Origin of the sequence: Martinezella lusitana, assembly GCF_014207095.1 — a bacterium.
GTDB lineage: Bacteria > Pseudomonadota > Alphaproteobacteria > Rhizobiales > Rhizobiaceae > Rhizobium > Rhizobium lusitanum_B.
This window is the reverse complement of sequence record NZ_JACHBG010000006.1, coordinates 230,685-288,355: the sequence shown is the minus strand read 5'-3', so window position 1 is coordinate 288,355 and position 57,671 is coordinate 230,685. Positions and strand designations below refer to the sequence as shown.

The following is a 57,671-nucleotide window of genomic DNA, read 5'->3' as shown; positions in this document are numbered from 1 at the left end:
CGCCACCAGCGAGAATATCGCAGGAAGGTAGAAAACATTTGGCAGACCAAGATATGCGACACCGATACCACCGACACCGCCGCCGAGCGCCATCGCCAACGCCGAAGAGCTCATGAAGATTGCTGAGGCGGTTGCGACGGCATTGGGGAGAAGACGCTGGGCGACGATCAGCCCCAACACCATGTAGAGCCCCCAGACGCCACCCATGAGCGTCTGCCCGGCAAACATGCCAACAGCGGTTGGCCATGCAGCGAAACAGAGATTGGCAACGACACCACACGCTGCGGCGATGCACATGAGCCAAAGCGTACCGATCTGCCGTGCCAACATCACGCTGAACGGCATCAGAATAAGCTCGATCAGGGGCTGTGTGCCGATTACGGCACCTCGCACACCGGGATCGATCCCGAGGTTTTCCTCCATGTAAAGCAGAAGGAAGCCGTATTTGATGGGCTCGCCGGCATAGACCAGGACATAGAGGCCGGTGAAAAGCAGAAGCGGCGCCATGTCCGACCAAGTGGGCGAGCCGGCCGCAGCGGCGGCCTGTGTTGCCTTTTTCTTGGGGCTCGGCGAGACGCTCAAGGTCCCCAAGGGCACGATCTGCGCCACGAAACAGATGGCCGTTGTCCAGAACATGGTGCGCAGGCCCGTTTCGGCCGCCAGCCAGGCACCGATGAACGGGCCAACGATCCAGCCCGCCGTCAGCGCCATCCGGATGAGTGCAACCACGCTTTCGTTCGCGCCCGCCGGATTCCTCTTCAGATCGTCATGAATGGCCGTGAAAAGCTGCGATGTGGCGGAGCCGGAGAACGCCAGGACGACGGCACCAATCACAAACGGCATCCATGGTGCGCTCGAAAGCGCAAAACCGACCCATCCGAGAAAGCCTGCCATGGCACATAGCCGGAACAGGCTGAGGCGCTTGCCTGTCCTGTCGGAGTAGCGACCGACCAGGTAGCCGGCAACCGGCGCGGTCAGGCCGGTCAGATAATAAAGCCCGGCTACGGGCATGGATGTTCCGAGTTCTTTGACCAGGAAGACGACGATCTGCGGCAGTGAAGCCGAGGTCCCTAACCCCGACAGGAAAAGGGCGAGCGTTGCGCCGCGATAGAGCGGCGAAGCCCATACTTGCTGGATTGCGGTCGCCTTGCTGGAGCCTTTGAAGGATTGCGCGTCCATTCCATTTCAATCCGCGGTAGCCGGTTGCCTATCTTGTCTATTCCGGTTCGACGCGCATAGCCGCCCTGATCAACAACGACCAAGATCAACCCTTCTGGACAGATGGAATCACGATTTCGTCCCGGATGGCGGGTATCTTTCCGCCAAAGCAGCTCCTGTGGCAAATGTTTGCTTCAAGCCGCAGCCTTTCATATGATGATTTCCACAGTGATAGCCGATTCAGGCTTCAGCCGGGTATCGCCCGGGAATAGGCGGCCAGAATAAACCGCTCCGCCTGATACAGATATTTCTCCAACGCCTCGGCGGCATTCGCTGTCGCCCCCTCCTCGATATGAGCGAGAATCGTGGCGTTCTGCCCGACATAGGGAGCATGCAGATATTCAGGATCGCGGATCAAACCGAATACCAGACGCAACTCCAGCGAGATCTGGGCATAGAACGCCGAGAGCCTCGGGCTGTCGGCCAACTCGACGATGGCGGCATGAAAGGCGATATCGGCGCTGCCGACATCAAGCCATTCGCTGCGGTCACGATGCTGGATCGCAGCATCCACAGCCTCTCGCATCTTGCTGACGCTCGGATGGCGATGATGTGCGCCGGAAACCGCCGAACACTCTATGAGCCGGCGAATATGGAAGATATCCATAATGGTGGAGATGCTCGGCGTGGTGACGAACACGCCTCGGTTGGCCTCGTGACGCAGCACGCCTTCCTTTGTCAGCAGCCGAAAGACTTCACGCAGCGTGTTACGCGAAACTTGGAACTCCTCACATAGCGTCGCCTCGGAAAGGTGGCTCCCGGGAGACAAAGTCCCGCTGATGACCCGCTCGCGGATGCGCGCCGCCGTCACGTCCGTCACCGTTTGTCCAGCCTCCGCCGGACCCGAAATCGGCTCGATACTCACAAGCTTCGTCTGCTTCATCTGCTCTCCCGGCGCCTGGCGTCAATCCCTGTTGCGCCCTCTTATCCCTGCGTTATCCAGCAAGCCACCCATCGCTGTGAAGGCGCGCAAGCAATTGGATTTCAAACCGAAACTCACCGGGTTAGGCCAATAACAAGGCTACCAACGTTGGACGATTTCGGATGAAAGCCCCTCAATTTTCGATGATGATCGCGAAAATTGTTGAACAATATAGACCAGATTGTTGTTTGATGCTATCTCATCGCCTAAGAAATGTAGTGGGAACATGGATATAGATGACCGCGGATTGCGCGATTTGGAGGAAGCCGTTGCTTGCTTTTTCCAGAATCAGATGTCGGCGGTCGTCAGGATGCCGGCACCCATCCGTAGCGACACCTTCGGCGGAGGATCCGGCGTGTTCACACCAAAAGGCGATATCGTTGCCGTCTGGGACACAGTGAAAATGGAAGTGCAGATCGTGCCCATCAATCCGCAAAACTGCGAAAACTCATGGCGCAACCCGCTACATGCCGAGACGAGCGCATGACGAAGGCGACGGATATGAACAAGCCACTTCTGTCAGTCGCGGATTTGACGGTGCGGTTCGGCGAAAACCGCGTGGTGGAAGGCCTTTCCTTTTCCGTAGAGCCGGGCCGGACGCTAGCGATCGTCGGGGAGTCCGGATCCGGAAAGTCAGTGACATCGCTCTCGATCATGCGGCTTGCAGACATGATGGGTGCTCGCTTCGAGAGCGGCAGCATCGCTTTCAACGGCGAGGATCTTCTCAAGCTCTCGCAGAAGGAGATTCGCTCCATCCGCGGCAAAGAGATCGCCATGATCTTCCAGGAGCCGATGACCTCGCTCAATCCCGTCTTCACCATTGGCGACCAGATCAGCGAAGTCCTTCTGCTTCATGAAGATGCCGGCAAGTCCTCCGCGATGACAGAAGCGCGGCGACTTCTCGAAATGGTACGGCTGCCCGATGCCGAAGCGCTGTTGAACCGCTTTCCGCATCAACTTTCCGGCGGCATGCGCCAGCGCGTGATGATCGCCATGGCGCTCGCCTGCCGCCCCAAACTACTGATCGCCGACGAGCCGACGACGGCGCTCGACGTTACCATCCAGGCGCAGATTCTCAATATCATGCGGGACCTGCAGAAGGATCTCGGCATGGGCATGATCTTCATCACCCATGACATGGGTGTCGTCGCCGAAATGGCTGACGATGTGGTCGTCATGTGGAAGGGAAAGAAGATTGAGGAGGGTCCGGTTCGCGAGATATTCGCCAATCCGAAGCATCCCTATACCCGTGCTTTGCTTGCCGCGGTTCCGAAGCTCGGAAGCATGGCTGGCGAAGACTTTCCGAAGCGGTCGCCCCTCATCGTTCTCGAAGGTGGCGAGCCGAAAGTCGTCGGCGAGGAGCGGATTCAGAATACCGCCCGCTACGATCAGCCACCATTGCTGTCCGTGCGCGACCTCTTCGTGCGTTTCGACATCAAGAAGAACATATTCGGCCAGGTTACGCATCGTTGCAATGCCGTCCAGCAGGTCGGTTTCGACATCCACCCCGGAGAAACGCTTGCCCTGGTTGGCGAATCCGGCTCCGGCAAGTCGACCATTGGCCGAACCATCCAGCAATTGCAAAAAGCCCGAGCCGGCGAAATCACCTTCAACGGCAAGAGTTTTGCCGCGATGTCGGCGGCAGAACGCTTCCGCATACGCCGGGACGTGCAATATATTTTCCAGGATCCTTTCGCCTCGCTCGATCCGCGCAAGACGGTCGGTTTCTCGATTGCTGAACCCATCAATACGCATGGCATCATCTTGGGCTCGAAGGAGGTTCGCCGCCGTGTGGACGAACTTCTGGAGCGCGTCGGTCTGACATCGGCCCATGCCGAGCGTTATCCGCACGAATTCTCCGGCGGCCAGCGCCAGCGCGTCTGCATCGCCCGCGCACTCGCCTCCGATCCCAAGCTCATCATCGCGGATGAGGCGCTTTCGGCGCTCGACGTATCGATCCAGGCACAGATCATCAACCTGTTCATGGATCTGCAGGCCGAACGCGGACTTGCCTATCTCTTCATCAGCCATGACATGGCAGTGGTGGAAAAGATAAGCCACAGGGTCGCGGTTCTCTATCTCGGCCAGATCATGGAAATGGGCAGCCGCCGGCAGGTTTTTGAAACGCCGATGCATGACTATACGCGACGCCTGCTTTCCGCCGTGCCGGTCGCCGACCCCACGGTCGAGCGCAAGACCGCGCTGATCGAGGGCGAAATTCCAAATCCCGTTCGCCGTGTTGGCGATGAGCCGCCCATTCTCTCCCGCGAGGAAATCGGCGCGGGTCATTTCATCGCCAGAAGCGCATAAACGACCACTATCCATTGCAACGATCTGAAGAGGAAACAGGTTGATGAAAAAATTCAAATTGGGGCTGAGAACCGCTCTTGCTGTGCTCGCGCTGTCGGGCATGACCGTCAATGCGGCGCCGGCACTGGCCGCTGGAAAGATGACCATCGCTTCGTCGCAAGACCCCGGCAGCTGGGATCCGATCGATACGTTTCTGGTGGCCTGGGCCGTCGTATCGACCAATATTTTCGATGGGCTGACCTATCGCGGCCCCGACCTGAAGCTGGTGCCCGGCCTTGCCGAATCCTGGGAAGAGCTGGACCAGGGCAAGCGCATCCGTTTCAAGCTGCGCCACGACGTGAAGTTCCACGACGGCGAGCCCTTCAATGCTGAATCGGTAAAATTCACCTTCGATCGCCTGCTGGGCGCAGAGGGTGCAAAAGGCCCGCAGCGTTCGAACTACACGGCGATCGAAAGCGTCGATATCATCGATGACTACACGGTCGACATGAAGCTGAAGACGCCCGATCCGGTGCTGCTGACCAAGCTTGCCGGCTATGGCGCAATGATCGTTCCGCCGAAGTACATCAAGGAAAAGGGCGAGGACTACTTCAACCTCAATCCGGTCGGCACCGGCGCCTTCAAGTTCGTTTCCTATACGCCGAAGGTGAATATCAAGCTCGCGGCCAATCCTGATTACTGGGGTGGCGCGCCAAAGCTTTCCGAACTCGAATATCGCTTCATCAGCGAGCCCGCGACCGCCGTTGCCGAGCTTCAGGCAGGCCGTGTCGATCTCGTCATCCCGCCGATCATCCCGATCGGCATGCTCCCTGTCATCCAGAACGATTCCAAGCTGGAGATTGCCAGCGTTCCCGGCCCGACGGTCGACGCGCTGCGCTTCAACACCCGGGACGGCATCACGGCTGATCCGCGCGTGCGCAAGGCCATCATTATGGCAATCGACCGCGCAACCATCATCAAGTCGATCCTCGTCGGTCAGGCCGTCGAGATCACCAGCTTCCAGGGTGCATCGTCCTTCGGCTATGATCCAGAGCTGAAGGCTCTTCCCTACGATCCGGAAGGCGCCAAGAAGCTGCTCGCCGAAGCAGGCGTCAAACCCGGCGCGACAATCCAGATCGATATTCGCGGCAACGACACAACCATGAACGAGGTGGCGCAGGTCATTGCAAGCTACCTGCAAATGGTCGGCATCACCGCGACCCTCAAGCCCTATGAGACCAACGTTCTGCTGAACGACATCATTCCGCAGGGCAAGACCGGCGCGATGTTCGAGCAAAAATGGGGTGGCTGGACCTTCGACTTCGACAATACGGCTTATGCGATGTACCACTCCGGCGAAAAGTGGAATCCCTACGAAAAGGATGCAACGCTGGACAAGCTGCTGGAATCCCAGCGTCCGCTCACCGATCGCGCCGAGCGGGAGAAGATCCTGAAGGAGATCGGCAAGTACGTCACCGACAAGGCGCTGGAGCTACCGCTCTATAACTCCAACGCGATCTACGGCATCAGTAAGCGCGTGAAGGGCTTCGTGCCCGCGCCGGATAACCGCATCAAGCTGAACGAAGTAACCGTCGAGTAATCGTCAATCGTGGCGCCGCCGGAATGTCCGGCGGCGTCCAACTGCAAATTTCGGGAAAAGAACGTGGCCGGTTTTCTCATCAAGCGATTGTTGCAGGCGATTTTCGTCGTCATCGCCATCACACTTCTCGTCTCCTTCGCCATTCGCCTGACAGGCGATCCCGCCATGATGATGTTTCAGGGCGGCGGCAGCATGACGGAAGAGGATCTGGTGCGCATTCGCGCAGCGCTTGGCACGGACCAGCCGTTCATTATCCAGTATCTGACCTTCCTGAAGGGACTGCTGACACTGGATTTCGGACGCAGCTTCACCGGTGGCACTCCCGTCTCTCAATTGATCGCCGGCGCCCTGCCCGCCACCTTGCTGCTCGCCTTCATTGCCATGGCGATATCGATCGTGCTCTCCATCCCGCTCGGGATCAAGGCTGCGACCGCGCGCGGCAGGACGGCGGACCAGATTATCCGCGTTCTCTCTCTGCTCGGGCTTTCCTTCCCGAATTTCTGGCTGGCGCTGATGATGGTGCTACTGTTCTCGATCACGCTTGGCTGGCTGCCGCCGAGCGGCATGGTCGGGATAGCCAGCTACGTCATGCCGGCCCTGACCATGGGCGTCATCCTGACGGCGACGAATGTGCGCCTGGTGCGCACCGCCATGCTGGAAACTCTACAGTCGCAATACATCATGGTCGCACGCGCCAAAGGCCTCAGCGAGAGCAAGGTGCTTTACAAGCATGCCCTTCGCAACTGCGCCATTCCGCTGATCACCTACTTCGGCATCCAGTTCGGCGGATTGCTCGGCGGCATCGTCGTCATCGAGCGCGTCTTCAACTGGCCCGGTCTCGGAACTCTTGCGTTCGACGCCGTCGCCGCCCGCGACTATCCGCTGTTGCAGGGCGTGATCACTGTGCTGGCCTTGTTCATCGTCAGCGTAAACCTGCTGGTCGATATTGCCTACGGGCTCGTCGACCCCCGTATCCGCACGGAGTAACCGCCCATGGCCGCCACAACTTCAAGCCGTTCGCGATTCCACAGCCTCGAATTCATCGTCGGAGCTTTGCTGACCGTCGCCATCTGCCTTGCCGCCATATTCTCGGATGTGCTCTTTCCGGGTGGAGCCGAGAAGATCGATCTGATGGCCCGGCTTGCAAGGCCGTTTGCCAGCCTCGCCCACCCGTTCGGGACGGATCCGCTCGGGCGCGACGTGCTTGCCCGCGTTATCGCCGGCGGTAGGATATCGCTGTTGGTCGGCCTCACTTCCGTCATCGGCGGCGTCGTTCTTGGTGTTCTGGTGGGTCTGGCAGCGGGCTACTATCGCGGCATCTGGGATGTGCTCCTGATGCGCTTTGCCGATATTCAGCTCGCCATGCCCTTCATTCTGCTGGCAATCACCTTCATCGCTATCGTCGGCGGCAGCCTCACCAACACCATCATCCTGCTGATCGTGTCGCAGTGGGTCCAATATGCCCGTCTCGTCCGCGGATCGGTGCTGACCCTGCGCGAACGGGAATTCATCCTCTCCGCTCGCGCCATCGGCGTTAGGGATTGGCGCATCATCTTCCAGCATCTACTGCCGAACCTTCTGGGACCGGTGATCGTGCTGATGACGCTGAACATCGCCAACAATATCCTTCTCGAAAGTAGCCTCACCTTCCTTGGTCTCGGCGTCGATCCGACGATCCCCAGCTGGGGCGGCATGCTGGCCGACGGACGCACCTACCTACAGACCGCGTGGTGGGTCAGCCTCTTCCCCGGCCTCGCCATCCTGCTGACCGTACTCGGTCTCAATCTCCTGGGTGACTGGCTACGCGATAGCCTCGACCCAACAGGCAGAACGACAAGGTAAGACATCATGACCATGATTTTCGAAAGAAGCTTCGAGCGGACGCTTTCGCAACTCGTCTCGGATGCCGAGGCCGGCCAGGAATTCGAAGCATGGACCTTCGACGACAGGCAGAGCCGCCAGGATGCGGAGCGCAAGCTCAGGGAAAAGGGCGTTCAAGCCCGCATCCGTAGTGCATACAAACCACTCCTCCATGCATTTCTTGAGGAGATCGATCTGAACGGCGTGGAAGCAATCGAGATCCGATATCCAGTGCATGCGAATGCGCCCGCCAACCGCTTCCGGTTAGAAGCCTATCCGCTTGCGGCGATGGTAGGAGATCGCGCGATCACCTTCGTCGCCAGAGCCGATAGTGATTTCCATTATGATGTTCTGTTGAAGAATGGCTCAGGTGACGAACGCCAGGTCAAAGTATTGGCGCCCAATCGGGTCCACATCGACACGGCCGGCGAAACGAACGTTTCGCCAACGGGTTGGCTGGTACGGGACGGCAAGGCCACCGGCGAACGGCTGGCGACGGACTACGAGCGGCTTTTCGAAGAAACCATCGCTGCAATTACGCAGTACGACTGGGGTGCGACCGAGCCCTATTTCGAAGAGCTCAATATTCGCGTCGGACTGCCGGCTGCCGATGAGCCCCTACCGGTCGGGGACGAAGTCATGAGCCTTCGGGAGGCGCTGCACGAGGACTTCTATTTCTCGCTGCTTGAGTTCTTCCAGAAGAAATCCGGCCGGCCGCTCGGCGATCGCGGCTTGAAGCCGGGGCAGATCGTTCCGCAGATCCTGTTATCTTCCGGCGAAATCTCCGCCAAGGTAGAAACGCAAGCATTGGCCTCACGTTACTGGGACGGTGCGGAGCAGCAGATCGAGACGGCAGCAGAGCCCCTGGCCGTGCGGCAGATCGAGGCCATGCTGGAAGAGATCGGCGGCGAGACGTTTGAAGCCGTCACCCGTTCCGGCCGCGCGGTCAAAGCTCGCTATATCAAGGGCCGCGACGCGGCTGTCATGATCAGCGGCGGGCAGCATGCCAATGAGACGACCGGCGGCGTTGGCGCGCTGCGCGCCGCGCAGAGGCTCGTAGCGATCGAAGGCGCGCATTTCACGATCTCGCCGCTGGAAAATCCCGATGGCTACGCGCTGCACCAGCGCCTGCGCAAGGACAACCCGCGCCACATGTATCATGCCGCGCGTTACACCGCGCTCGGCGACGACCTCGAATATCGCACCGAGGCGAATGCTGGTCCCTATCTCTACGAGAAGAAAATTCGCTTCCAGGCGGAAAAGCTGAGCGGTGCGCAGCTGCATGTCAATCTGCACGGCTATCCCGCTCATGAATGGACCCGTCCGCTTTCCGGCTACGTGCCGCGGAACTTCGCCATGTGGACGTTGCCGAAGGGCTTCTTCCTGATCGCCCGCTACCATTCCGGCTGGGCAGCGCAAGCCGAACGGCTACTGGATAGAGTCACCAAGCATCTGGGCGCCATTCCCGGACTGCTGGACTACAACAACAAGCAGATCGCCCTTTACGAGATACACGCCGGCGAAACGGGCTTTCGGATCATCAACGGCTTTCCGTGTCTCGCAGATGTCGACGATCGTCACACCGTGCCGGTAACGCTGATTACCGAATATCCTGACGAGACCATTTATGGCGACGAATTCATCGCCGGCCACACCGCACAGATGGAAACGGTCCTCTCGGCATATGACGCCTGGCAGGACATCACAGCTTCGAGCTGAGTGGAGTCGATCACAGCATATCATCAAGTGCGGCCATTGCACTTGATGATAGTTGGAGGATTTTCACATCCCTATTGATGCGTAGGTGCCTCGGCATTCGGCGCAACTCGACGGAATATCGTACGCAATTAATGCGGAATTCCAATTCTCACGATATTGCGTCCTTGAGCGGGTATGTACGTGTATTTGTTCGCTTAGTGCATTTATTGATCTAAGTGCTGCAATCGGCCCATATTATGTAATTGTCGTTGCTCAAATCGAGCATATTCCGAAGCCATGAAAGATATGCCCGACGCACTTGCGCTTTTTCATCGATGCGATGGACATGCCAAGTTAGTGATGCCTCGGAACCTATTCAGGCGATCGAGATCGCTTCAGATGAACACGCATCTGCAGAAAGTATAAAGCCCGCACGAGGCGGGCTTTATCATCATTCGGCAGTGGCATCAGCCTTTACCTTGCGGCCGCGTTTCGGCTTTGCCGCCTCGGCACTTGCTGCTGCCGGAGCGACCTTTACCTTTGTGACCTTCGGTGATGCTTTGCTTGCCGCTGACTTTGCAGCAGCCGGCTTCGCTGCAGCTGGTTTAGCTGCTGTCGACTTTGCTGCAGCAGCCTTAGCTGCCGCCGGCTTTGCCTTTGCCTTTGCCTTGGAAGCGACAGCGTCTCCGCCGGACTTTGCCGCGTTCAGCAATGCGACACGGCGGCGGCGGTTCTGCTCGAGCGCCTGCTGGAAGCCTACGTCCTTTTCCGCATGATATGCCAGATCCTCGAGAAACTCCGCCACGTCCTTGACGGATTCCACGACGATATAGCTCAACCCTTGACCGGCATTGATCGAGTCACGCCCAACGGTGACACCGAAGCCACCGGGCACACGCTGGAACCAGGTGGAACGCCACTTCTTGAAACCAGCGGCGTCTCGCGCGTACTCTTCCAGATATGCTTTCTGCTCCTCTACTCTTGCACGAAAAGTATCGACTACATTCCGCGCACCAGCCTTAGGCTTATCAGCCTTCTTCGAAGACCATTTCTCCAGAAAGTTTGCCATTGTCTGTTTCTCTTCAGGTTTGCGTTTTGTCCAAGCGGCCGTTTGTTCGGGTCAGCGATAACGGGGTTGCTCCACATGGATAGCCGCATAAATGTATAAGATAAGTATATAATGGCAACATCATCCGTTATCATTGCTTACGGACATGCCTCGGCACCTGCACGATCGCCTGTGGCCCGCCTCAATAATATGGGGACCCTATCGGCTTAGCGGCCGAAATATCCAGCTACTCTTGATGACGATTGACGTGACTGCCAGCAGATGGTGCGACGCAACATATCCGCTCTTCGAAGCCGTTTCCTTTAGATGCTTATATCGATCGGAAAGCCGAAACAGCCTCTGGCCTGAGTGGCACCGGCATCTATGTCCAGCACGTTCGTGATAGTTCCTCAAAGCAATATCGGGAGCCGAAAGAGTATCTCTCAGCTCCCGATATTTTGCTTGCATCATGATTGGCTGCGACCGCAGCGTGCCTATGCAGCCTTTGTCAGCTCGCCATGCGGATCGAGAACGAACTTGGTCGCAGCACCCTGGTCGAAGCTCTCGTAGCCTTGTGCTGCATCCTCAAGCGAGATGATCTTGGCATTGACGATATCGGCAATCGGCAACCTGTCGTGCAGGATCGCTTGCATAAGCTGCCTGTTGTATTTGATCACCGGCGTCTGGCCGGTGTGGAAGGATTGAGCCTTCGCCCAACCAAGGCCAAAGCGCAATGACAGGCTGCCATGCTTGGCGGCATTATCGACCGCGCCAGGGTCTTCCGTAACATAGAGACCGGGAATACCGATCGATCCCGCTGCACGCGTGATCTCCATCATCTGATTGAGGACGATAGCCGGCTGTTCGCCACCGGAATGCCCCCTTGCCTCGAAGCCGACAGCATCGATTGCACTATCCACTTCATTGGTGCCGACGACTTCGGCAATCATCTCTCCAAGGCGGTCGCTCTTGGAGAGATCGATCGGCTCGAAGCCCACCTTGGCGGCATGCGCAAGACGATCCTTGTTGAAGTCGCCGATCATGACGACGGCGGCACCCAGGATACGAGCGGAGGCGGCGGCGGCAAGACCGACCGGGCCGGCACCTGCGACATAGACTGTCGATCCCACGCCGACGCCCGCACGAACCGCACCGTGAAAACCGGTCGGCAGGATGTCGGACAACATGGTGAGATCGCGAATCTTCGCCATCGCCTTGTCGCGATCGGGAAATTTCAGCAGGTTGAAGTCTGCATAAGGCACCATGACGTAGCGTGCCTGACCGCCGATCCAGCCGCCCATATCGACATAGCCATAGGCGCCACCGGCACGCGACGGGTTCACCGTCAGGCAGACGCCGGTATCCTGCGATTTGCAGCAGCGGCAGCGGCCGCAAGCCACGTTGAATGGAACCGACACAATATCGCCGATGTCGAGCATTTCGACGTCGAGACCTTTTTCGATGACCTGTCCTGTGATCTCGTGACCAAGCACCAGACCCGGCATGGCCGTCGTGCGGCCGCGCACCATGTGCTGATCGGAGCCGCAGATATTCGTGGAGATCACCTTCAGGATCACGCCATGCTCGATGCGCCGGCCATCCGGCGCTTCCAGTTTCGGATCGTCAATATTGCGGACCTCGACTTTGCCGGGCCTCAAATAGACAACGCCTCTGTTCCCAGTCATGCCATCTCCTCCTTGGTTTAACGCTGATCTTCGTTACGAGCGCTTGCGCGCCTCAGATCGGCCCGCTCCTCAACGGGCTGAACAGCAGCAAAACGGCCGCGGATGTCGCCACCTCAGCAGCATCCACAACCGGTGCAGATATGACCGATCGGTGAGGAAGCAAGAGATGGATGGCGCAATCTGAAAAGCCTCCCATCCGCCTCCGGATCACTCGTCGCGATCATCAGGCCTGCTGTCCAAAGCTCGATTATGCTCGTCAAACCTGTTCTTCAAAACCCGGTTTGACGCACTTTGGCCCGAGAAGAGCCGAAGTATGACCCTTCTCGCGCTCCCATCAAGAGATATCTCGATGGTGCCTTGAACATGGATAGAAGATCATGCCTCGGGGTAAGGCGCGCGCAGGAAAGCGACATCAGTGCCTTGCAAGGCGACATGACGCGCTTTCATTCCGAAGCTCCGGCAATGCGGAACACGCTTCGGCTTGCGGCTATTTGTTTGCCTTGCTTTCAAGGCCAGTACGGATTTCCGGACAGTTCCGCTTCCTGTGGGCTGTCGAGGACAAGACAGCCCGCAGGAATTGCCAATGCGATCAACTATTTGATTGCGGCGTCTTCACCCGCCTGGATCCAGATCGCGACGTCAACCGGCTCCACATTTCTACTGCCAACAAGGAAAATCGCATCCGCTGCGACAGGCGCACTTGCGGCTGTACTGCCGTAGTTGAAAGCGAAATGCAGCTTGCCGCGTCGAGCAAGGCGCAGGTCGCCGAGATCGGGCAGGCAGTCGACATCAGCCCAGGCAAGCGTGTCGCCCATCAGTTTCAGCAGGAACTCTTCGCGCGGAAGCGTTGCGCAGTAGCGCGCCTTCTCATTGCCGATCAGCGCCGGTGTATCGGGGCGATACTCCCCCTGGAACGTTGCAAGCACGGTTTCCCTCGTGCGGATCGTTTCCCGCCATCCGGTCGTCTGATGGCTGGTATTGCCGTAGAGCACGGCCTCGGACTGAAACGCCGGCAGGGACTCGACGCGCGTAACCCGGAAATCGAGAAGATCGCCAAGGACACCCGGCGGCAGATCGCCCGGAATATGCATGTCGCGCGTCTTGCTGCCGCTGCGGGGACCGAACAAGACCTTCGCATCCGATGCTTTGAGCCGCGCAATGAAATCCGCATCAGGGATGACAAGATCAGGTGCCAGCACGAGCTTGTATCCGTCGAGATCGGAATGCTGTCCAACGAAATCGATATCGACCCCGAGACGCGAGACGGCGGAATACCAATCAAGCGCGATCGCGGAGGCGGCATAGTCGCGCCCCTGCGGCAGGGCGCGAGTCGCAAAACGCGAGTCATAATCGAGCAGCAGCGCCACGGAAGCCTTGCCGCGCTTTTCGCCCTTGGGCAGCAGCTTCATCTCCTTGATGACCTCGGCCACTTCCTTATAGCCCTGATCCTCTTCGCTGTTGGGCAGCAGAAGGCCGGCATGGAATTGCTCCTGCGCAAAGGGCGCCTGACGCCAGCGGAAATAGGACACCATGTCGACGCCGTGGGCGTAGGCAAGCCAGGTCCACAGCCGTACCATGCCATCGGCCGGCGACTGATTGTGCAACGCCCAGTTCACCGGTCCCGGCTGCTGTTCCATGACCCAAACGCGGCCGCGGCCGACTGCACGATAAAGATCGTGGTTGAAAGCAGGCTGATCGGGGTCGCCGACGCGCAGATAGCGCTGCTTTTCCTCTGCGCTCAGTCGGCCATTGATGAGCCCGCCCATGGGATAAACGTCCCACGAGGCGATATCGATGTCCTCACCAACCTTATAGTGATCGAAGTCGGTATTCTGCGACATGAAGTTATGCGTCACCGGCCGGCCCGGCGAATGGCGGCGAATGATGTCGACCTGCGCCTTGTTGAAGTTCTGTACCTCATCGGAGGCGAAGCGGAAGTAATCGACAAGATGCGTCGGCGTCGGCTCTTCGACGAGATTGTTGGGCAGATCCACCTCGTCGAAGCTATTGTAATGCATGCTCCAGAAGGTGGTGCCCCAAGCCCGGTTCAGCTCCTCGATGGTGCCATATCGAGCCGCAAGCCATCCGCGGAACGCGTGGAGCGCCCCTCTTGAATAGCTATGGATCGTATCGTGATCACCATACTCATTGTCGGTCTGCCAGGCATGGACGAAAGGATGTTCGCCATAGCGCTGCGCGACCGCCTCGGTGATACGGGCGGCCTCCAGACGATAGCGTTGGCTGGAGAAGCAGTAGTGCCGGCGCGCACCGAATTTGCGGACAACACCGCGCGCGTCGACGGGAAGAATATCGGGATAGCGGTCCACCAGCCACTTCGGAGGCGCGGCCGTCGGAGTGCCGATGATTACCTTCAACCCCGCCTTGCCGAGTACCTCGACAGCCTCATCGAACCACTCCCAATGGAAGACGCCGGATTGCGGCTCGATGCGCGACCAGGCAAACTCGCCGATACGCACCCAGGCGAGCCCGAGTTCCACCATGCGAGCGGCATCCTCTTCCCATTTCGCCCTTGGCCATTGCTCCGGATAGTAGCAGACACCAAGCTCCAGCATGCCGGCATCCTGCCGGCTTGCATCGAAATTGTTCTGTCTGGCGAGCGGCTTGTGCACTGTCTTGTCCTTCATCATTCAAGTCGCCGAACGTCGGGCATTACCCTTGTCGCAGTCGAAATTTAAACGTTTATATCGCCGCTAAAACCAATGCGGCATGATCTCTGTGGTGAGGTGAAAACTTAGCGGCCCGGCAGGCGAGACAGGGTCTCGTCCAGTGCATCGAGGAACCGGTCGCAATCCTCCGTACTGAAGGGCGCCGGAGGCTTCACCTTCAGCACGTTATGGTGCGGGCCTTCGCTGCTGAGCAGGATACGATGCTTGCGCTTCATCTCCGCGATCACGAAGTCGAGTTCGGTCGCCGCTGGCTCCAGCGTCTCGCGATTGCGCACCAGTTCCACACCGTTGAAGAGCCCGTGCCCACGCACATCGCCGATGATCGCGTGGCGCGCGGCAAGCGCCCGCACGCCATCCATCAACCGGTCGCCAACGACACGGCAATGGTGCATCAGCCGCTCGTCGCGGATGATGTCGAGAACAGCGAGGCCGATCTCGGCGGAAACGGGGTTACCGCCAAAGGTGTTGAAATACTCCATGCCGTTGGCGAAAGAGGCGGCAATGGCTTCCGTCGTCACGACGGCTGCCATCGGGTGTCCGTTGCCGATCGGCTTGCCCATGGTGACGATGTCGGGCACTACGCCCTGCAATTCATGCGCCCACATATGGTTGCCGACGCGGCCGAAGCCGACCTGGACTTCATCGGCCAGACAAAGACCGCCTGCCGCCCGCACATGGGCGTAGGCTTCCTTCAAGTAATTGGCCGGGAGCGTCAGCTGACCACCGGTGCCTAGAATGCCCTCGCTGAAGAACAACGCGGGACGACGTCCCTCCACCGCAAGAGCGGCAACCTGGTTATGCACGTCCTCCGCATATTTGCTGCCGGCATCCGCATCGCCATAGCGGAAGCGGCCGCGATAAAGATCAGGCATCTCCGCCACCCGGACATGCCGCGGACGCCCCTCTCCGCCCTTGCCGGCAAACTTGTAGGGGCTGACATCGATCAGGCTGGACAGATGCCCGTGATAGGCATGATCGACGGTGATGATATCACGATTGCCGGTATAGGCGCGCGCCAACCGGATCGCGAGATCATTCGCTTCGCTACCAGAATTGACGAAGAAGCAGACATTGAGCGGATCGGGAAACAGGCTCGCCAGACGGCGGGAATATTCCACCAGCGAGTCATGCAGATAGCGCGAGTTGGTATTGAGCTTGCCGATCTGCGCCTGCGCCGCCTTCACCACGCGGGGATGGCAATGGCCAACGTGGCAGACGTTGTTGACCATATCGAGCCAGCGCGTGCCCTCTTCGTCGATCAGATAGGCTCCCTCACCGCCGACGATTTTCAGCGGCGTCGCGGAATAGGCGATGCTGAGCGAACGGCCGATGCGGCGATGACGCTCGCGCACCAGAAAATCCTTGTCCCGCGCGACGACGACCGAAGCAGGCTTAGAGAAACCGAAGACGACGCTCGGATCGGGGCTGATAGCCCGCCACACCTGCCATTGATCGCGCACGCCGACACCGTGCATCTGCGCACCGAGGCCGAGATGATCCGTGACGATCTGGAAATGCAAATGCGGAGACCAGTTGCCGTTTTCCGACGCCTCGCCGAGAGTGCAGAAAGCCTCGCCCTTGGTGATTATCTGCCCTACCGAGAGTTTGGCCACACTTTCCCGCGAAAGATGGCCATAGAGACTCCAGAAGACATCTCCGTCATCCGTACGATGTTCGAGCAGCACCGTAGGGCCAAAGCCGAACGCGACGGCATCGTCGTGAATGAAGGCGACCATCCCGGCAAAAGGCGCATGCACAGGCTCTTGCTCTCGGCCGAAGAGATCGACACCGAGATGAATGCTGCGGCGCTGGCCGGCGGTCGGCGTCCGATAGGCATCGCTCTTATAGATGTTGCGATCTTCACCGTAGAGACCAATGGCGAAATCGGCCCCAGCCTGTTCGACACGCTCTTCGATCAAGCGGGCCGCGCCGGCGGCATCGAGCGACGCCCAGCTATCCGCATCCGGTCCCGCCGCGGTGAAATCAAGCGCCAGTACCTCCGGCTTTGCGACCGAGGGCCTGAAGATCGCAGCGAAGTCATGCGCGTTCCGCTCCAGCCAGCGCTCGATGCGGGGGCCATGCGGGATAGGAGCTAAGCCGCAGGCATCGCGGATGCGAGCAATCGCCAAAGAGCGGTTCTCGCATTGGAGACGCTGCAACTCGCGCCAAACGTCTTCCTGACTGACGAGAAGATAGGTATTTTCCGGATTTTCGCGGATCTGCTTGGCCGCCATGCACATGCTGACGGCATAGCGCGTGCAGGTCAGATCGAAGATCAATTCGGCTTCAGTCTCGCTGATCGGATTGACGGCGTGATAGGCGCCGGCGAGACGACCGATCGTCTCGACCGGATCTTCCGTACCGATCAGCGCATAGGCACCGGCAACCGCGATTTCGACAACCCGCCAGGTTTCGACCATATCGCCGAAGTCGAGCAGGCCGCTCACGGCACCGGTCTCGCCAAGCAGGACGTTGTAGTCGTTGGCGTCGTTATGGATGACCTGGCGCGGGCATTGCTGCAATCGCGGCAGTATCTCGACAACGAAACGCTCAAGGATAACCCTCACGGTTTCGCGCTTTTCGGTATCCGTAATGAAGGCAAGGTTTTCCAGATGCATATCCGCACGGCCGATATCCCAGGCGTAAGTGCGCTTGGCGCCGGGATGGCTGAAGCCTTCGAGATTGCGATCCATCTCGCCGAGCAGTCGACCGAGCGTAACGACGCTTTGCATGCCACGCGCAGCAGATTTCGACCACACACTACCATTCAGCCACGTCAACAGGCGCGCGGTACGTTTGCCGCGTAGCTCCGCCGCAATCGCGGTGGCACCATTCCTGTCCGCCAGCGCACGGGAGATCGGAAGCTGCGGCGCAATGCGCGCCAAATGATCAAGCACGGCAACCTGCATGGCGAGATCATCGGCGTCGCCGGAGGCATGCAGCTTGAGAAGGAAGCGGGTTCCGTCTTCCGCCTCGACGCAATAGTTGAGATCGTGTTCGCCCGGCAGAGCGGTTATCTTGCCCGAGACGCCATAGCTGTCGCGGAGTAGTGCGTCGATCGCCCGGATCTCGCCGTCATGCTGGCTGTTCGCGTCGGTCATTGCCAAACTCTTTTCCTTACCAAGATATTGCTTTGCCGTCGTAGGCGCGAAAACTGCCGGTCTCCGCCATCGTCGTCGTGTCGATCAGGTCCTTCAGCCCTCGCGCGCTCCGCTCGATGTCGACAACCGCGTCCGGACTGCCCATGTCGGTGCGGATCCAGCCGGGATGCAGCGATAGGACCGCGATATTCTCGCACCGAAGATCCTGCGCCAGCTTCACGGTCGCCATGTTCAATGCGGCTTTCGAGCAGCGATAGGCATAGTCGCCGTCGTCGTCATCCAGCGTCCCCTCCGCGAGCGATCCGGCCCGGCTGCTGATGTTAACCAGCACCTTGCGTCGCCCGAGGCAAAGATTTTCCCTAAGAGCTTGAGCAATCAGCAACGGCGCCAGCGCGTTGATCCGCATGACCTCCATGAAGTCATCCGTCCGCAGCGACGCGAGCCCGCCAGTGTCGCCGCGAACCGCCGCATTGTTGATCACGATGTCGATCGTCGTGCCCTTGAGCATTTTTCCAAGCGTTTCGATCGACGCCGCATCGTTGACGTCGAGCGGATAGAACAGCATGGAAGCCATCGCCTCCGGGAGCTCCTGGCGTGCGCACGCCAGTACCCGCCAGCCTTCACCGGCATACAGCTCTGCGAGCATTCGGCCGAGACCGCGCGAGGCGCCGGTCACCAGGACTGTACCCGGCCCCTGTAATCTCGACGGCCTGTTAGCGGTGCTTGACGTCATATTTCTTCTCGATGAGGCTCACGAAGCTGGCGGCCGCAAGCGTCAGCAGGATGTAGAGAACCGCTGCGGAATTATAGGGCGCAAAGGGTAGGAAGCTTGCCGACTGGAACTCGCGCATGCGCTGGGTGATATCGCGGATCGACAGGATCGACAGAAGCGACGTGTCCTTCAAGATAGCAATCAGTTCATTGCCAAGCGGCGGAATGATGATGCGGAATGCCTGCGGGATGATAACCAGCCGGGCAGTCTGCCAGCGATTGAGGCCGATGCTTGCCGCAGCTTCGATCTGGCCGACAGGGATTGCGTTGATGCCCGAGCGGAAGATCTCGGCGAGATAGGCCGAATAAGCAAGAGCCATGGCAACGATGCCGCGCATCAGGTTCGGAGGATCGAATACGCCCTGGGTCGCATCCTTCAGAGCACCGCTGAGCGGCAGTCCGACGTAGAGCACGATAACGAGCATCGGGATGCCGCGGATCGTATCGACAATGAACTCCGAGCCGATCGACAACGGATGCCGGCGATGGAGAAAGCCGCCAAGGGTCAAAAGACCGATGATAATGGCGACCACGGAGAAAGTTATACCGGCGGCGCGGTCACGGTCGTTCAGCGCCTGGGTGCGCCATATAACCGGCCAGTCGGACGGCACGGACGCCTCAGGCAGCAATGCGCCGCTGACATCCTGCTTCTTGCCGACAGCCTCGATGGCCTGCTGCGGAGTGACGAAGGTCCTGACCGGCGTTTCCGCTTTCGGAGCCCCCTCGTACTGGCCGAAGCGCACCGCGCTGATCAAGCCCGACGGCGTGTTGGTGACGATGCCGATCTTGCCGCCGAGCGTGCCGGCCAAAACGTAGTTGTCGCGCGGCTGCAGCAGGAACCAGGCGGAAAGAGCAGCCAGACCAAACGTCGTCGCCACAAAAAAGATCAGGCTTGAGCGCGTATAGCGCAGCTTCTGCAGCCCCACCCATATGAGACCAAGAACCGCAGCCAGAAGATAGGCAGCGATGGCGGCGCGGATGGTAGTGGCAAGGCCCGACGCGAAGGCGATGTAAGCGATCAGGAAAATGAAGGCAAGGCCGGCGCCGTTGACCACCCCGAGCAGCCATGCGCCTGCCCGGCGCGCGGCACTCTCAGCCGCGACGGCTGCGCGATTACCGATCGCGAGCAATGCGAGACCAACCACGAGCAACAAGGCATAAGTTGGCCAGATCCAGGCTTCGACTTGCCGCACGATCATATCAGCAGCCGGCGTCAACTGACGCGGCGTCACGCCCTTGACAATGAGATCGGACTTGAAGGGATCGACGCTGTTGGCGACCACCGAGGCGATGAAGGGATGAACCATATCGCCCGCGAGGATTGCGGCAGTCGCGATGAGACCAAGAAGTGTCACCGCAATGGTGAGGCGCGGTCGCGCGACGTTCGCCCGCGACAGGACAAGAACGGCGATACCCGAAGCGAAAGCGGCCGACAACAGCAAGAAGCCGGGCACAAACGCCGAGGATCCCGGTTCCACGCCGAGGATAGCCTGCAACGACCGCAGATAATCCGGCGAGGACGCAAACAGATAGACAATAAATGGCAGCGCCGCGAGAATGATCAGGTTGCTGGGCCGCACGCTTTTGATGAATAACATTCCGGCCTCCAGCGCCAGATCGAGCAGACGAGGTCGGGAGCGCGGTTGCGCGCTCCCGACAAAAACTTACTTGAGACCCCAATATTTGGCGATCAGCTTGTCCAGAGTGCCGTCCTTCTTGATCTCCTGCAGGCCTTCATTGAAGGCTGCGACGTTCTCATCGCCCTTGCGGAAAACCAGACCGATCGGATCGGACTGCAGACCCTTGATGGCCGCCACCAGCTGGCCGGCAAACTCGCGCTCATAGGCGGCAGCATTGGCACCATTGATGACGACGCCGTCGACGTCCTTGTTTTTGAGGGCGATGATCGCCGCGCTGAACGTGTCATATGCGGCAACGTTTTCCTTGCCGACGAGGCCTTCTGCGACCTGGGCATCAGTCGTATTGGCTTGCGCCGAAAGCTTGCGGCCCTGTGCCTTGAACTGCTCGAGCGTGATGCCCTGATCCTCAGCGCGCGTCAGGATGACCTGGCTGTTGATAATGTACGGATCGGAGAAGTCCATAGCCTTCTTGCGCTCGTCTGTGACCGACACGCCGGAGGCGACAAGATCGAAATTGCCCTGATCGAGGGCGGCGAAGATGCCATCCCAGCCTGTCGTCACGAACTCGGCCTGGCAATGGATCTTGGTGCAGATGGCGTTGACGACATCAATGTCGAAACCGACGATCTGGCCACTCGCCGGATCGATGCTTTCCATCGGCGGAGAGGTCGTGTCGGAACCAATCTTGAGCAGCTTGCCGCCGAGATCCGCGGCCTGGGTGGCGCCTGCAGCCAATACGGCAAATGCAAGCGTTGCAACAAATTTCTTCATTTCTTCCTCCTCAATCGTCGGAACTGCCACCTTGGCAACTCGCGACAAAACCCTAAAGAAGATCCGGCCCCCTCGACGCCATCAGTCAGATCCTCGCTTCACGCCATTTTACCTAGCAAGGAATATAAACGTTTTCAATTCGAAATATAAACGTTTTTATTTCCACATCGAAAGAACTGTGCACAAACACCTCCGAGGCGAAAACCCCGACTTGAACAGGTTTTGGATGCTGAAGGAAGAGACGGAATTCGAACAGACGGCGCGGAGCATGTCTCTAGGATCAGCGTTTTGGTGTGACGCGATCGTCGGAGCGTTCGATGAGCCTGGGCATGATGAGGGCTTGCAGTGCTTCCGGCGGTTCGCCTTCCATGCGGCGCAGGATGTAGCTGCCCAGAAGCTCGCTCGGCTCGTGGATCGGCAGGAAATAGGTGGTGATCGGCGGCGCGAAATACTGGCTGACGTTGAGATCGTCGGTCGCATTGATCACCGCATCGCGACCATGCACCAGACCACGCTCGTGAAAGCCGGAAAAGGCGCCGAGCGCCGAGGCCTCGTTGGCGCAGATATAGGCCGTCGGCGGATCGGGCAGACGCGACATCGCCAGCACGCTTTCGCGGCCGAAGGCCGGTGTCAGCCGGTCATGCGCCACCAGCACCGGATCGAAGGCAAGACCGGCGACATCGAGCGCCTGCCGATAGGCTGCAAGCCGGGTGATGGCATAGCTCAGATCCGCCAGCGGATTGATGAGTGCGATACGGCGATGGCCACGTTCGACCAGCCGCGCCACCGACCGGCGGATCATCTGCTCGTTGTCGGCATCGACATAGGCATGCGCATCATTGTGGATCGTCGTGCCGTAGGTGACGAAGGGAAAATCCGCCGCCTGCATGATGCGGATGCGCGGATCGTCGGCGCGCGTGCCCGAGACGATGATGCCGTCGGCCTTCTTCAGCGCGACGATCTGCCGGATGGTTGCCAGGCTTTCCTCGAAATTGCGCACCGCATAAAGCGAGACCCGATAGGGACTGTCCTCCAGCGCCCAGGAAATGCCGCTCAAGAGCTGGGCATATTCGACGCCTTCCCACTCCTGCTGTTTCGGCCCGGGTGCCGTCATGATCGCCGCGACCTGATAGGTCTTGCCGGTGCGCAGCTGCACGCCATGCATGTTCAGCTCGTAGCCGACGCGTTCGGCAGCGGCGACGACGATCGCCCGCGTCTCCGGCCGCACCTGTGGCGAACTCTTCAACGCCTTCGATACCGTGGCGATCGAAAGGCCGGTTTCCTGCGCGATGGTCTTGATCGTCGGTCTCTGCATCCGGTCCGGCTCGCTACGACTTCATCTTACTCAGGGAGGCGGCCAGAAGAATATAGACCGCCGACGTCCAGGCAAAGGCCCGGTCGCGCAATCCCATCCCCGACACGGCCGCGAAGTTCTCGGCCATACCGCTTCTCAACGCAACTGAACAGAACTTTTCCGAGATACTACGCGATAGTTCCAGCTCTCCTTGTTTTTGTAGCCCGTCCCAGAGCAGCATCGTGGTTGGCGCCCAAATCGGCCCGCGCCAATAGCCGTCATCTTCATAGAGCGGGCTCATCGGACTTTCGGTCGCCGGCCCCCATTCAGTGATGAAACCGCCGTCGACGAGCCTTGCCACGAGCTTCTGCGCCATATCTCTCGGCAATCGTTCACCCAGAAGCAACGGCATAAACTGAATGAGGTTCTGATCGGGAAGTTCCCTCCCCGGATCATCCGTCAGACGCGCACGGAAAGTTTCGCCGGTCCAGAGATCCCGGAACAACAACGCTTGCAGCCTTTCCGCTTTGGCACGCCATTCCTGCTGTCGCTGTTGATCGTCTTCCAGCAGCGTTGCGAGCACATCGCAGGCAAGGATCAGGAAAACCGGCAAGTCCGGTGTCATCACCGGACCACCTTCTGCGAAGAAGGTGGAGTTATCCCAGCCGCTATCATTGCCATGGAAATAACACGGCAACACGTCATCACTGGAGCGCGCATAGCGTAACCAGTAATCCACCTGACGCCCGATCGCGTTCTTCAGATAGGCCTTGCGCTCCGCCGTCAAGAAGCCCGGCTGCATCGCCTCGATCAACGCGACTGCCCAGCCATGCACGGGCGGCTTGGTAAAGGCAAAGAGCACGTCCCGATCGTTGACGTAATCAGGCAATAGACCCGAGGCGTCCTGATGATCGAAGATGACGGCAAACTGGTCGAAGGCGAGAGCGGGATCGACGCCGACGACGCCGAGCGCCGAAAAGGCATTGTCCCAGCTCCAGAGGTTGATCATATGGTTCTTCGACATATAGATCGCCGGGCGGGTAAGCGCACCGCCGGCAGGGACCGTATTTGCCCAGAGCAGGTAGCTTGCAAGGCGATGCGCCTCCTCCTGACCTAGGATCCCCGCAGGCATGCGCCGATGCCATGCCGCAAAATCCGTCTGGGCACCTGCAGAAGCCTCATCGAACGTGCCGGGTCGTTCTTCCGGCGGCACTGTCCGGAAGAAATCGACACTGCCTTCGAATGCCGCCTCTCCGGAAAAGGTGAAACTGACCTTTTCCGAATGATCGCGCTGCCAGGAACCCGTGACATCGAGCGCGCCGAGATCTGCGCGCGGGATGAATTTCACGTTCTCGACGGCCGCTACGAGACAGGGCTCGCCTTTGGGCGTGCGATAGACATAGTCATAACGAGACCCTTCGAGATGAAAGCGCACGCCGCAGCCAGCCCCGCGAATATGCAGTTGCTCGCCATGGCCTATGACAAACTCGACCTCGGAACCATTACCGCGGGCAACTAACCGCTCCGGAGCCAGTTCGAAAGCCGGTTTCGTCACATTGTCCGATGTGTCCAGGAAATCCATGCGGCACAGCCGCCCGAGAGAGGGCCGCTCGTCGCCGCCGGCGACAAAACGCAGATAAAGCGCCTGTTCGCCGTTGCCGCCGGGAACCGCCATCATCGACAGGGTCAGAAAGCGTCCTCGACGGCTGAAGGGGATATGTGCGATATCGAAGAGCATGATTATCCCTTGACCGACGACCCGACAGCCCCATCCATGATGTAACGCTGAGCCAGAAAGAAGAGCACCAGCGGCGGCAGGCAGAGCACCACGGTAATCGCGGCAATCGAAGTTACGTCCACCTCATGCAAGCCTTTGAACATCGAGAGGCCGAGCGTCAGCGTGTATTTCGACTGATCATTGAGGAAGATCAGCGGCCCGAGATAATCGTTCCAGGCATTCATGAAGTGGAACGTACCCACAAGAACCAGCGCCGGCATCATCAAGGGCAGATGAATGCGCCAATAGATATCGAAGGAATTGGCACCATCCATGCGCGCAGCTTCATCGATTTCAATCGGTACGGTCATGATATATTGGCGCAGCAGGAAGACGAAGAAGGCATCGGCAAAATAAGCCGGCACGATCAGCGGCTTCAGCGTATTGATCCAACCGAGGAGGTTGAACTCCATATAGAGCGGTATCATCTTCACATCCCAGGGGATCATCATGGTTGCCAGCAGCAGGATGAACAGCGAATCCCGACCCGGAAATTTGAAGCGCGCGAAGCCATAGGCGACAAGAGAACTAGAAATAAGCTGGCCGATGGTCGAAAGCACGACGACAACAAGCGAATTCTGGAAATAGGTACCAAAAGGCTGCTTGTTCCAGGCAACGGTAAAGTTTTCCCAATGCCATTCCGAGGGCCAGAAGACCGGTGGAAACTGGTAGAGATCTGCCTCACTCTTGATGGCCGTCATCAAGGTCCAGAAAAACGGTGCGATGAAGAGAGCCGATAGCAGGATCAGCGCGGAATAGAGCAGCGTCTTACGCATGGTTCTCCCCTCCCTTTTCGCGAACCTCGCCCTCGTAGTAGACCCATGCCGCCGACCAGCGCATGACCAGAAGGCTAAGCGCCAGCACGATGAGGAACATCACCCATGATCCGGCCGCTGCGTAACCCATGTCGAAATATTTGAAGGCGTTGTCATAGATATACATGGCAAAGAAATAGGTGGAGCCCAGCGGGCCGCCCTTGGTCAGCAGCAAAGCAATCGTCAGTTGCTGGAAGGCGGCGATGATCGAGGTGATGAAGGTGAACAGCAACATAGGCCCGAGCATCGGCAGGGTAATGAACAGCATCTGCGCCCAGCCGGGAATGCCCGAGACCGTCGCCGCTTCGTAAAGCTCCTTGGGGATCGCCTTCAGACCCGTCAGCAGGATTAGCATTGTGCCGCCGAAGCCCCAAAGGCTGGCGATCAGAATAGCAATGATCGCCAGACCCGGATCGCCAAGCCAGTTCGGTCCGTCGATGCCCACCAAAGACAGCATGAAGTTCAAAAGGCCATATTGCCGGCTATAGATCCAGCTCCAGATCGTCACCAGCGCGACACCGGAGATGACGCTCGGCAGATAGAAAGCGGTTCTGAAGAAGCCGCTCCATACCGTTGCATGATGCAGCAACAGCGCGATCAGGAAGGACATGACGATGTTGAACGGCACATAGATCGCGGCGAACTTTACGGTGATCCACAGACTGTCCCAGAACTGAGGGTCGTCGAAGAGCATAGTGCGATAGTTCTTGAGGCCGACGAAGGTGCGCGCGCCGACCACGGGCCAATCATAGAAGCTCATGGTCAACGAGAACAAGAGCGGACCGAGCGTGAAGAACAGAAATCCCAGAATCCACGGGGAGATGAACAGATAGGCCGGCAGATGGTCCGGCAATGCCGATCGCCTTTTCTTTGCCGCGACTGTTGTGGCGTCTTTATGTGTCACGTTCATCTCCCGCTTCCGCCTTACTTCAGGAACCGCTGTGAGCGCTTCACGGCATCATCGAGATGCTGCTTGGCATTACCCTGGTCGATCATCGTCCCTTCGATCGCACGGGCAAGATTATCCTGCACCTTGCCCCAGTTCGCATTCTTGAGGAACGCATGCGTCTCCTTGTCGGAGGTCGCGAGAATGTCGAAGAACGGCTTGTAGACCACATCCTTCGTCATGCCCTTGGCTTCGGCAACGCTACTGCGCACCGGAAGATCGTTCGTGCGCATCGCAACCGCTTCCGGCGAGGAGAAGAATTTTACGAATTCCCAGGCGAGATCGGGATGGGCGGCATCCTTGGCGATCGAGATCGCCGAAACGCCAAGCGCCGAATGGGCCGGTTTGTCGCCGAACTTCGGCAGAGGCGCCACGCCATAATTGAAACCGGCGGAATCGATGCCAGCCTTGGACCACATGGCGCTTTGGAACATGGCGATCTTGCCGCCCTTGAATAGCGTAAGGCCCGTGGTGTCGTCGCCGACATTCAGAGTGACCGCCTCTTCCTTCTTCGCCATGTCAGCGAACATATCGAGCACCTGGGCTGCGGCATCGCTGTTCATGTAGCCGTCGATCGTCTTGCCGTCGTCTGAAATGTATTTGGTGCCGTTCGACCACAGGAATTGCTCGAAATCATAAGGATCCGGCTTGGCATCGACGGCAAAGCCATAGATCTTCTTGTCCTTGTCGCGAAATTTCGCGGCCTTGGCGCGAAGGTCGTCCCAGGTCCAGCCGTCCTTCGGCTCTTCGACATTGGCAGCCTTGAACATGTCCTTGTTGTAGAACACAACCTGCGTCGTAAAGCCCGCCGGCATGCCATAGGTCTTGCCGGCGACGCGGGTGGTATTCATCAATCCCTTGGGGAAATCGTCCGGCTTGATCTGTGCGGCATCGCGCGCAATCAGATCATCGAGAGGCATCAGCGATGTGTAGTATTGCGGGAAGTTCCACATATACATCACGTCGGGTGGGTTACCGGCGCCGAAGGCCGCCACCAGTTTCTGATCGAAGCCATCGGCATAGGGCTCGACCTGCACCTTTATGCCCGGATGCGTCTCTTCGAATTTTCCGGCGATCTTCTGCTCGATCGCCAGGCTTTCTCCCGAATCCCAGGTGGCGAACCGCAGCACCTGATCCGCCCGCGCTGCCGAGGCACCGGCAAGCGTCAAAGCGATCAGCGAACCCACAAAGATATTTGTGCTCTTCTTCATTCCTCTACTCCCATTTCGGGTCAGGCGACCCGCTTCCCCTTTTCGTGATCGACAAGAGCCTGCGTCTCGGCATCAAGGCGGCGGCGCACCGCATTGCCCTCGGCGTCGAACAGGTAGCAATGCTGCGGCGGCAGCCGCAGATGGACCGTTTCACCATTGGCGACCGGATGCGTACCGCGCACCACCGCGGTCATCGCGCGACCGTCTTCCAGGCTGATATGGACATGGCTTTCCGTGCCTAGTCGCTCGACCAAGCGTACTGTTCCGGCGATATCGCCTTCGCCCGGAGACACGATCTCGATCTTGTCGGGGCGAATGCCGAGCGTCGCCTTGCCGGCTGAGCGCGCCGCGGCTCTATCGGCTTCGAAGACCACTGTCCGCATCAAGCCACCGCCGGACAGGCTGATGCGCTCGCCGTCTCCCTCGGCCGCAGAAACATCGAAGAAGTTCATGCGCGGCGAACCAATGAAGCCGGCAACAAAGAGATTGGCGGGCTGGTAGAACAGCTCCAACGGCGTGCCGAACTGGCTAACCCTGCCCTTGTCGAGAACGACGACACGGTTCGACAAGGTCATCGCCTCGACCTGATCATGCGTCACATAGATCATGGTCGTGCCGAGGCGGGCATGTAGCGCGGCAAGCTCGACGCGCATCGTCACGCGAAGACCGGCATCGAGATTGGACAGCGGCTCATCGAGCAGAAAGAGCTTCGGCTCACGCACGATGGCACGACCGATGGCGACGCGCTGGCGTTGACCGCCCGACAGTTGACGGGGCTTGCGGCCAAGCAGTTCCTTGATGCGCAGGATATCGGCGACATTGTCCACGCGCCGGTCGATTTCGCTGCGCTTCATTCCGTTGAGTGCCAGCCCGAAAGACAGGTTCCGGCGGACGTTCATGTGCGGGTAAAGCGCATAGTTCTGGAACACCATGGCGATATCGCGCCGTGCCGAAGCCTCATGCGTGATATCGCGCTCGCCGAGACGGATGGTGCCGCCATCCAGCTTTTCGAGACCAGCGATCGACCGTAGCAGCGTGCTCTTGCCGCAGCCCGACGGGCCAAGGAAACAGACGAATTCCCCATCGGCTATGTCAAGGTCGATGCCCTTGAGCACCTCCAGCGAACCAAAGCCCTTGCGGAGATTATCAATACGAATGGGTGCCAACGGCTCCTCCCTGTCGGCGATGCGGGCATCGTGTTAAACGTTTATATCAAAATAAAAACGTTTAACTTCTTTGTAAAGAGCATTGCCTTCACTTTCTGCGGGGGCATGTCGGAAGGCACGCAAATGCCTCCGGCGTCACTTTGGAGAAAATCGCGGATGGTTCGCTTGTGCAGAACCCCTCATCACGTCGCGCGACGGATGACAGGCGAGCCTATCAAGATCCGCCTCGAAGGAAACAGCCCAAGCGGCTGGACTGAGGAAATAGGAAGATGAAGCGCACAGGGAAGAAAACTTGGGTGATGGCGGGCGACCGACACCGGCAGCCCGCCGTCCTATCGTCAACTGGTAGCCGCGAAGATCGCGCGGATGTCAAACAACGACCTCGTGGCCGCTTTATTTGCCCAGCCAGTGAAACTCTTCGATCGAGGCTTTGCCCGTCTTCTTGTCGTAGAGGCAGATCATATTGACGTTCTGGACCTTTGATTTGCCCTTGCCGATAGATCCCTTGAGAAGGATGGCGATTTTCCCAACGGAATCGTCGAATACGACGGGCGCACTGGCCTCCGGTGTATTCATGCGCGATTGACCGATGCATGTCCCGTTTGCCTTTGCAAACAATGCCTTCCAAGCGTCATCGCTGGACGCGCTGGCGCTGTAGGCAGTAGCCAACATCAATGTGGTGGCAATCACTATTCTCTTCATCATGACGTCTCATCCCAACCGTTAATCGCCCTTTGCGAGCATTCTCGTTGTGATCAACCCGGCGGGCGAAAACAAGGCAATATCACCTCATTGCCCAGCAGAAACGGGTGTCGCCCAGGGCAGCCGCGCGAGGTGCGCTCGCACCAATCCGCGCTGTCGAGCGGTGACGAATATTCGCGGAGAAATGAGCGCCTGAATGCCGATGCCGTCGATGAGACAAAAGAGCAATGCCGCCTCTTCATCGGCATCGACCGGCCCGGAAAAAGCGCCCGCCTCCGCGAGCGCAGCGAATCGCTTCGACCAATGATCTCGAATTCCTTCATAGAGAAGATGGTGGCGGCGATGTTGTTCAGCTCGGCTAAGCGAAGCAGCGGTAAAATTGATCCAGACCTTCCACATCTGCCTGCTTTCGAGGCTGTCTGGAAGCGCACTCGATATCTCGGCCGCGAACTGATCGAGGGTCAGCGCACCGGCGGCAACCTCACCTGCACCCTCGACAGCGCTGATGATCGACTGAAGGGCGAAATCCAGAATGGCGTCCTTGTCGCGAAAATAGTGGGTCAGGACCCCCGTCGAGCAACCGATCTCCTGTGCGATCCCCCTCATGGACGCGCGATCGAGGCCATCGCGAGCGATGACCGCAAGTGTCGCCCGCGCGACTTCCTCGCGCCTCCCTTCGGAGGCATCCGTCTTTCCGCTGCGGGAACTATCGAGCTTCTGATTCTTCTTCGGCATGGGTTCAGAATAGCCGAATGCCAGGCAGGGACACAACGGAAAAACATTGACAACATAACAACTGTTGTTATTTTCTCTGCGAAACCTTCCAGGAGATCAGCGTGCGCGTGCTTGTATTGGGTGGAGCCGGTGAAATGGGGCGCATCGCCGCCAGCGAAGCCGCTTCCTACAGTTTTGTGGAGAGGGTCACCGTTGCCGATGTGAAGTACGGCGCGGCGCTGGCGATCAGCCAGACAATAGGAGCAAGGGCCGAGGCGGCCTACTGTGACGTCACCGACCTCAGTGCCTTGCGCGAACTGATGACGGCGCACGATGTCGTTCTCAACACGGTGGGGCCGTTTTACAGGTTCGGTTTGCCCATCCTGAAAGCAGCCATCGCCGTGGGCAAGAATTACGCCGACATCTGCGATGATTGGGAACCGACGCTCGAGATGCTCAATCTCAATGCCGAGGCGAGAGCAAGTGGCATCACGGCGATCATCGGTATCGGCGCCAGCCCGGGCATCACAAATCTCTTGGCAATGACCGCAACGTCTTCGCTCGAACAGGTTGACGAGATTCTGACCGGCTGGTCGATCGATGTTGACGAGCAAACTCATCCCGAACCAGAGCGCCACTCGGGATCGTGCGATACGCTGAATGCCGCCAACGTCCATTGGTTGCAGCAGTTGACGGGCAAAATCCGCCAACTGCAAGACGGTAAGCTCCGGGATGTGTCGCCGCTTCAACGCCGGAATATCCGTTATCCCTGGCTCGGCGCGATGAGCGCCTGGACCGTCGGCCACCCGGAGGCGGTAACCTTGCCCCGAATATTCCCGGAACTCGGATCCTGCGCCAATGTAATGATTGGCAAGGATGAGGATTTTAAGGAATTGAAGTCGCTGGCGACGCTCGTTGATACCGGCATTCTATCGATCGAGCGGGCGGCCAGATATCTTGAAGAAGACTCCACGCCCCCAAAACCGACCTTGGTTGCGCCGATGCCGTTCCGGCCGCAGTTGTTCGCCTGGGCAAAGGGCATTCGCGACGGGCGGAAGATCATTACCAGCGCCCATCTTCGCACCCTGCCCTCCGGGACGATGGGTGGGGCGACCAGCATTCCTCTCGCGCTCACCCTTCCCTTTTTCGCATTTGGATTCGATGGCCGCTCGGGAGTATTCACGCCCGAGGAAATTCTGCAACCCGCCGCTTTCTTCGACGAACTCTCACGCCGTTGCGCCGGCGTGTCTGGCCACAATAAATCCCTCGTCGTCCATGCGCAGGAATACCTTGAACCTTGAGCCGATCGATATCACGACATCCAGACTTCAGAAGGCAATGAGATTTTACATCCGGCGGCATTAGGCGACGAGCCAATCGTAATAGAGATGAAACAGATCGACCAGACCGTCGTGATCATGGTAGCGGCTGTTGCTGGCGCAATTCTGCTGTTCTTATTGCCGAAGAGCGCCGTTTGGGCGCTCGCGAATTTGCCTTGGGTTCCGTGGGACGGCCCTCTCAAACTGCTGATCACGGGCGAGCAGATGCTGACCAGATGGGGTGTCGCTGCGATCGGTGCCGTCCTTGGTGTCCTGAGCGGCGTGTTGATCATCCACGACGAGCCTATCATCATTATTTCAAGCTCGGAACTCCTGGTGCACAGGGGCGGCAAGCGCCACCGCTTTGCCCGCGCTCAGGTGAACGCGGTCGGCATCATCAACAGGCATTTGGTCATACGCGACCACTCAAATGTCGAGTTGCTCTATGTGAAAATCGATCAACGCAGCAAGATCGAAGCCGCCTTGCGCGCCAGAGACTGGCCGAAACTATACGGTAAATAGGCGCCTCGCCACCAAGTCGTGGCAACATTCGGATGAAGGAACCACAGCCATAGTGCGAAAGAAACCGTATGCCTTGCTTCGTCGATTGCGGGCCAATGATCGACCGGTTCGGTTGAGTTCGCGGACAATCCAAAGCGACGAGGTCTGATGTCGCTCTATTTGGCCGGCAATAGCGGTGAAACCGCATGAATGAGATGATCCAGCGATGCCGCGTCCTTGACGGGATCGCCCGAAGACTCGAATTCGGCGAGTTCTATTCCCGCAATCTGATGGTTTGGAATAAGCTCGAAAATGGCACGCAGCGTATCGGGGGTAAGACCGCCGCCTATCGCATAGGCTGCCGGCACGTAGCCCGGCTCCAGCACATCCCAGTCGACGTGGATCCAAACCGGGGCATCGCCGATCATGGGCAGGATCTTCTGCGGACTGACGTCTGCCGGCGGAACTACCCGTACACCCGACTGTCGCAGCAACTCTTCCTCCGCGGGATCGATGTCCCGAGCCCCGACGACCATCACGTTCGTCGGCTCAACGCCACTCCCGAGGCCGCTATCCCAGCGTCCGCAAGCCGCGGCAAGCACCATGCCGCCGAGATAGCCGCTTTCCGTCGTCTGCGGCGTATTGAAGTCCCCGCGGGCGTCGATCCACAGGATTACCGCATTCGGATTTCGTTTCGCAACGATCGGAAGAGTGGCCAGGCTCGCTGAGCAGGTATTAGCAACGACCAGCGGTCTGTCGCCGCGATTGAGAATATCGGAAACGGTTCTCTGCAGCGCCTGCAACGTTTCCTTTGCCTTGGGAAGACTGGACGACCAGTCGTCAATCTTCGGCGCCGACGCCGTCCCGACAATGACCGGTGTCAATCCCGTGACATCCCGAATGGCTGCCGCAGTCAATGCTGCACCGGGGATAGCGCCGCCACTGCGATCGGCGATGCGTCCCTGGGAAACAACGAGTTCGAAGGCCACAATCTGCTCCTTGCTGACGAAAAAATCCTTCATTCCAAACTTCTCTCCCGATGCATCGTCGCCCGTTGCAAAGGGATCGATATATCCACGCCGATATATCGATGAACATGGATACGGCAAACCCGAGTTGCCTGGAAAATTCAATGCATCGAAAGAAGACCACAGAAATCAGCAGCGGGAGAGCCGAAACCAGCATTTGTTCGGTTTGACGTGGGCGGTTTAGGACAATGGAATAAACATTGAATCAAACTCACAAAATGGAACATAAATTCCGCATTCAAAACTATTCGGTTCATATGTTCCATTTTCTCTTGCGCATTCATTTAAGTTCGTTTTAAATTCACTTGCTTTCGCGACGAAAGCCCGTGCGCTCGATCTGGGGAGGATGAGCGCAAGCGAATATCGTTTTAAAGTCGGAGGAACATCATGGCACGCTTCAATCGGACCCTTGCTGCCACATCTGCGCTTTTGCTTTGTCACGCATCCGGCGCCCTTGCGGCTACGGAGCTTGCATGGTGGCATGCGATGACCGGCGCCAACAACGAGGTCGTCGAACAACTCGCCAAGGAGTTCAATCAGAGTCAGAGCGACTATAAGGTCGTTCCCGTCTTCAAGGGCACTTATGGCGAAACGCTGAACGCCGGCATCGCCGCCTTTCGCGCGAAAAAGGCACCAGCCATTCTGCAGGTGTTCGATGCAGGAAGCGGTGTGATGCTGGGTGCAGAAGGCGCCGTCGTGCCGGTAGCGGACGTGTTGCAGAAGGGCGGCTACAAGTTCGACAAGAGCCAGTACCTGCCGGGCATCGTGTCTTATTATTCCAAGCCGGACGGGACGATGCTGTCCTTCCCCTTCAATTCCTCGTCCCCTGTTCTGTTCTATAATAAGGACATCTTCGCCAAGGCAGGGCTCGACGCCGAAAAGCCGCCGACAACCTGGCCGGAAGTCTTTGCTGCCGCCAAGAAAATCAAGACCAGCGGCGCTGCAAGCTGCGGCTTCACCTCAACCTGGCTGACCTGGATCCAGACGGAGAATTTTGCGGCCTGGAACAATGTTTCCTACGGCACGAAGGAAAACGGCCTTGCCGGCCTTGACGTTCAACTGAAGATCGATGCGCCCATTTTTGTCGATCATTTTCAGGCGATCGCCGACCTGAGCAAGGACGGAACCTTCCGCTACGGTGGCCGCACCTCTGAGGCCAAGCAGTTCTTCACGTCAGGCGAGTGCGCGATCTTGACTGAATCCTCCGGCGGTCTCGGCGATATCGTCAAGTCCGGCATCCACTACGGCGTCGGCCAGTTGCCCTATTATGAAGGCCATGGTCCGCAGAACACCATCCCCGGCGGTGCAAGCCTTTGGGTATTCGCAGGCAAGAGCGATGCGGAATACAAGGGCGTCGCCGAATTCTTCAACTTCCTCTCCAAGACGGACGTCCAGGTGCGCCTGCACGAGGTCTCCGGCTACCTGCCTGTGACGGTGGCCGCTTACGAGGCAACCAAGAAGTCGGGCTTCTATGACAAGAACCCTGGCCGCGAGACGCCGATCAAGCAGATGATGGGCAAGGCTCCGACGGAAAATTCCAAGGGCGTCCGCCTCGTCAACCTGCCGCAGGTCCGCGACATTCTCAACGAGCAATTCGAAGCCATGCTCGCCGGCCAGAAGGATGCGAAAGCTGCGCTGACCGAGGGCGTTCAAAAGGCGAATGCGGCCATCGCTGCCGCCACAGGCAACTGATCCTTCGAACCATCGTCCCGCGCCGCGCTGTGGTGCGGGACCGTCTTTTGCGGAAGGGAGCGCTATGCAGCCTGTCGTCTTTCCCAACAAGGTCTTGCCGTATCTGCTGCTTGCGCCGCAGATCATCCTGACCGTTCTCTTCTTTTTCTGGCCGGCAAGCCAGGCGCTATATCAATCCGTTTTGCGCGAGGATCCGTTCGGCTTGAAGTCCGGCTTCGTCGGTCTTGCCAACTTCCGTACCATTCTTTCCAATCCGGATTACGTGCATTCGCTGAAAGTCACCGTCATCTTCAGCGTCGCGACCGCACTGTTGTCGATGGCCGTAGCTCTCCTGCTTGCCACTGCCGCCGAGCGCGTTGTGCGGGGACGCAACATCTATCGCGCATTGCTGATCTGGCCCTATGCGGTCGCTCCGGCTATTGCCGGTATGCTGTGGCTCTTCATGTTCAATCCCGCGATGGGAACGTTTGCCTACATTCTGCGTCGCAACGGCTTCATGTGGGATCCGCTGCTGAACGGCAATCAGGCGATGATGCTGGTCATCGTCGCTGCCGCCTGGAAGCAGATCAGTTACAACTTCCTGTTCTTTGTTGCCGGCCTGCAGGCGATCCCGAAGTCGCTGATCGAGGCCGCGGCCATTGATGGCGCTCGCGGCGCCAAGCGCTTCTGGACCATCGTGTTTCCGTTACTGGCGCCGACGACTTTCTTTCTTCTCGTCGTCAACACCGTCTACGCCTTCTTCGACACCTTCGGCATCATCCATGCCGTCACGGGCGGCGGGCCGGCCAAGGCCACGGAGACCTTGGTCTATAAGGTTTACAACGACGGCTTCGTCAATCTCGACCTCGGCAGTTCAGCCGCGCAATCCGTGATCCTGATGATCATCGTCATTGCGCTGACTGCTTTCCAATTCCGCTTCGTCGAGAAGCGGGTGCACTACTCGTGAGGCGCCCATGATCGAGAACCGTCCCATCTCAAGCCTGATCAGCCATTTGATGCTCATTATCGGCATCCTGATCGTCGCACTTCCCATCTATTATACATTCATTGCCTCGACCCACAGTTCCCCGGACATCATCCGGCCGCCAATGTCGCTTGCTCCCGGAGGGCACTTCCTCGACAACTACGCCGAGGCGATGGGCGGTGGCGTGGAACGTGTCGTCGGCGTCAGTCTGGAGCGGCTGCTGTTCAACTCGACCGTGGTCGCGCTTGCGATCGCCATCGGCAAGATCGTCATTTCCTTCCTCTCCGCCTTTGCGATCGTCTTCTTCCGCTTCCCCTTGCGGATGGTGTTCTTCTGGATGATCTTCATAACGCTCATGCTGCCGGTCGAAGTGCGCATCCTGCCGACCTACAAGGTCGTCGTCGATCTTGGCTTGATCGACACTTACGCTGGTCTAACGCTGCCGCTCATGGCGTCGGCCACGGCGACTTTCCTCTTCCGGCAATTCTTCCTGACGATCCCCGGCGAACTCGTAGAAGCGGCGCGCATCGACAATGCCGGCCCCTTCCGCTTCATGCGCGATATCCTGCTGCCGCTCTCGGCGACGAATATTGCCGCACTCTTCGTCATCCTCTTCATCTACGGCTGGACCCAGTATCTCTGGCCGCTGCTCGTCACCAATGATGCGAAGATGGACACGATCGTCATCGGCCTTCGACGCATGGTGGACTTCACCGATGCATCGACCCCTTGGAACTATGTCATGGTGACTGCGATCCTCGCGATCATCCCCCCCATTCTCGTCGTGCTGCTGATGCAGCGCTGGTTCGTCAAAGGCCTTGTGGAGACCGAAAAGTAATGGCTGAGATCACCCTCAACAACGTCCGCAAGTCCTATGGCACGGTGGAGGCGATCAAGGGCGTTTCGCTCGACATCAAGGATGGCGAGTTCGTCGTGCTCGTCGGCCCCTCGGGCTGCGGCAAGTCCACGCTGCTGCGCATGATAGCCGGCCTTGAAGGCATTACCGGCGGCGACATTCAGATCGGCTCGCGCAGGGTCAACGATGTGGAGCCGGCCGAGCGTGACATTGCCATGGTCTTCCAGAACTATGCGCTCTATCCGCATATGACGGTGCGGCAAAACCTTTCCTACGGCCTCAAGAACCGCAATACGCCTGCAGCAGAAATCGACCGTCGCATGGCCTCTGCTGCAAAAACGCTGGAGATCGAGCAGTATCTCGACCGCAAGCCGCGCCAGCTTTCCGGCGGCCAGCGGCAACGCGTCGCGATGGGCCGGGCAATCGTGCGTGAGCCAGCCGCCTTCCTGTTCGACGAACCGCTCTCGAACCTCGATGCAAAGCTTCGCGGCCAGATGCGCATCGAGATCAAGCGCCTGCAGCGTGCGCTCGGCACGACGAGCGTCTACGTAACACACGACCAAATGGAGGCGATGACGCTTGCCGACCGGCTCGTCGTCGTCAATGCCGGCCGCATCGAACAGGTGGGTACGCCGATCGAACTCTACGAAAAGCCGGCAACCACCTTCGTAGCAACCTTCATCGGCTCGCCCTCGATGAACTTGCTGCCAAGCATGTCGGCAGCCGCCAGCTGGTCCCTCGCCGCCCATGTCTCGCCGCAGGGCAATTTTACGCTTGGCGTGAGGCCGGAAGATCTGGCGCCGGTTTTCCCGGAAGGCAAGCACTTCGACTTTGAGGCCACAGTGCAGATTGACGGTATCGAACTGGTCGGCGCGGAAAGCTTGTTGCACGGCAAGTTGGCGAATGGGGCAGATCTTGTTTTCCGCGTCTCGGGAAGGGCGCGCAATGAAATAGGCGATATGGTGAAGATCGGTGCTAACGCCGATGCCCTTCACATTTTTGATGCGAACGGCCAGCGACAGCAATCCGGCATAGCTGACAGCGCTAAAACTGGCTCATAATACGCTTCCCGGGTGAGTCGTGAAATCCGTTCCTTACGGCAACCTGGGGATCTTCCCGCTTAGATCCTGCTGCGAGCCGTGACACCGTTGCGGCCGGAGGCGCACCGTATCAACGATGGCGCTGCGAACCAACGTCTCCAGAAAAATCACGGCGGCATCCTATGGGTGTATTTATGCTTTCAAAATACAATCATAATGTTTAGTGTGGAAGTATAACAACGCCCATATCCCAACAGACACAGCTTCGCGAGATGGCAATGCTTCATGATCTTTCAGCTCTCGCTATATTGGCACGATTTGAGGGAGGCATCGAGGTACCGCCCGACTTTGCATTGCAGCAGCCTCCGATAACGACGTTGCACCGCCATCTCATCAATTTGTGGTCAACGGTCCCAAGAACCTCGCCGAACAGACGTGTCATGGACTTGGCGGCGGTCAGCTCCGGCGTTGTGACAGCACTTGAGCAATTACAAGCGATTTTCGAACGCGCGAGCTTCTGACCCGCTTGACCAGACCTATAACGATACTAAGCTATTGATGATTCACGTCAGTGGGGGGACGTTAGTTGAAGCAATCGCAGCCGCTTTTCATGGCGGATATATCGGAAGCAGCCGCGCCAGAGGCTGGAATATATACGTGGGATATAGAAAAGAACCTGGTCTTTGCCGATGCCGCGTTGGCTAGCCTGTTCGGCCTTGACCCTGCGGAAAGCGCTCACGGATTGCCCATAGAGGCGTATCTCGATCGCGTTCATCCTGAGGATCGCCCGCCGCTGGCGAAGGTTATTCATAACACAATTGTCGCTGAAACGCCCCAGCAATCCACATACCGCGTTCGTGACAAGAATGGGGTCTATCACTGGGTGGCAGCTTTCGGCAGAGCCTTTCGAGACAGGGCAGACAACCCGACGCTATATTCGGGCATCGTGGTACCGGCGACCCAGGTCGAGCGCAATGGGCAAAACAAGCAATCGGCTAATGACACCTAGCTCGCGTCATCTGTCGGGCTAATAGCTGCCTTCCATTGGGCGACAAGGCTTATTCCGCCCCGTCCACCATCGAAAGATGCAGGCTACTCTCTCTGGGCGGGACGCGCCGGCAAGCAAGGCCTTTGGATCAGCTATCCGCAATAGGCTCGGATAATCCTACGAGTTTTTGGATTGGTTTCGATGGTCACACGCTCCTGTCGATAATCCATCGTCACGCCTTGTCCCGGGTTGATCTGGCGCACGATCGATGCGCCTGTTAGCCGCCGCGCCGCGCCATCCGTCACACGCTTCTTGCCTATGAGCGCCTTGGCGGCATCCCCGCGGCATATTCCCGGTGCGGCCTTAGGCTTTGCCTGCTGTGCTTCACCTTGGCTGACCATCAACATAACGAGAGCCAGCGCCAGGGCACTAGCGGCAAAAAGTTTCGAACGAACCATCGGAGCAATTCCTTTCTCAAATTGCGATCGCCGGCCGATCCGGGCATTTGAGCGCGAAGCCACCGGTCGAGAGCGTGAAAAACCTATCCTGATGCAGGCATGATGTCATCGCCGGAAATCTCCTATTAGTTGCCGAAGGCGCACTGAGATCGCCGATCAAAGCGTTGGCTCGAATGGTGTAGCGATGGCGACCCTCGACGGCGCAACCTGGAAATCGGGCGGCAACATTCGGTGATAAGCGAGCATGAGCTGGCAGGCGCTTCGGGCATCGTGGCGCAAATCATGGTGGATGACGAAGGTGATCTTGCCGGCAGCGAGCAGTCCGATATTATCCTGATCGAGATCATGGGCGGCAAAGACGCAGCAATCGCGTCGGGCCTCCGCAAAAGCCTTCAATATCGCGCGGTTGCCGCCGCCAGCCGAATAGACGGCCCGAATGCTCGGTTCGCATTCAAGCGCATCGTGGACGAGGCGCTCCGTCGCCCGATCGACACCGAAGCCCTCGGAAATTCCTAGAACCGAAAGATGAGGAAAGCGCTGCGCAAGCACATCTCGAAACCCATGTTCGCGCTCGTCCTCCCCAGCAAAGAGCCTGCTGGACAACGTCACCAGCACCTTGCCTGGCCTTTCGCCCGCCATGCGCCCGAGCAAATACGCAGCCGTCGCTCCCGCGACGCGGTTGTCCATGCCGACATAGCCGATACGCGCATTTTCCGGCAAATCGGTCACCAGGGTGACCACCGGAATCCTCGCCGCCATGAGCTGGGCAGCAGATTCGGCGATGGCAGGCGTAGAGGCCGCTTTCAGAACGACACCGTGGCTGCCGCGACGGCGTATCGCACGCAGGATCGATAGAAGCTCCTGCTCGCTCATGGTTTCGGCAGCGTGAAATCGCGCAAGGAACGAGGCGGGCCGCATGCCGGGCAATTCCGCCTCGAAGGCGTGGCGTACCGCTGTGGAGAAACGCTGCGGCGTGTCCATGACCACGTCAATCACGAGACGCTGTCCAGCGAGGCCGGACTGCATGTATTGCCGTTCCAGTTCCGATATTGCCGCTGCGACGCGCGCCCGGGTGACTGCGCGGACGCCATCGCGTTCGTGCATCACCCGGTCGACAGTTGCGAGGCTAAGGCCGGCCTGCAACGCGATATCTTTCAGCGGAAAACGCGACTTCATCGAGGTTCCTTCTGAGGTGTTTTTGAGGGGTCTTGTACCTTTTTCATAGGGTGCATCGCGGCTACGATCAATGCCTAGGTCCAACGTCATTTCGGGAGGAGATCACCATGGACGCTCAAACGCTCACAAGTCGCCGTAGCCAAAAGGTTTGGCTGTCTGCCGATTGCGGCAGCCTCGACACCTTCAAATCCCTCGTCGAGAAAACCGCCACGTCAACAGACTGGCCCTTGGCCGCGGACATCAGGAAAAATATCCTCATTTATGAGGGCGACCAGGTTCGACACGCGGCTGGTGTCGAAGACGAACGCCGTGCCCTGACGGCTGAGTGGGTCGAAGCCTTCACCTCCGGCCCCGGTATCATCGTGATAAAAAACGCCATGCCGGATGTGGCAGTCGTTGATCGCGCGACCACTGTGTTCGAAGCCATCGTCCGCGAGGAGAAAGAGAAGGGTAAAGGTGCCGGCGATCATTTTGCCAAGCCGGGCGCGAACGATCGCATCTGGAATGCGCTCGAGAAGCATTGCCTGGCGGATCCGGTGAATTTTGCCCGCTACTACGCGTCGACGGCCATTGCCATGGTATCGGAGGCTTGGCTCGGAGCAGGCTACCAGATGACGGCGCAGATGAATCGCGTCAATCCAGGTGGCACGGCGCAAAAACCCCATCGCGATTATCATCTGGGCTTCATGTCTCCGCAGCAGATGCAAGCCTATCCCGGCCATATCCATGCCGTTTCGCCGCTTTTGACGCTGCAGGGCGCGGTTGCGCATTGCGACATGCCGCTCGAAAGCGGCCCAACATTGTTCCTCCCCTACTCTCAGACCTTCTTTGAAGGCTACATCGCTTTCGGCCGTCCGGAATTTCAGGAGTATTTCGCGGAACATCACGTGCAATTGCCGTTGCAGAAGGGCGACGCCGTCTTCTTCAACCCGGCCGTCATGCACGGCGCAGGCAACAATGTCTCGAAAGACATCTATCGCATGGCCAATCTTCTTCAGGTCTCCTCGGCCTTCGGCCGGGCGATGGAGAGCACCAACCGCAATCGAATGGCCGTGACCGTCTATCCTGCCCTTATCGCAGCTCTCGCTGCAGGCGCACTGAGCCGTGCGGAGGTTGCCAATGTCATCGCTTCAACGGCCGAAGGCTATGCCTTTCCCACCAATCTCGATAGCGACCCGCCCGTCGGCGGCCTTGCGCCGAAAACCCAGGCGCGGATCATGGCGGACGCTATCGACGCCGGCATGGACGCCAAAGAGTTCGCAGAGTTGATCGCCGCCCATGCGGCACGCAGGGAGGCTTGAGATCCGTGAGCAGACTGGATGGAAAATTCGCCGTCGTAACCGGCGGCACGCAGGGGCTAGGTGCTGAAGTCGCTCGCCTCTTTGCCGAGCGCGGGGCTGCAGGCCTGACGATCTGCGGCCGCAGCACGGCCAAAGGGGAAGCTCATGCACGCGAGATCAGTGATCGATACGGAATTCCGGTCGCATTCGTCACGGCCGACCTCGGCCAGGTGGAGAATTGCCGCAAAGTCATCGCGACAGCGGTCGAGAAATTCGGCCGCATCGATGCACTCGTCAATGTCGCTGCCATCACCGATCGCGGCACAATCCTCGACACGGATCAGGACCTGTTCGATCGCATGTTCGCCGTCAACGTTCGGGCGCCGTTTTTTCTGATGCAGGATGCGATCAAGACCATGATCGCCAACGGCATAGAAGGCACGATCGTCAACATTTCCTCGATGTCGTCGATGGCGGGCCAACCCTTCATCAGCGCCTACTGCTCATCCAAAGGAGCGCTTGACACCCTGACCCGGAACACGGCCTTCGCGCTGCTTAGAAACCGCATCAGGGTCAACGCCCTCAATATTGGCTGGATGTCGAGCGATGGCGAGGATCGCATTCAGCGCGAATATCATGGCGCCGATCAAGATTGGCTGACAAGGGCGGCAGCCGAGCAGCCATTCGGCCGGTTGGTCTCCCCTGCCGAGGTTGCCCGGGCGGTCGCCTATCTTTCCTCGGAGGAATCCGGGCTGATGACAGGTGCCACGATCAACCTGGACCAATCTATCTGGGGTGCATACGAAGGGTCGCCGCATCCACAGAAAGCGATGTAAGGCGGCGCCCGTTTGGCGCTGATACGACGGGGATAGCTACAAGGGGATTTTGCTGGGCCGTTGCAAGCCTTGAGAATCATGAAGCGCTGTCATTCGATTGCCTATTAATTCTGCCGGAGTGCCCTCTTCTCGCTGGCGCCGTTTCCGGCGCCCGAAGATCTGTCACATCCATGTCATGAAATACGTCGACACCTCGTCCCTGGTTTTAAATGCGGGTACCGAGATGGATTATTTCAGACGCTTCAACTTTCTGTTCGCAACGCCGGCCTTCGACAGCGAGGATCTGGAGGGCGCCCGCTACAATCAGATCGTCGAGGAGATCGAGCGCTCAGGCTTCGAGGTCGTGCGTGCTCGCAATATCGAAGACGCGGAGATCGCCGTCCAGACGGACGCCGCCATCGGCTGCATGCTGGTAGACTGGGGCAAGAAGGGACTTGAAGGCAAGACGGCCTCCCTCATCAATCTGATGCGCCGGCGCGGCCTCGAATTCCCGATCATCCTTTTGATCCGCCGCAAGCGTTTCGAGGATGTGCCGGTCGAAGTGCTTGATTTCATCGACGGCTATGTCTTCCTCTCGGAAGAGACGCCAGCCTTCATCGCCAAAAGCCTGATCAGCCGGCTCAAGCAATATGCCGAGACGCTGAAGACACCGTTCTTTGGCGCACTGGTCGATTATGCCGAGGAAGGCAATCAGCTCTGGACCTGCCCTGGGCACAATGGCGGCATCTTCTACAGCCGCAGCCCGATCGGCCGTGTGTTCATGGAACACCTCGGCGAAGCGGTATTTCGTGACGACCTCGACAATTCCGTGCTCGATCTTGGCGATCTTCTGACCCACGAGGGTCCGGCGCTCGCGGCGCAGAAAGAGGCGGCCAAGATTTTCGGCGCCGAAAAGACCTACTTCGTCCTGAACGGCACCTCCACGTCCAACAAGGTCGCGCTCTCAGCGCTCGTCACCGATGGCGATCTCGTGCTGTTCGATCGCAACAACCACAAGGCCGCCCATCACGGCGCGCTGATGATATCAGGCGGCATTCCGGTCTATCTGCCGACCAGACGCAATGTCTACGGCTTGATCGGCCCCGTGGATTTTGCGGCTATGGACGAGGAAGCTCTGCGGGAGCGCATCCGTACCCATCCGCTTGTCAAGGATCCGGAAGCGCACAGGAAGCAGCGCCCCTTCCGCGTGGCAGTGGTGGAGCAGTGCACCTATGACGGCACTATCCACAACGCCGAAATGATCCTCAAGCGCATCGGTCATCTGTGCGACTACATCCTGTTCGACGAGGCCTGGGCCGGCTTCATGAAATTTCATCCGCTCTATGCCGGTCGCTTCGCCATGGGCCTTGCCGAACTCGGCCCGGACGCGCCCGGTATCATTGCCACGCAATCCACCCATAAGCAGCTCGCAAGCTTCTCCCAGGCCTCGCAGATCCACATGAAGGACCGGCACATCACCGGCCAGAAGCGCCGCGTCGAGCATCGACGCTTCAACGAAAGCTTCATGCAGCACGCTTCGACCTCGCCCTTCTATCCGCTGTTTGCCTCGCTCGACGTCGGCGCGCAGATGATGAAGGGCCGTTCGGGCGAAGTTCTATGGGACGACACGATCCGCCTCGGCATCGAGCTGCGCAAGAAAATCCGCGCCGTGCGCCGCGAATTCGAAGAGAAGGAACAACGCGCAGAGCGACGCTGGTTCTTCGAGCCTTTCGTGCCGGATCGCGTGGCAATCCCGGATGTCTCGAGCGCTGGCGCCGTGCACGACGTACCTTGGGAGAGCATCGCCACCGACCAGCTTGCGACCAATCCGGCCTTCTGGCACCTGACGCCCGACGCTGCGTGGCACGGATTTGCCGGCATGGAGCCGGGTTTCGCAATGACGGACCCGAACAAGCTCACCTTGCTCACCCCCGGCTTCGACCGGGCGAGTGGGAAATACACCGAGCACGGCATTCCTGCCCCGGTGGTTGCGCAATATCTACGTGAAAACCGCATCGTCGCCGAGAAGAACGACCTCAACTCGCTGCTCTTCCTCCTCACGCCCGGCGTCGAGGCAAGCAAGGCCGGCACGTTGATCAGCGGCCTGGTCGCCTTCAAGAAGCTCTATGACGACAACGCCCTGTTGGAAGAGGCTATTCCTGAATTCTATCGCCGCCGACCGGGCCGCTACGCAGGCGTAAGGCTGCGCGATCTCTGCACGGACATGCATAATTTCTTCCGCCAGGCCAATGTCAGCGCGCTGCAGACGTTGCAGTTTTCCGCAGCCCACCTGCCGCCGATCGCGCTCTCGCCCCATGATGCCGCACGCTGCCTGGTGCGCAACGATGTCGATTACCTGCCGATCGACGCCATCGCCGGCCGCATCGCAACGACGCCATTCGTGGTCTATCCGCCGGGTATCGCCACCATCGTGCCGGGCGAGCGCCTGACGGATGAGGCAAAACCCATGCTCGACTATCTCAAGATGTTTGAAACCTGCTTCAATCTCTTCCCTGGCTTCGAAGTCGAAATCCAGGGCCTCTATCGCGAGATTGATGAAACCGGCCGCATCCGCCTCTATACTTACGTCGTTGCGGAATAGGCTGGGAATTCAGGTTCGATCATGGAGCAGAACAAGACGATCGTCATTCGCCCCTCACGCGAGGGCGACGTTGAAGCCATGCTGGCGATCTACCGTCGCCACATTCGTCGCGGCGTCGAGGACGGGGTAGATGACAATGACACGCCGCAGCCGGACGATCTCAAGGACCGACGCAAGAACCTGAAGAACCGTCGGTTCCCTCACGTTGTCGCGCTCGAAGGCGAAAAGGTCGTTGGCTACGCCTATGTGGTATTGTTCCGCAAACGCCCAGCCTATCGCTACACCGTCAAGCACTCGATCTATGTCCACCACGATCATATCGGCCAGGGTGTCGGGAGCCTGCTCATGCGCGGGCTGATCGACGCCTGCGCGGCCGCCGGTTTCCGGCAAATGATCGGCTACATCGATGCAGACAACGTCGCCTCGCTCAGCCTGCACGAGCGCTTCGGCTTCGCGCGGGTTGGCCTGTTGCCGGCGGTTGCCTATCGTTACGGTCACTGGGCCGATACGGTCATGGTCCAGCGTTCGCTGGGCTCCGGCTCGACCACACCACCACCGCCGCCACCGCTTTCAACCCGATGATGAGTAGCTCCAGGGATCTCATTACAGGGGTTGGCTTCTTTTGAAACCTCGCTCAGACCATATGTGCAGCAGCGCCGCTCGCCGCCAATAGAAAAACGACGGTCCAGGGCGGCGTTTTCCAGACGGTGAGCAGCAGGAAGCCTGCGAGCGCCAAGGCGAAATCCTTCGACGAGAGCACCGCTGATGTCCAGACCGGATTGTAGAGCGCGGCACCAAGGATGCCCACGACGGCGGCATTGGTCCCACGCATGGCGGCCTGCGCCGTCGGCCGAAGCCGCAACGCATCCCAGTAGGGAAGCATGCCATAGACCAACAATATCCCCGGAAGGAAGATCGCAACAAGGGCGATCGACGCACCGGCGAAGCCGTTAGGTTCCGGCCCCACGATTGTGCCGAGGTAGGCCGCAAACGTGAACAGCGGCCCCGGCACCGCCTGCGCCAGACCGTAACCGGTAAGGAAGGATTCGTTGGTAACCAAACCCGAATCCACGACTTGGGCCTGCAGCAAAGGAAGAACGACATGCCCCCCCCCCCCGAAGACCAATGCTCCTGAGCGATAGAAAGCATCGAACAACACAATCGCTTGATGACTGCTTGTCACCATGAACAGCGGCGGGAGGACAAGGAGGGCTGCAAATGCGATAAGGGCGATAGCTCCGCCGCGACGCGATACCGGAAAGTGCAAGTGAGTTGCCGATGCAAAGGATGGGTTGCCGCGACAGAGCCAAAGGCCGCCGACCGCTCCGAGAGCGATTGCGCCGGTTTGACAGAGCGCTCCACCGCCGAAGGCAACAATGGCAACCGCCGCAAGAGCAATGGCAGCCCGCCCCCGATCGGGCGTAAGGTTTTTTGCCATTCCCCAGATCGCCTGGGCAATCACCGCGACAGCGACCAGTTTCAATCCATGCACAACGCCAGTCGATGCCGCTCCGGTGAAAGTTGCCGTGCCGACCGCAAAGGCGAACAGGATCGCAGCGGACGGCAAGGTGAAGCCGAGCCACGCCGCCAGCCCGCCAAGCAGTCCGTTGCCGCGTAGGACCCCGAGCGAAAATCCGACCTGACTGGAGGCTGGCCCCGGCAGAAACTGACAAAGAGCAACGAGATCGGCATAACCTTCCTCATCGATCCATTTTCGCCGCACAACAAGCTCGTCACGAAAGTAGCCCAGATGAGCGATCGGACCACCGAAGGAGGTCAATCCAAGCATGAGGAAGACGCGAAGAACCTCAAGCGGCGAGCCCCTTACTGTTGGTTCGTCTACCAAGGCATCATCATGCGCACTCATCATTTCCTCTTGAACTTGCTCGCTCGTGTGACCCGCGCATGATATCCGATCGTCTCGATGCCCCATCATCTCGCCGATCAGCCCACGACCACTCCTCATGGCTCAGTAAATCCGCTTCACGGCGCCTAGGTCTTTGCTCTATTCGCTATCGCTCGGATGAGCTAGCATTGTCAAAATATGTTATCGATAATCGATAACATGCGGCAACGGCACTTAGCTCAAGATTATGTCGGCCGCTTTCTCCGCGATCATGATGACCGGTGAATTGGTGTTTCCCGAGACGATTTTCGGCATGATCGAGGCATCGACCACTCTCAGCCCGCCGATACCATGGACGCGCAGCTGTGAATCGACGACGGCATCCTCGCCGCTTCCCATCTTGCATGTCCCAACCGGGTGGAAAATGGTCGTTGCGATGTCGCCTGCCCTTCGAACCAATTCCTCATCGCTTTGAAACTCGGGGCCTGGCAGCACCTCTCTCGGAGCGAACTTCGAGATCGCTCTGGCCTGCATAAGACGGCGAGCATGACGAATGGAGCGCGCTGCCACGATGCGATCCCCCGCCATCGAGAGATAGTTCGGCCTTATCTCCGGAGCCGATGAAGCATCCGGCGCGGCGACATGGACCGTACCTCGGCTTTCAGGGCGGAGATTGCAAACGGAGACGGTGACGGCGGGATAGCGGTGCAGCGGTTCGCCCAGCCTGTCCGTGCTAAGCGGCTGAACGTGATATTCGAGATCGACCGTCGCCACCGCCGGATCGCTCTTCGCAAAGATCCCGAGCTGGCTCGGCGCCATGGACAGAGGGCCGGAGCGGCGGAACGCGTACTCCAATCCCATGCCGGCCCGGGCAAAGAGATTATGATAGAGCTGGTTCAACGTCTTCGCCCCCTCGATGCGAAATACGGTGCGGATCTGCAAATGATCCTGCAGATTTTCTCCAACTCCTTTCAGAGAATGTATGACGTCGATGCCGATATGCCGCAGCAGTTCGGGTCTGCCGACCCCCGAGAGTTCTAGTATTTTCGGCGAATTGATCGCTCCGGCCGAAAGGATGACCTCGCGCTTTGCCCGCACCTCGTGAACCCTGCCATCCAATCGAAACCGGACGCCGCTGACGCGACGCGCCTCAAACAGCAGCGTTTCCGTTTCCGCGCCTGTCAGCACTCTAAGATTGGCCCGCTTCATGGCAGGGCGCAGAAAGGCCTTGGTGGTGTTCCAGCGTAGTCCGCCGCGCTGATTGACCTCGAAATAACCGGACCCTTCGTTGTCGCCATCATTGAAATCGTCGGTCTTCGGAATGCCGAGCTCCTCTGCCGCATCTCGAAACGCATCGAGGATCGGCCAGGAGAGGCGCTGCCGCTCAACGCGCCATTCGCCGCCTGCACCGTGAACCTGCGACCGACCGCGATAATTGTCCTCCGACTTCAGGAAATAGGGCAGAACGTCATCCCAGCCCCAGCCGACATTGCCCTCCTGCCGCCAGCCATCATAATCGGCAGCCTGGCCGCGCATATAGATCATGCCATTGATCGATGAGCAGCCTCCGAGGAGCTTTCCCCGCGGATAGGGAAGCGAGCGGCCATTGAGGCCAGTTTCCTGCTGCGTCTTCATCATCCAATCCGTGCGCGGATTGCCCATGCAGAAGAGATAGCCGATCGGGATATGCACCCAATGATATCGATCACTGCCGCCGGCCTCGAGCAAAAGAACCCGATTTGCCGGGTTGGCCGACAGGCGATTGGCAAGAACGCATCCCGCCGATCCCGCTCCGACGATGATGAAATCGTAATCGCCGGCATCGGCGACTGCATTGTCAGAGGACGCGCTCACGCTGCCGCTCCTGTCGCAGAAGGCAGCGATGAGGACAGCCGTCGCCAGATCGGTGCCATTGCCGTCAGGATGTCGTTATAGAGGCCATAGCGTCGCTCGTAATGGCTTTGAAGATGCCTGTTCGGAACGTAGTTCCGCTCAACCCGCACCATGGACGCCGCGCCGGCCGCAAAATCCGCAAAAACTCCAATCCCCGTTCCTGCGGTGATTGCAGCGCCGAGCGCACCGGTTTCACGCGAACGGGCGATCGAGACCGGCAAACCCAGCACATCGGCGAATATTTGCGGCCAAATCAGGCTGCGTGAACCGCCACCGGAAAGCACAGCGTCGTTGAAGACTGCACCCGCCTGCCGCATCGTCTCGATATGTTGTCGATGGCCAAAGGCGACGCCTTCCAGCACGGCACGAACGAGATGCCCCTTCGTATGCCAGCCGGCAACGCCATAGAAGCCGGCGCGGGCATTGCCGCTTTGTTGCGCACCGTAGAGGAAGGGATGATAGAGCGGATCATCGCCAGCAGGCTCGATGCCGGCGGCCAGATCTCCGCACAAGTCGAAGGGCGATCGGCCGTCCAGCGGAAGATCCGAAAAGAACTCCCGTACCAGCCATTCGAGATTGGCGGCCGAGGTGGCGCTCGATTCGATCGCCATATAGCGCTTGCGATCGAAGGTCGAGGACATGAACACCGGCCCGTCGAGCCGCGGCGTATCGACGATCACTTGATTGATGCTCCAGGTACCGGCGATGATCGAGGCCGCCCCCGTGCGGGTGACACCGGAGCCGATGGCGGAGGCGACAACATCGAAAAGACCGCCGACGACAGGCGTTCCGATGGCGAGCCCGGTCAGTGCGGCTGCCTCCGCTGTGACATGCCCCGCAATATCGGAGCTTTCGATCAAGGGCGGAAGCAGTTCCATGCAATCACCGAGGCCATAGGCTTCCATCAGACCATGGTCATAGCGACGATCGACGACATGGAGCAGTCCGCATCCGGTCATATCGGAGACTTCGCTGACACGAACGCCGGTCAGGCGATTGACGATGAAATCCTTGCACAGGAAAACCGTGCCGATCCGGGCGAAGGTTTCCGGCTGGCGGCGCTTCAGCCAGGCAAGCAATGTCGGCGTTTGCGATGGCCAGGGCCGCTGCTGGCCAATCGGATAGGTGCGGTCACCCACACCTTTTTCCTGCCATTCCTCAACGAGGGCGACGGCGCGCGTATCCAGAGACTGGATGCCCAGCAAGGGACGGCCTTCGCGATCGAGGGCGTAAAGCCCGTTTCCGTGGCCTGCACAGCCAACGGCAACAATGTCTCCGGTCGAAACTCCAGCCTGCTCGATGCAGGCGTGGATGACCTTGCCGGCATTCGCCCAGAGCTCATCGAGCCCGCGCTCCACATGTCCGGGGCATGGCATGCGGCTGTGCCCCTCTGCTGACGCTGCCGCAATTTCGTTGCCCTGCCGGTCAAAGATCACCGCCTTGATAACCGTGTTGCCGGCGTCGAGCCCCAATAGATATTCTGCCATCCCGTACCCCTCCCAAGGCCCCAAGTCTTACTATCAGCCGCGCTGATAGAGCGCGAAGGCTTCCTCGCCGCCGACATCGTCATGAATGATCGCCATCAATCCGCGCACGACCGCACTCGGATTGGCATGCTGATAGATGTTGCGGCCGTAGACCATGCCCATCGCGCCCTGCCGCATCAAGGCCGCCGACTTCTCAAAGACGTTGCGCAGGTCTTCCTTGCCGCCGCCGCGCACCAGGACCGGGCAACGGGCCGCTTCGACCACCCTGTGAAAATCCTCGGCGTTGGTGGTCGGATCGGCCTTGACCACATCGGCTCCCATCTCGCGGGCAAGCCGCGTCAGCGTAACGATCTTGTCCGCGTCGCCATCGACCATATAGCCGCCAGCCGTTTCGACCGGCTGCATGACGAGAGGCTCGATCATCAAAGGCATTCCATATTTGTCGCAGTCGGCCCGAACCCGTGCGATGTTCTGCACGCATTGGCGAAAAAGGTCCGGCTCGTCGGGGAGCATGAACAGATTGACGACGACGCAGGCCGCATCCATCTCGATCGCGCCGATCAGCGGTTCTGCCTCATTCTGCAACACAGCCCACATATTGCGGTGACGTGTGCGGTTATAGGGATTTCCCATATCGACGCGCATAACCAGCGCCGGCTTGTCCCTGGCGGCAAGATCTTGCAACAGGTCGGCCTGACCGTAGTTCATCTGGATCGCATCGGGTGCCGCCGCCACCAGGGCATTGACGACCGCAGGCATGTCTTCAAGGCCATTGAGGAAAGACGGTTCGTTGCAGACGCCGTGATCGATTGCGACATCAAGGCAGCGGCCGCCATTGAACAGCCGGTTCATCCGGACTTTGCTGTTGTTTCGCATTCCATGCTCCTTTGTTCGTTCCGTTCGGAAAGAGTGCTCTCGGCGACGCCGTGGCGCTCGCGCAAGAGAGTGAGAAAACGGGTTCGCTCGGCGCTGCGCTGCGCCGGGGTCCAGGCCTTTTCCGTCGCCAGCAGATCGAGCACGGCGTCCATCATCTCAGCAGAAAGCGCGCCTGAAATCGCAAGCGTCGTCCGCCGCAGCAGAAGATCGTCCAGATGCTCCGCCGCTTCGTTGCGGATGAGGAAAATCAGCTCTCGCTGCGAGTAATCCGCATGCGGCATGGGCAGATCGGGTGCCATGGCAATAAAGCCGGCGATTGCTTCCGCGTGCGTGCCGTAACGGCCGAAAAGCGTCGCCATGCGGCTACCAGGAATTCCCTTTTCGGCGGCCACTTGCGCGATCCAGGCAGCGCGATCCAGCGGGAACCTCCGCCCGCCGCCGATTTCCCGGTCTGCCGTCGAAATGCGACGCTGCTTCCCCAGCCGTTCAAGGGCAAGATCGGCGGCAAGCTCGCCAAAGGAGCGAAACGTCGTCCATTTGCCACCGATCATGCACAGCACCGAGGGGTCGCCATCATCCCCGTCGACGATCGTACAGAAATGATCGCGCGGGATGCGACCTGTAAAGCTGTCGGTACTTGCCGGCAGAGGACGGACGCCTGAGAACTGGAAGCTGATCTCTTCCGGCCGGATCGTGATCCCGGGCAGAACGAAGGACAGGGACTGCAATATGTAATCCCGCTCATCCGCCTCACAGCGTACGCTCCCCGGGTCATCGACCCGGATGTCGGTCGAACCCACCAGAACCTTGCCGAGATAGGGAAAGAGGATGCAGATGCGGCCATCCTCATTCTCGTAATAGATCATGTGGCCGGCCAAGGCGTCGTAAAGTGCGGCATTGTCGACGATGAGATGCGAACCCTTCGTTCCACCCATCAAGGGGGATGTCTGCGTTTCGGGTTTAAGGAGAGCCTCGTTGGTAATGTCGATCCATCCGCCTGTTGCGTTGATGATGAGAGTGGGTTCGATCGTTGCCGATGCTCCGGCGATCGTGTCACGGATGAGATAACGCCCCTCACCCGTTCTCCGGATTTCGGCATAGTTCAGAGCCCGCGCCGCCGATCCCGCAGACAAGCCGTCGTCGAGTAGCTCGATGCCGAGCCGCTCCGGATGACTGACCCAGGCGTCGTAATAGGTAGCCGAACTCCTGATGTCGGAATTGAGCGCCGGCCATTTGGCGACCGTGCCGCTCCGACCGCGAAACTGATGGCGCGGCATCATGGCCCGCTTGCGCGTCAAGAAATCGTAGATGCTGAGACCGACCTTGATCGCAATCGCACCGCGACGGCTGGGACGGCGGGACAGGCCGAGAAAGCGAACCAGGCCATTTCCCAGGCCGGAGAAAATATCGAAGACCGGCACGGTCGTCGGCAGCGGCGCCACATAATGCGGCGCGTTGCGCAGCAGCCGGTCGCGTTCGGCAAGCGATTCCTGCACCAGCTTGAACTCGCCGTTTTCAAGATAGCGAAGGCCGCCATGCACCATGCGCGACAGTGCAGCGCTGGCTCCCGAACAATAGTCGTGCTTCTCGACGAGGAGCACGTCGAGCCCCTGAAGCGCCAACTCCCGAAAGGCACTGATGCCATTGATGCCGCCGCCGATGACACACACGTCCATCTTCGGGCTTCGGCGAAGCCCGTCCAACGTTTCTTCACGATTCATGATGGCGATCCGTTACCTGTCCATATCGGTCAGCTTCGCTGAAATGGCTGCCTCGATGGCTGATTGATCATCCGCATCCAGCCGGATGGTCCCGGCACGAGCGTTGTCGAGCGCCTGCGCAGGATTGCGGGCTCCGCAAAGCGCGAAAGTGACGCCGGGTTGGGCAAGTGTCCAGGCGATGACGACTTGAGCGATACTGGCCTCGTGCTTATCGGCAACGGGTCGGATTGCCTTTGCGAAGGCCTGCGCCTTGTCACGGTTCGAAACGGAAAAGCGAGGATTGTCCCGCCGTTGATCGTCACCGGAGAAGATCCGCTCCGGCCCGACGGTGCCGGACAAGAGCCCGAGCGCCAACGACGAATAGCTGAGAGTCGAAATCCCGTTTGCCCGCGTCAGCGGCAGCAATTCGCTCTCGATCTCCCGATCGATCATGCTGAAGCGTTCCTGGATGGCATCGAGGCCATCGGCCGATATATAGGCCTCCAGCTCAAGCGCGCTGACATTGCTGGCGCCGATCGCCCGGATCTTGCCGGATGCCTTCAGGTCTTCAACCGCCCTAACCGTCTCCTCGATCGGAGTCGTCGGATCCTGCCAGTGGGTGATATAGAGGTCGATGTAATCGGTGCCGAGGCGCCGCAGGCTCTCCTCGACTTCGTGGAAAATCGCATCGCGGCCGAGATAACGATGAACCGGCTTGCCGTCCTGATCGAAGAAATGCCTGCCTTTGTCGGTATGCCACACAAGGCCGCATTTGGTGGCGATCACGGCCTTGTCGCGGCGGCCGGCAAGCGCCTTGCCGACGATTTCTTCCGACCGCCCGAGACCATAGGCCGGTGCGGTATCGATGAGCGTGACGCCGGCGTCGAGCGACGCGTGGATCGCCGAGATCGATTCCGTCTCGTCCGTTCCGCCCCACATCCAGCCGCCGATCGCCCATGTTCCAAGGCCGACCGCCGATGCGATGACGCCGGATTTTCCGATCTCGCGTGTCAATTGCTGACCGCTCATACGTGCTGCCCTTTCCCGGTTGCGAGCGCCAGAACGCGGGCACCTGTCGCTTCGTCCGTGACCAGCGTATCGAGATGATGGCCACGCATGACGCTGAGGATCGGGCCTGCCTTGTTCGGCCCACTCGCCACACCGATCTTCGTCGGGATCGAAGCGAACTCCGGAAGGGTGAGCGAGACCAGCGATCGGTTGAGGCTGTAATCGCAAACGCGACCTTCGTCATCGAGCAGATGGGCAAGCAATTCGCACGAAGCACCGGAACGCTCTATCGCCGCGCGGTCCGTGCTCGAGGATGGATGGAGGTCATAATAACTTGAATCGTCGGAAAGAATGGAGCCGATACCGACGACGGCAATTTTGGCCTCCCGCGCCTGTTTGAACACATCGGCGACGGCGCGCATGTTGATCAGCATGTCGCGCTCGGCCGCACTGTCGGCAAACAGAGGCGCATGGATCTGGAAAGAGTGTCCGCCGAGACGATCCGCCATCAGCGTCGAGACGTGATTGACATCCGTATAGTGCTTGCCCTGAACGCAGCCGGTCGCCGGGATTACCGAGACATCAAAAGGTCGCGGTGCCTGAAGGCCAGCGACGACGGCACTGACGCCCTTGCCGCCGGTAATGCAGATCGTATCGCCATCCGCGATATGCTCGACAAGCAGGCGGGCCGCCGCCTCGCCGACGGCCTGCAACGCCGTCTGCGGATTGTCCGACACGGTCGGCACCACGATGGCACGGCTGATGCCGCCGAGCGCGAGAAGCTGCTCTTCCATGTCGACCAGGGGCTCGACGGGGGACTTGATCTTGATCTCGACGAGGCCGAGCTGGCGGCCGCGCTTGATCAGCCGGTTGACCGTCGCATGCGAGATGCCGAGCTGATCGGCGATCTGAGCCTGCGTCAGACCTTCGAGAAAGTGCAGGACGAGGGCTTGGTGCATCTGGCGCGCGATGACGATTTCTTCTCGCGGCGCAGATGGGGCTTTCGGCTTTGCAAGGGGCATGTCAGGCAGCCTTACGCTTGTGAAGGAAATGGTCGATGGAGACGGCGGTCAAGAGAATGCAGCCTTTGATCATGTCCTGCCAGTAGACCGAGACATTGAGCAGGATCAACGAACTCGTGACCACCGAGAGAAGCGCGATGCCGAGAATGGCGCCGAGGATCGTGCCGGAACCGCCGCTCAAGGATGCTCCACCGATGACGGCAGCAGCGATGATGTTGAGCTCCATGCCGACGCCGAAGGTCGGCGTCGCAGCACCGAACCGCGACATGTAGATCACGCCGGCAAACCCCGACAACGTCGTGCAGAGGACGGTGACCCAGAATTTGACCTGGTTGGTCTTGATCCCGGAATAGAGCGCCGCCTTTTCGTTGCTGCCGGTGTAGAACACCTTGCGGAATGCGGTTGCGCGGCGCAGCAGGAAATCGAAGATGGCGACCACCGCGACGAAGATCAGGATCACATAAGGTATCCCGTAAAACGTGCCCTGCCCGACTGCCTTGAACGAGGGCGGCAGCGTGAACAATGAGAGCGGCGTTCCTTTGGTGATGATGAGGCAAAAGCCTCGAACGATCACCATGGCCGCAAGCGATGTGATGAAATGATTGAGACCGATGACGGTCACGAAGAAGCCCATGGCGCAGCCTATCAGGGCGCTGGCGAGAATGCCGATCAGAGAGGCACTCCATGGGTCGACGCCCATCAGGAACAATGACCCGGACAGAACCATCGAGAAGCAGACGACCGACCCGACCGAAAGGTCGATGCCGCCGACGATCAGGAGGATGGTCATGCCGACGACGACAATGCCCTCGACCGAAAACGACATCAGCATGGCCCTGAAATTGCCAAGCGTCAGAAAGTGTGGCGAGGCAAAGCTCATGACGACGCAGAGCGCGAGAATGATGGCGATCAACCCCGCTTCCCGCATTGTCCCGAGCTTGCGCCAGGAAGACGTACGCTCCCTCGTCGCGACCAAAGCGTGATCTGCCATTGTCTCATCTCCCGTTTCTGCTCTTTTCTCAGACGGCATGTGTTGATGCCTTCGCTTTGAGTTGTTGCTGCACATCGACACCGGAAGCGAGCCTCATGACTGCCTCCTCCGTCATGGTATCCCCCTCAACTTCCCCCGCGACGGCGCCTTCGCGAATGACGATCGCCCTGTCACACAAACCAAGAAGCTCCTGCAATTCCGATGAGATCACGACGATGCCGATACCGGAACGCGCAAGGTCGCGCAGCAAACGATGAATTTCGGACTTGGCGCCGACGTCGATGCCGCGCGTCGGCTCATCGAGCAGGATTACCTTAGGATCGACCGCCAACTGCTTGGCGATGGCGACTTTCTGCTGATTGCCGCCCGAAAGCGATGAAACCGGCATGCCGATACCGCCCATGCGCACGCCGAGGCGGCGCGCGAGCTCCTCCGCGCGCTCGGACTCAGCCTTCGCATTCAAGAGCCCGAACTGGCCCGTCAGCGACTTGAGATCGAGGGCGGAGATGTTCTGTGCGATCGACAGGTCGAGAAAGACGCCGGAACCCTTGCGATCCTCGGAGAGATAGACGATTCCGGCGCGAACGGCATCGGCATAGCAAGTCGCTCGAAGCGCCTTGTCATGCAGTCGGATATCGCCTTCGGTCGTCTGGCGCAGCCCACAAATGCCTTCGGCGATTTCAGTCCGACCGGAGCCGATCAGTCCGCCAATCCCGAGAATTTCCCCCTTGCGCAGCTCGAAGCTGACCTCTTGAAAACGCTTGCCGTCGCCAAGATTGCGAATGGACAATACAGTCTCCACGCCGCGTTCGGTGAAGTCCTGCTTTTCCGGATAGAGCTGGGTGATTTCGCGCCCGACCATGCGACGTACCACATCATCGGCTGTGATGTCCGACACACGCTCGGTCGAGACGTAGCGGCCGTCGCGAAAGACGGTCACGCGGTCGCATAGGCTGAAGATCTCAGCCATGCGATGGCTGATGTAGATGATCGATATGCCCTGCTCTTTCAGATCGCTGATGATGCCGAAGAGCACCTGTGCCTCGGCGACGGTCAAAGCCGCCGTCGGCTCGTCGAAGATCAGGACACGGCAATCGAGCGTCAGCGCCTTGGCGATCTCCACCAGTTGCTGACTTGAAATCGGCAGCTCGCCGACTTTCTTACGGACATCGATCGGGGAAAGGCGGTTCATCACCGCCTGGGCCTCCCGTTCCAGCCTGGCAAAATTCATCAATGGAGAGCGGCGCCGGTTCGTCGCCGCCATGAACATGTTTTCGGCAACGGTCGCGTCCGGGCAAAGTGCGATTTCCTGATGGACGAGACCGATGCCCAGGGATTGGGCTGCGGCCGGAGACGCGATCTTGACGGGCGCGCCGTCGATAAGGATCTCACCCTCGGTCGGCTGCAGCACGCCGGCGATGATGTTCATGAGCGTCGATTTGCCAGCGCCGTTTTCACCGCAAAGCGCGTGCACTTCACCTCTTTCGAGCGTGAACTTCGCATCCGTCAGCGCCTTGATCGCACCAAAACGCTTGCTGACGTTGCGGATCTCTAAGATCGGTGATTGTGTCATGAGCATCTCCCCCATTTTCAAACCCGGCGTCGGCTGCCCGAGATGTCTCGCCCCGGACAGCCGACGTTTCAGGCTTTACTCCTCGATGCCCTTCGTGCCGCGACGCTTCAGATACTTGTCCCAGTAGAAGTCATCGGCATTTGCGGCGGTGACGATCGACAGACCGTTGTCGACGAAGGGAATGCTCATCGGATTGAAGCCGGAGCGCTTGGCGTCGTTCATGGGATCGATCAGCTCCGGATGCTTGGCAAGCCATAGCATCATGAAGCCCATGTAGCCCTGCATGCCCTGGTTCGGATTGATCGAGCCGAAGACTTCGCCGGCCTTGATCATGTCGAGGATGTTGGCGTTGACGTCGGCGCACATGACGAGGATCTTGCCGCCACTTTCCTTGTTGGCCTGGGCTGCGCCGATTGCGGAGTTCGCCTCCGGCATGAACACGGCATTGAGGTTCGGGTGCGCCTGTACCAGGCTCATCAGCCCCTGATAGGCTTTATTCGGATCCTGGTTCGATGCGGCGCGGCCGACAAGCTTCATCTCGGGATATTTGCTTTCCATGCGGGCGATGAAGGCCGCGATGCGCTTGTCGTGATTGTCCTGGCCCGGATTTTCCAGAACCGCATATTCGCCCTTGCCGCCAA

The 57,671-nt window shown here is 59.2% G+C and carries 47 protein-coding genes (2 of these 47 cut by a window edge); 17 read left to right on the top strand and 30 right to left on the bottom strand.

Going from position 1 to position 57,671, the window contains the following annotated elements:
• Together GGD46_RS15890 and GGD46_RS15885 are read right to left on the bottom strand one after the other, a co-directional pair.
• Positions 1-1,179 carry the 5' portion of an MFS transporter gene (locus tag GGD46_RS15890; RefSeq protein ID WP_184705478.1) on the bottom strand. The gene continues 45 nt to the left of window position 1, outside the view, so 1,179 of the gene's 1,224 nt are visible here — the first part of the coding sequence; its start codon is at positions 1,177-1,179; its stop codon lies beyond the left edge, outside the window.
• A gap of 226 nt (positions 1,180-1,405) precedes the next feature.
• Positions 1,406-2,101 carry a GntR family transcriptional regulator gene (locus GGD46_RS15885; RefSeq protein WP_184705476.1) on the bottom strand — a complete coding sequence of 232 codons (696 nt, stop codon included), beginning with the start codon at positions 2,099-2,101 and terminating at the stop codon, positions 1,406-1,408.
• 295 nt (positions 2,102-2,396) lie between these two features.
• Here GGD46_RS15885 and GGD46_RS15880 point away from each other — a divergent pair, with 295 nt between their 5' ends.
• The 6 genes from GGD46_RS15880 (at position 2,397) to GGD46_RS15855 (ending at position 9,608) form a co-directional block, all read left to right on the top strand.
• Entirely contained in the window at positions 2,397-2,627 is a 231-nt protein-coding gene (locus GGD46_RS15880; RefSeq protein ID WP_184705474.1) for a hypothetical protein, read from the top strand.
• A complete protein-coding gene (locus GGD46_RS15875; RefSeq protein WP_184705472.1) occupies positions 2,624-4,450 on the top strand; it encodes an ABC transporter ATP-binding protein in 1,827 nt (608 codons plus the stop codon). The genes GGD46_RS15880 and GGD46_RS15875 overlap by 4 nt, the downstream gene beginning before the upstream one ends.
• A gap of 43 nt (positions 4,451-4,493) precedes the next feature.
• Entirely contained in the window at positions 4,494-6,029 is a 1,536-nt protein-coding gene (locus GGD46_RS15870) for an ABC transporter substrate-binding protein (RefSeq protein ID WP_184705470.1), read from the top strand.
• Between the two features lie 63 nt (positions 6,030-6,092).
• A complete protein-coding gene (locus tag GGD46_RS15865) occupies positions 6,093-7,016 on the top strand; it encodes an ABC transporter permease (RefSeq protein WP_184705468.1) in 924 nt (307 codons plus the stop codon).
• A gap of 6 nt (positions 7,017-7,022) precedes the next feature.
• Positions 7,023-7,871, top strand: coding sequence for an ABC transporter permease (locus GGD46_RS15860; RefSeq protein ID WP_184705466.1), 849 nt, complete (start codon positions 7,023-7,025; stop codon positions 7,869-7,871).
• A gap of 6 nt (positions 7,872-7,877) precedes the next feature.
• Entirely contained in the window at positions 7,878-9,608 is a 1,731-nt protein-coding gene (locus GGD46_RS15855) for a M14 family metallopeptidase (RefSeq protein WP_184705464.1), read from the top strand.
• Positions 9,609-10,038: 430 nt separating this feature from the next.
• Here the strand turns inward: GGD46_RS15855 and GGD46_RS15850 are convergent, their stop codons facing one another.
• From GGD46_RS15850 to GGD46_RS15780, 15 genes are all read right to left on the bottom strand, one after another.
• Complete coding sequence (locus tag GGD46_RS15850) at positions 10,039-10,656, bottom strand: hypothetical protein (protein ID WP_184705462.1); 618 nt, start codon at positions 10,654-10,656, stop codon at positions 10,039-10,041.
• Between the two features lie 473 nt (positions 10,657-11,129).
• Entirely contained in the window at positions 11,130-12,320 is a 1,191-nt protein-coding gene (gene fdhA, locus GGD46_RS15845) for a formaldehyde dehydrogenase, glutathione-independent (RefSeq protein ID WP_184705460.1), read from the bottom strand.
• 593 nt (positions 12,321-12,913) lie between these two features.
• Positions 12,914-14,968 carry a beta-galactosidase gene (locus GGD46_RS15840; protein WP_210325589.1) on the bottom strand — a complete coding sequence of 685 codons (2,055 nt, stop codon included), beginning with the start codon at positions 14,966-14,968 and terminating at the stop codon, positions 12,914-12,916.
• Positions 14,969-15,072: 104 nt separating this feature from the next.
• The gene (locus GGD46_RS15835) at positions 15,073-18,108 is read right to left on the bottom strand and encodes an aminotransferase class III-fold pyridoxal phosphate-dependent enzyme (protein ID WP_184705458.1); all 3,036 of its coding nucleotides are present in this window, start codon (positions 18,106-18,108) and stop codon (positions 15,073-15,075) included.
• A 16-nt stretch (positions 18,109-18,124) separates the two neighbouring features.
• Positions 18,125-18,841, bottom strand: coding sequence for an SDR family oxidoreductase (locus GGD46_RS15830; protein ID WP_184705456.1), 717 nt, complete (start codon positions 18,839-18,841; stop codon positions 18,125-18,127).
• Positions 18,822-20,477, bottom strand: coding sequence for an amino acid ABC transporter permease (locus GGD46_RS15825; RefSeq protein WP_184705454.1), 1,656 nt, complete (start codon positions 20,475-20,477; stop codon positions 18,822-18,824). Before GGD46_RS15825 ends, GGD46_RS15830 begins: the two co-directional genes overlap by 20 nt.
• A 66-nt stretch (positions 20,478-20,543) precedes the next feature.
• Complete coding sequence (locus GGD46_RS15820) at positions 20,544-21,290, bottom strand: transporter substrate-binding domain-containing protein (protein ID WP_184705452.1); 747 nt, start codon at positions 21,288-21,290, stop codon at positions 20,544-20,546.
• 280 nt (positions 21,291-21,570) lie between these two features.
• Positions 21,571-22,605, bottom strand: coding sequence for a LacI family DNA-binding transcriptional regulator (locus tag GGD46_RS15815; protein ID WP_184705251.1), 1,035 nt, complete (start codon positions 22,603-22,605; stop codon positions 21,571-21,573).
• 13 nt (positions 22,606-22,618) lie between these two features.
• Positions 22,619-24,322, bottom strand: a complete 1,704-nt coding sequence (locus GGD46_RS15810; RefSeq protein ID WP_184705450.1) for an amylo-alpha-1,6-glucosidase — start codon at positions 24,320-24,322, stop codon at positions 22,619-22,621.
• Between the two features lie 2 nt (positions 24,323-24,324).
• Positions 24,325-25,137, bottom strand: a complete 813-nt coding sequence (locus GGD46_RS15805) for a carbohydrate ABC transporter permease (RefSeq protein WP_184705448.1) — start codon at positions 25,135-25,137, stop codon at positions 24,325-24,327.
• The gene (locus GGD46_RS15800; protein ID WP_313206303.1) at positions 25,130-26,080 is read right to left on the bottom strand and encodes a sugar ABC transporter permease; all 951 of its coding nucleotides are present in this window, start codon (positions 26,078-26,080) and stop codon (positions 25,130-25,132) included. The genes GGD46_RS15805 and GGD46_RS15800 overlap by 8 nt, the downstream gene beginning before the upstream one ends.
• A gap of 20 nt (positions 26,081-26,100) precedes the next feature.
• Entirely contained in the window at positions 26,101-27,333 is a 1,233-nt protein-coding gene (locus GGD46_RS15795) for an ABC transporter substrate-binding protein (RefSeq protein ID WP_184705444.1), read from the bottom strand.
• A gap of 20 nt (positions 27,334-27,353) precedes the next feature.
• Positions 27,354-28,499: an ABC transporter ATP-binding protein gene (locus GGD46_RS15790; RefSeq protein WP_184705441.1), complete on the bottom strand. Its 1,146-nt coding sequence runs from the start codon at positions 28,497-28,499 to the stop codon at positions 27,354-27,356.
• Positions 28,500-28,892: 393 nt separating this feature from the next.
• Positions 28,893-29,204: a hypothetical protein gene (locus tag GGD46_RS15785; RefSeq protein ID WP_184705439.1), complete on the bottom strand. Its 312-nt coding sequence runs from the start codon at positions 29,202-29,204 to the stop codon at positions 28,893-28,895.
• Between the two features lie 84 nt (positions 29,205-29,288).
• Positions 29,289-29,936 carry a TetR/AcrR family transcriptional regulator gene (locus GGD46_RS15780; protein WP_184705437.1) on the bottom strand — a complete coding sequence of 216 codons (648 nt, stop codon included), beginning with the start codon at positions 29,934-29,936 and terminating at the stop codon, positions 29,289-29,291.
• Positions 29,937-30,037: 101 nt separating this feature from the next.
• On the opposite strand from GGD46_RS15780, the gene GGD46_RS15775 reads away from it, so the two are divergent.
• Both GGD46_RS15775 and GGD46_RS15770 read left to right on the top strand, forming a co-directional pair.
• Positions 30,038-31,216, top strand: a complete 1,179-nt coding sequence (locus tag GGD46_RS15775) for a saccharopine dehydrogenase family protein (protein WP_184705435.1) — start codon at positions 30,038-30,040, stop codon at positions 31,214-31,216.
• An 87-nt stretch (positions 31,217-31,303) separates the two neighbouring features.
• Positions 31,304-31,756 carry a hypothetical protein gene (locus GGD46_RS15770; RefSeq protein ID WP_184705433.1) on the top strand — a complete coding sequence of 151 codons (453 nt, stop codon included), beginning with the start codon at positions 31,304-31,306 and terminating at the stop codon, positions 31,754-31,756.
• Positions 31,757-31,911: 155 nt separating this feature from the next.
• On the opposite strand, the gene GGD46_RS15765 is transcribed toward GGD46_RS15770, so the two are convergent.
• Positions 31,912-32,757, bottom strand: a complete 846-nt coding sequence (locus tag GGD46_RS15765; RefSeq protein WP_184705431.1) for an arginase family protein — start codon at positions 32,755-32,757, stop codon at positions 31,912-31,914.
• 393 nt (positions 32,758-33,150) lie between these two features.
• Here GGD46_RS15765 and ugpB point away from each other — a divergent pair, with 393 nt between their 5' ends.
• The 5 genes from ugpB to GGD46_RS15740 all read left to right on the top strand — a co-directional run bounded on the left by ugpB (position 33,151) and on the right by GGD46_RS15740 (position 38,324).
• Entirely contained in the window at positions 33,151-34,455 is a 1,305-nt protein-coding gene (ugpB, locus tag GGD46_RS15760) for a sn-glycerol-3-phosphate ABC transporter substrate-binding protein UgpB (RefSeq protein ID WP_184705429.1), read from the top strand.
• Positions 34,456-34,519: 64 nt separating this feature from the next.
• Complete coding sequence (ugpA, locus tag GGD46_RS15755) at positions 34,520-35,401, top strand: sn-glycerol-3-phosphate ABC transporter permease UgpA (RefSeq protein ID WP_184705427.1); 882 nt, start codon at positions 34,520-34,522, stop codon at positions 35,399-35,401.
• 7 nt (positions 35,402-35,408) lie between these two features.
• Positions 35,409-36,257 (top strand): sn-glycerol-3-phosphate ABC transporter permease UgpE, encoded by an 849-nt coding sequence (gene ugpE, locus GGD46_RS15750; protein WP_184705425.1) that lies wholly within the window; start codon positions 35,409-35,411, stop codon positions 36,255-36,257.
• Positions 36,257-37,336 (top strand): sn-glycerol-3-phosphate import ATP-binding protein UgpC, encoded by a 1,080-nt coding sequence (locus tag GGD46_RS15745; protein WP_184705422.1) that lies wholly within the window; start codon positions 36,257-36,259, stop codon positions 37,334-37,336. Before ugpE ends, GGD46_RS15745 begins: the two co-directional genes overlap by 1 nt.
• 565 nt (positions 37,337-37,901) lie before the next feature.
• A complete protein-coding gene (locus tag GGD46_RS15740; protein ID WP_246806322.1) occupies positions 37,902-38,324 on the top strand; it encodes a PAS domain-containing protein in 423 nt (140 codons plus the stop codon).
• Positions 38,325-38,455: 131 nt separating this feature from the next.
• Here GGD46_RS15740 and GGD46_RS15735 read toward each other — a convergent pair whose 3' ends face one another.
• Both GGD46_RS15735 and GGD46_RS15730 read right to left on the bottom strand, forming a co-directional pair.
• A complete protein-coding gene (locus GGD46_RS15735) occupies positions 38,456-38,761 on the bottom strand; it encodes an I78 family peptidase inhibitor (protein ID WP_184705420.1) in 306 nt (101 codons plus the stop codon).
• A 156-nt stretch (positions 38,762-38,917) separates the two neighbouring features.
• Entirely contained in the window at positions 38,918-39,937 is a 1,020-nt protein-coding gene (locus GGD46_RS15730) for a substrate-binding domain-containing protein (RefSeq protein WP_184705418.1), read from the bottom strand.
• 107 nt (positions 39,938-40,044) lie between these two features.
• On the opposite strand from GGD46_RS15730, the gene GGD46_RS15725 reads away from it, so the two are divergent.
• The 4 genes from GGD46_RS15725 (at position 40,045) to GGD46_RS15710 (ending at position 45,216) form a co-directional block, all read left to right on the top strand.
• Positions 40,045-41,238, top strand: coding sequence for a phytanoyl-CoA dioxygenase family protein (locus tag GGD46_RS15725; RefSeq protein ID WP_184705417.1), 1,194 nt, complete (start codon positions 40,045-40,047; stop codon positions 41,236-41,238).
• Between the two features lie 5 nt (positions 41,239-41,243).
• Positions 41,244-42,053 carry an SDR family oxidoreductase gene (locus GGD46_RS15720; RefSeq protein WP_184705415.1) on the top strand — a complete coding sequence of 270 codons (810 nt, stop codon included), beginning with the start codon at positions 41,244-41,246 and terminating at the stop codon, positions 42,051-42,053.
• A 223-nt stretch (positions 42,054-42,276) separates the two neighbouring features.
• Positions 42,277-44,634, top strand: a complete 2,358-nt coding sequence (locus GGD46_RS15715) for an Orn/Lys/Arg decarboxylase N-terminal domain-containing protein (protein WP_184705412.1) — start codon at positions 42,277-42,279, stop codon at positions 44,632-44,634.
• A 21-nt stretch (positions 44,635-44,655) separates the two neighbouring features.
• Entirely contained in the window at positions 44,656-45,216 is a 561-nt protein-coding gene (locus GGD46_RS15710) for a GNAT family N-acetyltransferase (RefSeq protein WP_184705410.1), read from the top strand.
• Between the two features lie 52 nt (positions 45,217-45,268).
• Here GGD46_RS15710 and chrA read toward each other — a convergent pair whose 3' ends face one another.
• The 10 genes from chrA to GGD46_RS15660 all read right to left on the bottom strand — a co-directional run.
• Complete coding sequence (gene chrA / locus GGD46_RS15705) at positions 45,269-46,501, bottom strand: chromate efflux transporter (protein ID WP_184705408.1); 1,233 nt, start codon at positions 46,499-46,501, stop codon at positions 45,269-45,271.
• A 213-nt stretch (positions 46,502-46,714) separates the two neighbouring features.
• The gene (locus tag GGD46_RS15700; protein ID WP_184705406.1) at positions 46,715-48,334 is read right to left on the bottom strand and encodes a GMC family oxidoreductase; all 1,620 of its coding nucleotides are present in this window, start codon (positions 48,332-48,334) and stop codon (positions 46,715-46,717) included.
• A complete protein-coding gene (locus GGD46_RS15695) occupies positions 48,331-49,860 on the bottom strand; it encodes an FGGY-family carbohydrate kinase (protein ID WP_184705404.1) in 1,530 nt (509 codons plus the stop codon). The genes GGD46_RS15700 and GGD46_RS15695 overlap by 4 nt, the downstream gene beginning before the upstream one ends.
• 33 nt (positions 49,861-49,893) lie before the next feature.
• A complete protein-coding gene (locus tag GGD46_RS15690; protein WP_184705623.1) occupies positions 49,894-50,712 on the bottom strand; it encodes a class I fructose-bisphosphate aldolase in 819 nt (272 codons plus the stop codon).
• Positions 50,709-52,457, bottom strand: a complete 1,749-nt coding sequence (locus GGD46_RS15685) for a glycerol-3-phosphate dehydrogenase/oxidase (RefSeq protein ID WP_184705402.1) — start codon at positions 52,455-52,457, stop codon at positions 50,709-50,711. The genes GGD46_RS15690 and GGD46_RS15685 overlap by 4 nt, the downstream gene beginning before the upstream one ends.
• Positions 52,458-52,469: 12 nt before the next feature.
• Positions 52,470-53,465 (bottom strand): aldo/keto reductase, encoded by a 996-nt coding sequence (locus GGD46_RS15680; RefSeq protein WP_184705400.1) that lies wholly within the window; start codon positions 53,463-53,465, stop codon positions 52,470-52,472.
• Positions 53,462-54,466 (bottom strand): sugar-binding transcriptional regulator, encoded by a 1,005-nt coding sequence (locus GGD46_RS15675; protein ID WP_184705398.1) that lies wholly within the window; start codon positions 54,464-54,466, stop codon positions 53,462-53,464. The genes GGD46_RS15680 and GGD46_RS15675 overlap by 4 nt, the downstream gene beginning before the upstream one ends.
• 1 nt (position 54,467) lies before the next feature.
• Positions 54,468-55,457, bottom strand: a complete 990-nt coding sequence (locus GGD46_RS15670) for an ABC transporter permease (RefSeq protein WP_184705396.1) — start codon at positions 55,455-55,457, stop codon at positions 54,468-54,470.
• Positions 55,458-55,485: 28 nt separating this feature from the next.
• Positions 55,486-57,030: a sugar ABC transporter ATP-binding protein gene (locus tag GGD46_RS15665; RefSeq protein ID WP_184705394.1), complete on the bottom strand. Its 1,545-nt coding sequence runs from the start codon at positions 57,028-57,030 to the stop codon at positions 55,486-55,488.
• Positions 57,031-57,105: 75 nt separating this feature from the next.
• Positions 57,106-57,671, bottom strand: the 3' portion of a protein-coding gene (locus GGD46_RS15660; RefSeq protein WP_184705392.1) for a substrate-binding domain-containing protein. Its footprint extends 466 nt past the window's final position; 566 of the gene's 1,032 nt are visible here — the last part of the coding sequence; its start codon lies beyond the right edge, outside the window — the gene reads right to left on this strand; its stop codon occupies positions 57,106-57,108.

What these genes read in the sequence shown, in the direction of transcription:
- GGD46_RS15885 (WP_184705476.1), bottom strand. Translation starts at nt 2,101, where the DNA reads ATGAAGCAGACGAAGCTTGTGAGTATCGAGCCGATTTCGGGTCCGGCG.
- GGD46_RS15875 (WP_184705472.1), top strand. Translation starts at nt 2,624, where the DNA reads ATGACGAAGGCGACGGATATGAACAAGCCACTTCTGTCAGTCGCGGAT.
- GGD46_RS15870 (WP_184705470.1), top strand. Translation starts at nt 4,494, where the DNA reads ATGAAAAAATTCAAATTGGGGCTGAGAACCGCTCTTGCTGTGCTCGCG.
- GGD46_RS15860 (WP_184705466.1), top strand. Translation starts at nt 7,023, where the DNA reads ATGGCCGCCACAACTTCAAGCCGTTCGCGATTCCACAGCCTCGAATTC.
- GGD46_RS15855 (WP_184705464.1), top strand. Translation starts at nt 7,878, where the DNA reads ATGACCATGATTTTCGAAAGAAGCTTCGAGCGGACGCTTTCGCAACTC.
- GGD46_RS15850 (WP_184705462.1), bottom strand. Translation starts at nt 10,656, where the DNA reads ATGGCAAACTTTCTGGAGAAATGGTCTTCGAAGAAGGCTGATAAGCCT.
- fdhA (WP_184705460.1), bottom strand. Translation starts at nt 12,320, where the DNA reads ATGACTGGGAACAGAGGCGTTGTCTATTTGAGGCCCGGCAAAGTCGAG.
- GGD46_RS15840 (WP_210325589.1), bottom strand. Translation starts at nt 14,968, where the DNA reads ATGATGAAGGACAAGACAGTGCACAAGCCGCTCGCCAGACAGAACAAT.
- GGD46_RS15835 (WP_184705458.1), bottom strand. Translation starts at nt 18,108, where the DNA reads ATGACCGACGCGAACAGCCAGCATGACGGCGAGATCCGGGCGATCGAC.
- GGD46_RS15830 (WP_184705456.1), bottom strand. Translation starts at nt 18,841, where the DNA reads ATGACGTCAAGCACCGCTAACAGGCCGTCGAGATTACAGGGGCCGGGT.
- GGD46_RS15825 (WP_184705454.1), bottom strand. Translation starts at nt 20,477, where the DNA reads ATGTTATTCATCAAAAGCGTGCGGCCCAGCAACCTGATCATTCTCGCG.
- GGD46_RS15820 (WP_184705452.1), bottom strand. Translation starts at nt 21,290, where the DNA reads ATGAAGAAATTTGTTGCAACGCTTGCATTTGCCGTATTGGCTGCAGGC.
- GGD46_RS15815 (WP_184705251.1), bottom strand. Translation starts at nt 22,605, where the DNA reads ATGCAGAGACCGACGATCAAGACCATCGCGCAGGAAACCGGCCTTTCG.
- GGD46_RS15810 (WP_184705450.1), bottom strand. Translation starts at nt 24,322, where the DNA reads ATGCTCTTCGATATCGCACATATCCCCTTCAGCCGTCGAGGACGCTTT.
- GGD46_RS15805 (WP_184705448.1), bottom strand. Translation starts at nt 25,137, where the DNA reads ATGCGTAAGACGCTGCTCTATTCCGCGCTGATCCTGCTATCGGCTCTC.
- GGD46_RS15795 (WP_184705444.1), bottom strand. Translation starts at nt 27,333, where the DNA reads ATGAAGAAGAGCACAAATATCTTTGTGGGTTCGCTGATCGCTTTGACG.
- GGD46_RS15785 (WP_184705439.1), bottom strand. Translation starts at nt 29,204, where the DNA reads ATGATGAAGAGAATAGTGATTGCCACCACATTGATGTTGGCTACTGCC.
- GGD46_RS15780 (WP_184705437.1), bottom strand. Translation starts at nt 29,936, where the DNA reads ATGCCGAAGAAGAATCAGAAGCTCGATAGTTCCCGCAGCGGAAAGACG.
- GGD46_RS15770 (WP_184705433.1), top strand. Translation starts at nt 31,304, where the DNA reads ATGAAACAGATCGACCAGACCGTCGTGATCATGGTAGCGGCTGTTGCT.
- GGD46_RS15765 (WP_184705431.1), bottom strand. Translation starts at nt 32,757, where the DNA reads ATGAAGGATTTTTTCGTCAGCAAGGAGCAGATTGTGGCCTTCGAACTC.
- ugpB (WP_184705429.1), top strand. Translation starts at nt 33,151, where the DNA reads ATGGCACGCTTCAATCGGACCCTTGCTGCCACATCTGCGCTTTTGCTT.
- ugpA (WP_184705427.1), top strand. Translation starts at nt 34,520, where the DNA reads ATGCAGCCTGTCGTCTTTCCCAACAAGGTCTTGCCGTATCTGCTGCTT.
- ugpE (WP_184705425.1), top strand. Translation starts at nt 35,409, where the DNA reads ATGATCGAGAACCGTCCCATCTCAAGCCTGATCAGCCATTTGATGCTC.
- GGD46_RS15745 (WP_184705422.1), top strand. Translation starts at nt 36,257, where the DNA reads ATGGCTGAGATCACCCTCAACAACGTCCGCAAGTCCTATGGCACGGTG.
- GGD46_RS15735 (WP_184705420.1), bottom strand. Translation starts at nt 38,761, where the DNA reads ATGGTTCGTTCGAAACTTTTTGCCGCTAGTGCCCTGGCGCTGGCTCTC.
- GGD46_RS15730 (WP_184705418.1), bottom strand. Translation starts at nt 39,937, where the DNA reads ATGAAGTCGCGTTTTCCGCTGAAAGATATCGCGTTGCAGGCCGGCCTT.
- GGD46_RS15725 (WP_184705417.1), top strand. Translation starts at nt 40,045, where the DNA reads ATGGACGCTCAAACGCTCACAAGTCGCCGTAGCCAAAAGGTTTGGCTG.
- GGD46_RS15715 (WP_184705412.1), top strand. Translation starts at nt 42,277, where the DNA reads ATGGATTATTTCAGACGCTTCAACTTTCTGTTCGCAACGCCGGCCTTC.
- GGD46_RS15710 (WP_184705410.1), top strand. Translation starts at nt 44,656, where the DNA reads ATGGAGCAGAACAAGACGATCGTCATTCGCCCCTCACGCGAGGGCGAC.
- chrA (WP_184705408.1), bottom strand. Translation starts at nt 46,501, where the DNA reads ATGAGTGCGCATGATGATGCCTTGGTAGACGAACCAACAGTAAGGGGC.
- GGD46_RS15695 (WP_184705404.1), bottom strand. Translation starts at nt 49,860, where the DNA reads ATGGCAGAATATCTATTGGGGCTCGACGCCGGCAACACGGTTATCAAG.
- GGD46_RS15690 (WP_184705623.1), bottom strand. Translation starts at nt 50,712, where the DNA reads ATGAACCGGCTGTTCAATGGCGGCCGCTGCCTTGATGTCGCAATCGAT.
- GGD46_RS15685 (WP_184705402.1), bottom strand. Translation starts at nt 52,457, where the DNA reads ATGAATCGTGAAGAAACGTTGGACGGGCTTCGCCGAAGCCCGAAGATG.
- GGD46_RS15680 (WP_184705400.1), bottom strand. Translation starts at nt 53,465, where the DNA reads ATGAGCGGTCAGCAATTGACACGCGAGATCGGAAAATCCGGCGTCATC.
- GGD46_RS15675 (WP_184705398.1), bottom strand. Translation starts at nt 54,466, where the DNA reads ATGCCCCTTGCAAAGCCGAAAGCCCCATCTGCGCCGCGAGAAGAAATC.
- GGD46_RS15670 (WP_184705396.1), bottom strand. Translation starts at nt 55,457, where the DNA reads ATGGCAGATCACGCTTTGGTCGCGACGAGGGAGCGTACGTCTTCCTGG.
- GGD46_RS15665 (WP_184705394.1), bottom strand. Translation starts at nt 57,030, where the DNA reads ATGACACAATCACCGATCTTAGAGATCCGCAACGTCAGCAAGCGTTTT.